The sequence below is a fragment of the Cellulomonas sp. P24 genome (assembly GCF_024704385.1).
Lineage (GTDB): Bacteria > Actinomycetota > Actinomycetes > Actinomycetales > Cellulomonadaceae > JAJDFX01.
In genome coordinates, this window is record NZ_JAJDFX010000002.1 from 1,549,946 (window position 1) to 1,604,846 (window position 54,901).

Below are 54,901 nucleotides of genomic sequence, written 5' to 3' on the forward strand. Positions count from 1 at the left end.
CGGTGCACGACGACGTCCGTCGGCAGCACGCCGGCGAGCCGTGCCACCAGCGCATCCTGCGGGCTGCGATCCGACCGTCCGCGCACCGCCTCCCAGAGGCCGTCGTCGACGTCGACATGGGCCACCTGACCGCGGGCATGCACACCGGCGTCGGTTCGCCCCGCCACGGTCAGGCGCGGCGTCGGCAGACCGGGACGCGCCGTCCGCAGCACCAGAGCGAGCGCATCCTCGACGACGCCCTGAACGGTCCGGCGTCCCGGCTGCCGGGCCCAGCCGGCGAAGTCGGTGCCGTCGTAGGAGAGGTCGAGGCGGATCCGGATCACGCAGGCAACGGTACCGATCGGCACCGCCTCGACGGGCACCGGACCGGCTCCCGCCACGACGTCAGACGTCGAACGACAACGCCAGACCCGCACCACGTCGTCAGGCCCCGCACGACGCACCAGGGTGCCGGTCGTGCGCGCCACGGCCCGTCGCGAGCGGACCGCTCAACCGGTCGCGGCGGCGCCGGCGTCACCGAGCCCGATCAGCGGACGTACTCGAAGTGCCACGGCTCCGGGTTGCCGCCGTTCTGCAGCGCCCACTCCGGTGCCGCCCAGCCGAACCGCGGTCCGTTCGCCACCATCCACTCGTAGCCTGGCGTCCCGAAGCCGTAGAGCGGGTTCCCGTCCGCCCCGACGGCGTCGTCGATGTCGATCGCCTTCCCCCAGCCGTGGTTGGAGGTCCCCGGGATCGCCGCGCGCGGGGACCCGTAGCGCGCGAAGGTCGCGACCTGCTGGTCGTAGGAGCGGTAGCACGACTCCGGCCACGGATCGATCGGCAGCGGGATCCCGAACTGTGCGCGGTACGCGTCGGAGAATGCGACGAGGTCCGGGAGCGCGCGGCACAGGACCTGGTGATCGCTGAGGAACGGGATGTCGCACAGCAGCGAGGGGTCGACGCGACCGTTCGAGCCGTCGTACGTCGCAGCCGCCGCGACCGGGGTGGTGGCGGCCGCGGCACGCTGGGCCGATGCGGCTTCGGCGGCCGCGCTCGCCTCAGCCGCGGCACTGGCCTCAGCCGCTGCGCTCACCACGGCAGCGGCGCTTGCCTCGGCCGCTGCGCTGGCCCGGGCTGTCGCCGCCGCGTCGGCGTCGCGAGCAGACTGCCACGCGGCCTGAGCGCGTCGCAGCGCGTCGATCGCCGCACGAAGGTCCTCGGCCGCGGAGGTCAGGCGATCGACGTCGGCGTGCGTCGGCGTGCCCGCGAGCATCGGCCGCGAGGTCGTGAGCGCGACCTGCACGGCCCGACGTTCGCCGTCAGCCGTCGTGACCGTGTCCGTCGCCGCGACCAGCGAGTCCGCCGTGTCCACGAGCCCGGCAAGGACGTCACGTGCGGACCGGGCACCGGCCGCGTCCGCCGCCGCGACGCGCGCGTCGGCCTCCCGTACCTGGGCCGACGCTGCGCGCTGGTCCGCGACGGTGAACCACGCGGTCACGGCGAGACAGAGGACGGCGACGACGGCGACGACCGGGTGGGCCCGCGACGACCGCGCGACCATCCGCACGGCTCTGGTCGTCGGCGAGCGGTGGCGTGGTCGCAGCGTCTGATTCATCCCGTCCTCGGAGGCCGGTCGATGCAGGTCGCACATGCAGCAGGTCGGACCGCACTCTACCCGAGGGGCGCTGAGATGCCGAAGGTACCTCGAGCGAGGCCGAGGGCGGCGGCTAGCCTGGACGGATGGACGGACAAGGCCCGCGGACACTCGCAGTCGACTGCGGGGGCAGCGGGATCAAGGCCTCGGTGCTGGATGCCGCCGGCACGATGCACGCACCTGCGGTACGCGTCCCGACGCCGTACCCCTTGCCTCCGGAGCGCCTGGTCGCGACCCTCGTGGAGATCGCCGCCGACCTCCCGGCAGCCGACCGCATCACGGTAGGGATGCCCGGGATGATCCGTCACGGCGTCGTCGTCGCGACCCCGCACTACGTCATGCGCTCGGGCCCGCACACCCGGTCCGATCCCGAGCTCGTCGAGGCCTGGGCTGGTTTCGACATGCAGGCGGCCGTCGCCGCCGCGCTCGGGATGGCTGCCCTCGTGCTCAACGACGCCGAGGTCCACGGCGCCGGCGTGATCTCCGGGACAGGCACCGAGCTCGTGCTCACTCTCGGGACCGGTCTGGGGAGCGCGCTCTTCGACGGAGGCGCGCTCGCCCCGCACCTCGAGCTGTCCCACGCACCGGTGCGTCGCGGGACCAGCTACGACTCGTACATCGGGCAGCTCGAGCGCGCACGCCTCGGGGACGCACTCTGGTCGCGGCGGGTACGTCGCGTGATCGAGGGGTTGCGGCCGGTCTTCTGGTGGGACCGCGTCTACCTCGGGGGCGGCAACGCGAGGCGGGTGTCTCCGCAGGTGCTCGAACGCCTGGGTGACGACGTCGTCGTCGTCCCCAACCAGGCCGGCATCGTCGGTGGGGTCCGCGCCTGGAGCCTGCGGACGCCGTGAGGGCGCGGGCGCACCGTCGCGCCCGACGCGGGAGGGTCTCCGGCGCGGGACGCCTGTCGGGAGAACGCCGAACGGCCCGTCCTCCGACCTGTGGTCGGGGGACGGGCCGTCAGTGTCGGTCGCTCGGCGCGGAACCGATCAGGCGTCGGCCTGCTCGGTGCCGGTCTCGTCGACAGGCGCTTCGGTCGGCTGCTCGGCGGTCTCCTCGACCGGAGCCTCCTCGACAGCCTCGACGACAGGGGTCTCCTCGACCTTCGTCGCCTTCGGCGCCGCTGCCTTCTTGGCGGCCTTCACGGCCTCCTTGACGACGGCCTGCTTCGGGCTGAGCGGCTCGAGCACGAGCTCGATCACGGCCATGGGGGCGTTGTCGCCCTTGCGCGGCGCAACCTTCGTGATCCGCGTGTAGCCGCCCTGACGCTCGGCGACGGCGGGGGCGATCTCGGAGAACAAGCGGTACACGACGTCCTTGCTCTTGACCGTCGTGAGAACGCGGCGGCGAGCGTGCAGGTCACCGCGCTTCGCGAAGGTGATCATCCGCTCGGCGAGCGGACGCATCCGCTTCGCCTTCGCCTCGGTCGTCGTGATCCGGCCGTGCTCGAACAGGCTCGTGACCAGGTTGGCCAGGATGATCCGCTCGTGAGCCGGTCCGCCACCGAGCCGGGGACCCTTGGTGGGGGTAGGCATGGTCTTTACTCCTCAGTTCCAGTGATGGGTCGCACGACGGGCCCGGAAGGCCCCTCGTGCGTTCCCGGCGTCAGTACTGCTCGTCCTCGGTCAGCTCGGCCTCGTCGCCGTCGTAGTACCCGGCGGCCGCCGTGGGGTCGAAGTCCAGCGGGCTGTCCTTGAGCGACAGGCCCAGCTCGGCCAGCTTCTCCTTGACCTCGGTGATGGACTTCGCACCGAAGTTGCGGATGTCCAGCAGGTCGGCCTCGCTGCGACCCACGAGCTCACCCACGCTGTGGATGCCCTCACGCTTGAGGCAGTTGTAGGACCGGATCGTGAGCTGCAGGTCCTCGATCGGCAGGGCGAGGTCGGCGGCGAGAGCGGCGTCCGTCGGCGACGGGCCGATCTCGATGCCCTCGGCCTCGACGTTGAGCTCGCGCGCCAGACCGAACAGCTCGACGAGCGTCTTGCCCGCCGAAGCGAGCGCGTCCCGCGGGGTGATCGCCGGCTTGGTCTCGACGTCGACGATCAGCTTGTCGAAGTCGGTCCGCTGCTCGACACGCGTCGCCTCGACCTTGTACGTCACCTTGAGCACCGGCGAGTAGATCGAGTCGATCGGCACGCGACCGATCTCGGCGTCGTAGGACTTGTTCTGGTTGGCGGACACGTAGCCGCGCCCACGCTCGACCGTGAGCTCGATCTCGAGCTTGCCCTTGTCGTTGAGCGTCGCGATGTGGAGCTCGGGGTTGTGCACCTCGACGCCGGCCGGCGGGACGATGTCCGCGGCGGTCACCACGCCGCCACCCTGCTTGCGCAGGTACATGACGACCGGCTCGTCGTTCTCCGAGGAGACGACCAGCTTCTTGATGCTGAGGATGATCTCGGTGACATCCTCCTTGACACCCGGGACCGTGGTGAACTCGTGGAGGACACCGTCGATCCGGATCGACGTCACCGCTGCACCAGGGATCGACGACAGCAGCGTGCGCCGCAGCGAGTTCCCGAGGGTGTAGCCGAAGCCGGGCTCCAGCGGCTCGATGGAGAACCGCGACCGGTACTCCGAGATGACCTCTTCGGTCAGGGTGGGGCGCTGTGCGATGAGCACGTGTGATTCCTTTCAGCGGGCGTCCGCCATATGACGCCCTGCAGATCTGACGACCAGCCGGGTCTCGGTCTACCCGGACAGGTGCCGTGACGCGGGTCCCCGGGACATCCCTGGGACCCGCACCACGGTCAAGCTGCTGTCGCACCGACCGACGCACGCGCGCGGTCGGCGGGAGTGGGGTCAGACGCGGCGACGCTTGGGCGGACGGCACCCGTTGTGAGCCTGGGGCGTGACATCCTGGATCGAGCCGACCTCGAGCCCGGTCGCCTGAAGCGACCGGATCGCGGTCTCACGGCCGGAGCCGGGGCCCTTGACGAAGACGTCGACCTTCTTCATGCCGTGCTCCTGTGCCCGGCGCGCTGCAGCCTCAGCGGCGAGCTGCGCGGCGAACGGGGTCGACTTGCGCGACCCCTTGAAGCCGACCTGGCCCGACGAGGCCCAGGCGATGACGGCACCGGTCGGGTCCGTGATCGACACGATGGTGTTGTTGAACGTGCTCTTGATGTGCGCCTGGCCGTGGGAGACGTTCTTCTTCTCCTTGCGGCGCGGCTTGCGCACGGCGGTACGGGTCTTGGGAGGCATCTGCTGTGTTCTCTCTCGGTTCGAGGTCGGCTGGCCGCCGGTCCGCCCGATGCGTTGGGGCTCTCACCCCGGCATCGTCGGACCGATGCGTGCTACTTGCGACCGGCCTTCTTCTTGCCGGCGACGGTGCGCTTCGGGCCCTTGCGGGTACGCGCGTTGGTCTTGGTGCGCTGTCCGCGCACGGGGAGTCCACGGCGGTGCCGCAGGCCCTGGTAGCAGCCGATCTCGACCTTGCGACGGATGTCCGCCGCAACCTCGCGGCGCAGATCACCCTCGAGCTTGAAGTTGCCCTCGAGGAAGTCGCGGAGCACAAGGAGGTCAGCGTCGCTGAGGTCCTTGACCCTGATGTCCGGGCTGATCCCGGTTGCGGCCAGCGCCTGGTGGGCGCGGGTACGGCCAACGCCGTAGATGTAGGTGAGCGCGATCTCCAGCCGCTTCTCGCGGGGGAGGTCGACGCCGACAAGACGTGCCATGTTCCGGGGAACTCCTGTACTGCCGCGGAGGTCTGCCGCACCACCCTCCCGCGTGCTGCGGGCCCCGGCCTCCGACCGAGGGTTCACCGTCGTCGGCCGACAGGCCGGGCTCCGGAGTGGTGGTGCGCTGATCCAGGACGACGAGGCCCTGGAATTCTCTCGAGCGATTACTTGTAGCGGTAGACGATCCGACCGCGGGACAGGTCGTACGGGCTCAGCTCCACGACCACGCGATCCTCGGGGAGGATCCGGATGTAGTGCTGGCGCATCTTTCCCGAGATGTGGGCGAGCACCCTGTGACCGTTGCTCAGCTCGACGCGGAACATCGCGTTGGGGAGAGCCTCGACCACGCTGCCCTCGATCTCGATGACACCGTCCTTCTTCGCCATATCCTCCGCTAACTCTCTGGGACTTCGATCCATCCGCGGCACGACGCGAACAACCCGTCAGGGTCGATCCTCGTGCTCATGGATTGGCGTGCGCGTGGGCGAGTTCGCCGGCGGCACACGCCCAACCAGCGATGCTACGCCATCGCACACGATCGGCGAAACGGACGCATGGTCCGCGATCGTCCGGTCAGCGTCAACGCTGTCCACGCCATCCAGTCCGTCGGCGCCACACGCGCCGTGCGTCGACCTCACTCGAGCGCGGCCACCGTCACGCCGAGCTCTGCGAGCCGTGCCGCTCCCCCGTCGTGCGCCGTCAGCACCCAGATGCCGTCATCGAGGACGGCCACCGTGTGCTCCCAGTGGGATGCGCGCGCCCCGTCGTCGGTGACGACCGTCCAGTCGTCCTCGAGCACCTGCGTGAACCTCGCCCCGCGCGTGATCATCGGCTCCACCGCGACGCACAGCCCGGGCCGGATGCGCGCGCCACGGTCCCGGGTCCGGTAGTTCAGCACCTCGGGCGGCTCGTGCATCGACCGGCCGATCCCGTGCCCGACGTACTCCTGCACGATCCCGTACGGCTGGCCCCCCGTTCACCGCCCTCTCAGCGGCCTCGACCACGTCCTCGACGGCGTCGCCGACCGCACCGAGCCGATCGGCCGTGGCGAGTGCGGCGATCCCGGCCCACATGGCGCGCTCGGTGAGGTCCGACACGGCGACGTCTGCCGGGTCGGACGCACCGAGCACGAACGTCAGTGCCGAGTCGCCGTGCCACCCGTCCACGATCGCCCCGCAGTCCACCGAGACCAGATCGCCCTCGGCGAGCACGCGGGAGCCCGGGATGCCGTGCACGACCTCGTCGTTGACGGACACGCACACCGTCGCCGGGTACCCGTGGTAGCCGAGGAACGACGGCGTGGCCCCGGCCGTGCGGATCGACTCGGCCGCGATGCCGTCGAGCTCGGCGGTCGTCATGCCCGGTTCCGCGGACGCCCGCACCGCCGCCAGGGTGTCGGCGACCACCAGTCCGGCCTGGCGCATGGCACGCACCTGGTCCGCGGTCTTGTAGGTGACCCGTTCCCGTCCGAACACGCAGGTCAGCCGATCTGCTCAGCCAACGCGGTGAGCATCCGTTCGGTGACCTCGTCGATCTCCCCGATCCCATCGACACGGACGAGCAGACCCCGCTCTGCGTAGAGGTTCGCGATCGGCGCCGTCTGCGCGCGGTACACCTCGAGGCGGTGACGGATCACCGGCTCGGTGTCGTCCGCCCGGCCCTCGATCGCGGCGCGGTTGAGCAGGCGCTCGACGACGACATCCGTGTCCGCGGTCAGCTCGATCGCGGCGTCCAGCTGGGTCCCGGCCTGCGCCATCGCGGCGTCGAGGGCAGCCACCTGGGCGGCGTTCCGCGGGTAGCCGTCGAGAAGGAACCCGTCGCGCGCGTCGTCGTGCAGCAGGCGATCACGCACGAGCGCGTCGGTCAGCTCGTCCGGGACCAGAGCCCCCGCGGACGTGAACTCCTGGACCTGGCGACCGAGGTCGGTGCCGTCCTTGATGTTGGCCCGGAAGATGTCGCCGGTCGAGATCGCCGGGATCCCGATGCGCTCGGCGAGCCGCAGCGCCTGCGTGCCCTTGCCCGCGCCAGGAGGCCCCAGCAGGACCAGACGTGCACTCATCGCAAGAACCCTTCGTAGTGACGTTGCTGCAGCTGCGACTCGATCTGCTTGACGGTCTCGAGCCCGACGCCGACGACGATGATGATCGACGTGCCGCCGAACGGGATGTTGGTCGTGATACCGAGGGCGATGAACAGGATCGTCGGCAGGAGCGCGACGATGGCCAGGTACAGCGAACCCGGTGCCGTGATGCGCGAGATCACGAAGTCCAGGTACTCGGCGGTCGGGCGGCCGGCCCGGATGCCCGGGATGAACCCGCCGTACTTCTTCATGTTGTCGGCGACCTCGTCCGGGTTGAACGTGATCGCGGTGTAGAAGTACGCGAAGAAGATGATCAGCACCACGTAGAGCGAGATGTGCAGCGGCGCCGACTGCGAGACCAGGTTGTTGCGCACCCACAGCACCCAGCCCGTGGTGCTCTGGGAGAACTGCGCGACCAGCCCGGGCACGGCGAGGAGCGACGACGCGAAGATGACCGGGATGACGCCGGCCATGTTGATCTTGATCGGGATGTAGGTGCTCGAGCCCCCGTACATCTTGCGTCCGACCATGCGCTTGGCGTACTGGACGGGCACCCGACGCATCGACTGCTCGACGAACACGACCAGTCCGACCACGAGCACCGACATCGCGAGGACCGCGATGAACTTGCTGACGCCGTTGTCACCGCCGGCGATCGACCACAGCGCCGTGGGGAACTTCGCCGCGATGGACGTGAAGATCAGGAGCGACATGCCGTTGCCGATGCCACGCTCCGAGATGAGCTCGCCGAGCCACATGATCAGGCCGGTACCGGCGGTCATGGTGAGCACCATGATGAGGATCGTCGTGACGCTGTTGTCGGGGATCACGCTGACGCTGCACCCCGTGAACAGCTGGCCGGAACGCGCCACGGTGATGACCGTCGTGGACTGCAGGATCGCGAGAGCGATCGTCAGGTACCGCGTGTACTGCGTGAGCTTCGCGGTACCGGACTGGCCCTCCTGGTGCAGGGCCTCGAAGCGGGGGATGACCACCCGCAGCAGCTGGATGATGATGCTGGCCGTGATGTACGGCATGATCCCGAGCGCGAAGACGCTCAGCTGGAGCAGCGCGCCACCGCTGAAGAGGTTGACGAGACCGAGGAGGTCGTTGGTCCCGGACGTCTGGGCGATGCACTCCTGGACGTTCTTGTACGAGACCCCGGGGGTCGGCAGGAACGACCCGATCCGGAAGACAACCATGACACCGATCGTGAACAGCAGCTTGCGCCGCAGATCCGGGGTCCGGAACGCCCGGACGAATGCGCTGAGCACCTGTACTCCTCCCGCCGCGTGGCGGTGTCGTGTGGTCGGGGCCCGGAGGTTCCCGACGATCGGCGAGGCCGACCACCGAGGACACTAACCGATCCGGGCGGCGATGCGCGGACGGGACCGGCCCACGCTCGCGCGTCTGGCCGGTCCCGTCCGTCGATCAGTCCTGCGCGATGGAGCCACCCGCAGCCAGGATCTTCTCCTTGGCCGAGTCCGAGTAGGCGTCCACGGCGACCGTGAGCTTGACGGACAGCTCACCGGTTCCGAGCACCTTCACCGGTGCGCCCTTGCGCACGGCACCCTTGGCGACGAGGTCGGCGATCGTGACCTCACCACCCTGGGGGTAGAGCTCCTCGAGCCGCTCCAGGTTCACGACCTGGAACTCGACCCGGAAGGGGTTGCGGAACCCGCGCAGCTTCGGGAGGCGCATGTGCATGGGCATCTGCCCACCCTCGAAGCGCTCGGGGATCTGGTAGCGAGCCTTCTGGCCCTTGGTACCGCGACCAGCCGTCTTGCCCTTCGAGGCCTCACCGCGACCGACGCGGGTCTTGGCCGTCTTCGCACCGGGAGCCGGGCGGAGGTGGTGCACGCGCAGCGTGCCGCCGTGCCCCTTCTCCTCGGCGGCCTCAGCGGCCTTCTTCGCCGCAGCCGGCTTCTTGGTGGCCTTGGCAGGCTTCGTGAGCAGCGCCTCGGCGGACTCCGCCTTGGCCTTGTCGGCCGCGGGCTTCGCCGTGGCCTTCTTGGCAGCCGGCTTCGTGGCCGTGGCCTCGGTCACCGTCTCGTCGACGTCGTTCTTCTTCTCAGCCATGACTCACTCAACCTCCTCGACCGCGACGAGGTGCGTCACCGTGGCAACCATGCCGCGGATCTCCGGACGGTCCTCCTTGACGACGACGTCGCCGATCCGCTTGAGGCCCAAGGAGCGCAGCGTGTCGCGCTGGTTCTGCTTGCCGCCGATGACGGACTTGGTCTGGGTGACCTTCAGACGCGCCATCACGCACCTGCCTTCGCCGCGATGCCGGCCGCCTGCGCGCGCAGCAGCGGCGCCGGGGCGACGTGCTCGATCGGCAGGCCACGACGGGCCGCGACAGCCTCCGGGAGCTCGAGGCCCCGCAGCGCCGCCACCGTCGCGTGCACGATGTTGATCGCGTTCGACGAACCGAGCGACTTGCTCAGCACGTCGTGGATGCCGGCGCACTCGAGCACGGCGCGCACCGGACCACCGGCGATGACACCGGTACCCGGACGAGCCGGCCGGAGGAAGACGACGCCTGCGGCAGCCTCACCCTGGATGATGTGCGGGATCGTGCCCTGGATGCGGGGAACCTTGAAGAAGTTCTTCTTGGCCTCCTCGACACCCTTGGCGATCGCCGCGGGCACCTCCTTGGCCTTCCCGTAGCCGACGCCGACGGTGCCGTCACCGTCGCCCACCACGACGAGCGCGGTGAAGCTGAACCGGCGACCACCCTTGACGACCTTGGCGACGCGGTTGATCGCGACGACGCGCTCGAGGTACTGGCTCTTCTCGGCGGCATCTCCACGACGGTTGTCGCGGCGGTCGCCGCCACCCCCGCCACGGCGCTCGCCACCGCGATCGGAACCGCCGGCGCCTGCGGCGCCACCACCGGCGCCGGTGTTGCTGCGCACTGGTGCAGCCATCAGAGAATCCTTTGCTTCCGTGCGGACGTGGGTCGGTTCGCGGTCACAGGGCAAGACCGCCTTCACGGGCGCCCTCGGCCACAGCTGCCACCCGGCCGTGGTACTTGTTGCCGCCGCGGTCGAAGACCACCGCGTCGATGCCGGCGGCCTTCGCGCGCTCGGCGATCAGCTCGCCGACCTTGCGTGCCTTCGCGGTCTTGTCGCCCTCGACGGCCCGCAGGCCACTCTCGAGCGTGGAGGCGTAGACCAGTGTGCGGCCGACGGTGTCGTCGACGACCTGAGCCGACATGTGGCGCGACGAGCGCGACACCACCAGACGCGGACGGACCGGAGTCCCCGAGACCTTCTTGCGCAGTCGCAGGTGACGCCGCGTACGGGCGATCGCCTTGCCCTTGCCCTTGATCGTGATAGCCACGGTTACTTACCAGCCTTTCCGACCTTGCGGCGGACCAGCTCGCCGGCGTATCGCACGCCCTTGCCCTTGTAGGGCTCCGGCTTGCGGATCTTGCGGATGTTCGCGGCGACCTCGCCGACCTGCTGCTTGTCGATGCCGCTGACGGAGAACCTGGTCGGGCTCTCGACAGCGAACGTGATGCCGGCCGGCGGTGTGACGCTCACCGGGTGGCTGAACCCGAGCGCGAACTCGAGACCGTCACCCTTCGCGGCGACGCGGTAACCGGTGCCGACGATCTCGAGCTTCTTCTCGTAGCCGGTCGTCACACCCGTGATGATGTTCGCGAGAAGCGTCCGGGTGAGGCCGTGCAGCGAGCGCGACGCACGCTCGTCGTCGGGTCGGGTGACCGCGATGGCCCCCGACTCGTCGCGCGCCACCTGGATGGGCGCCGGGATCGAGTGCGACAGGGTTCCCTTGGGACCCGTCACCGTGACCTGGGCGCCGTCGATCGTGACCTCCACGCCGGTGGGAACCGGGACGGGGACTTTGCCGATACGGGACATGGCTGACTCCTTTCCGTCTCCGAGTTACCAGACGTAGGCGAGGACTTCCCCACCCACGCCCTTCTTGGCGGCCTGCTTGTCGGTGAGCAGCCCCGAGGACGTGGAGAGGATCGCCACGCCCAGGCCGCCGAGCACCTTCGGCAGGTTGGTCGACTTGGCGTACACGCGCAGGCCCGGCTTGGACACGCGGCGCACGCCCGCGAGCGAACGCTCGCGGTTCGGGCCGAACTTCAGGTCGATGGTGAGCGTCTTGCCCACCGTCGCGTCCTCGACCTTCCAGCCGGCGATGTAGCCCTCGGCCTGGAGGATCTCAGCAATGTGCGACTTCAGCTTCGAGAACGGCATGGACACCGTGTCGTGGTACGCCGAGTTCGCGTTGCGCAGACGCGTCAGCATGTCTGCGATCGGATCGGTCATCATTGGGCTTCAGCCCTTCCTCGCCGGGGTATCTTCGCGGGCCCGTGGACCCGGTCGAAGACCTGCGACGTAGTTCTTCAGGAGTGGTGGGGGGCGGTGCTGGAACGACTGGCCACGATCAGTTCTCCTTGAACGGGAACCCGAGGCGCTTGAGCAGCGACCGGCCCTCGTCGTCGGTGACCGCGGTGGTGACGACCGTGATGTCCATGCCGCGGACGCGGTCGATCTTGTCCTGGTCGATCTCGTGGAACATCGACTGCTCCGTGAGGCCGAACGTGTAGTTGCCGTTCCCGTCGAACTGCTTCGGGGACAGACCGCGGAAGTCGCGGATACGCGGCAGCGCCGTGCTCAGCAGGCGGTCCAGGAACTCCCACATGCGGTCGCCGCGGAGCGTCACGTGCGTGCCGATCGGCATGCCCTCGCGCAGCTTGAACTGGGCGATCGACTTCCGTGCCTTGGTCACCTGCGGCTTCTGCCCGGTGATCAGGGTCAGGTCGCGGATCGCGCCGTCGATGAGCTTGGAGTCCTTCGCCGCGTCGCCGACACCCATGTTCACCACGATCTTGGTGAGCCGGGCGACCTCGTTGACGTTCGCGTGCGAGAACTCCTCGCGGAGTGCCGCCACGATCTCGTCCTGGTACTTCGTCTTCAGACGCGGCTTGACCGGCACAGACGCCGGGGCCGTGGTCTCGGTGGTCTCAGCGCTCATCAGACGTCCTTACCGGAGCGCTTGGCGACGCGGACCCGCACAGTGCGGCTGCGTCCGTCGCGCTCGATCTGCTCGGTGCGGTACCCGACTCGGGTGCCCTTCTTCGTCTCCGGGTCCACCAGCATCACGTTGCTGATGTGGATCGGGGCCTCGACCGTCTCGATGCCGCCCGTCTGGGTGCCCCGCGCCGACTGCCCGGCCTTGACGTGCTTGGTCACGCGCTGGACACCCTCGACGACGACGCGCTGCGTCTGCGTGAGGACCTCCAGGACACGACCTTCGCGGCCCTTGTCCCGGCCCGAGATGACGACGACGAGGTCGCCCTTCTTGATCTTCGCCATGGTCAGAGCACCTCCGGTGCCAGCGAGATGATCTTCATGAACTTCTTGTCGCGAAGCTCGCGACCGACAGGACCGAAGATGCGGGTGCCGCGGGGCTCGCCGTCGTTCTTGAGGATGACCGCGGCGTTCTCGTCGAACTTGATGTAGGACCCGTCAGGACGCCGACGCTCCTTGGTGGTACGCACGACGACCGCCTTGACGACGTCGCCCTTCTTGACGTTGCCGCCGGGGATCGCATCCTTCACGGTGGCGACGATCACGTCGCCGATCCCGGCGTAGCGACGGCCCGAACCGCCGAGAACGCGGATGCAGAGAATCTCCTTGGCACCCGTGTTGTCGGCGACACGAAGTCGCGACTCCTGCTGAATCATCTGATGAACTCCTGTCGTCTGCCGGTTCTCGCGGCGCGAGCCTTGCCGAACGGGTAGCTGTCGTCTTGCACCCGGGACGACGGCTCAGCGGAGCTGGACCGTCGCACCCCGGGGACAACTGGGGGGTTGGGCTTACTTGGCGCGCTCGAGGATCTCCACGAGACGCCACCGCTTCGTCGCCGAGAGCGGTCGCGTCTCCATGATGAGGACGAGGTCCCCGACGCCGGCCGAATTGGCCTCGTCGTGCGCCTTGACCTTGCTCGTGCGCCGGATGACCTTGCCGTAGAGCGGGTGCTTGACCCGGTCCTCGACCTCGACCACCACGGTCTTGTCCATCTTGTCGCTGACGACGTAGCCACGCCGCGTCTTGCGGTGCGCCCGGTGCGAGGCGGCCTGCGTCTCGGCGGTCGCCTCGACGACAGCCTCGTTCTTCTCAGTCTTCGTGCTCATCGTGACCTCACTCGCTCGGGCTCGGGGCGGTACGGATGCCGAGCTCGCGCTCACGCAGGATCGTGTAGATCCGCGCGATGTCACGACGCACCGACTTCAGCCGGCCGTGGCTCTCGAGCTGACCGGTGGCCGACTGGAACCGGAGGTTGAACAGCTCCTCCTTGGCCTTCTTCAGCTCGCCCATGAGTCGCTCGTCGTCGAATGCGTCGAGCTCGGTGGGGGCCAGCTCCTTCGAACCGATAGCCATCAGTTGCCACCACCCTCGCGCACCAGGAAACGGGTCTTCATCGGAAGCTTGTGCTGCGCGCGACGCATGGCCTCGCGTGCGAGCGGCTCCGGGACGCCGGCCAGCTCGAACATGACACGGCCCGGCTTGACGTTGGCGATCCACCACTCGGGAGAACCCTTGCCGGAACCCATGCGGGTCTCGGCAGGCTTCTTGGTGAGCGGACGGTCCGGGTAGATGTTGATCCAGACCTTCCCGCCACGCTTGATGTGCCGGGTCATGGCGATACGAGCGGCCTCGATCTGGCGGTTGGTGACGTACGCCGGCTCGAGAGCCTGGATGCCGTACTCGCCGAACGAGATCGTCGTGCCACCGGTCGCGGCGCCGGAACGCCCGGGGTGGTGCTGCTTGCGGTGCTTCAGCCTGCGCGGGATCAGCATTGCTCAGGCCTCCGTTCCGGTCTCAGGGGTGGACGGTGCGGCTGCGGCCTCGGCGGGGGCCGCGGCAGCAGGAGCGTCGGAGCGCTCCGGACGACGTCCGCCGCCGGCGCCACCGCGTGCGGGGCGGTCGGCACGGGGTCCGCGGGGAGCGCGCGGCGCGGCAGTCGCCTGCTCGCGTGCGAACTCCTTCTCGGTCATGTCGCCCTTGTAGATCCAGACCTTGACGCCGATGCGTCCGAACGTGGTCCGGGCCTCGTAGAAGCCGTAGTCGATGTTCGCGCGGAGCGTGTGCAGGGGCACCCGACCCTCGCGGTAGAACTCGCTGCGGCTCATCTCCGCGCCACCGAGACGACCGGAGCACTGCACCCGGATCCCCTTGGCGCCGGCACGGAGCGCGGACTGCATGCCCTTGCGCATCGCGCGACGGAACGACACACGGCTCGCAAGCTGCTCCGCGATCCCCTGGGCGACGAGCTGAGAGTCGATCTCAGCGTTCTTCACCTCGAGGATGTTGAGCTGGACCTGCTTGCCCGTGAGCTTCTCGAGCTCGCCACGGATGCGGTCGGCCTCGGCGCCGCGGCGACCGATGACGATGCCCGGGCGCGCGGTGTGGATGTCGACGCGCACACGGTCACGCGTGCGCTCGATCTCCACCTTCGAGATGCCCGCGCGCTCGAGGCCGGTGCCCATGAGCTTGCGGATCTGCACGTCCTCGCGAATGTAGTCGCGGTAGCGCTGACCCGGCTTCGTCGAGTCCGCGAACCACCGCGACCGATGGTCGGTCGTGATGCCCAGGCGGTACCCGAGCGGGTTGACTTTCTGTCCCACTATCGGGCCCTTCCCTTCGTCCCGGCGGACACGGCCTTGGCCGTGGTCTTCTGCTCGCGCGGAGCGACCACCACGGTGATGTGGCTGGTCCGCTTGAGGATCTGGCTCGCCCGTCCCTGCGCACGCGGACGGAACCGCTTCAGGGTGGGGCCCTCGTCCACATAGGCCTCGGCGATCACGAGCTCACGCTCGTCGAACGCCACGCTCGCGCGCTCCGCCTTCACCCGTGCGTTGGCAACTGCGCTCTCGACGACCTTGCGCACGGTCTCAGCCGCTGCCTGGGGTGCGAACTGGAGCGTTGTCACGGCCTCGCCGGCCTGCTTGCCACGGATGAGGTCCACGACGCGCCGGGCCTTCTGGGGCGTGACGCGGACGAACCGCGCCTGCGCCTTGGCTTCCATTGCTGTCCTGCCTTCTTGTCTCGTCAGATCTGAAGTGCGATCACGTGGTCGTCTGCTGTGCCCGAGGGCTCAGCGACGACGACCCTTGCGGTCGTCCTTCTCGTGGCCGCGGAAGGTCCGCGTGGGGGCGAACTCGCCCAGCTTGTGCCCGACCATCGCCTCGGTGACGAAGACGGGAGTGTGCTTGCGGCCGTCGTGCACCGCGAACGTGTGGCCGAGGAACTCGGGCGTGATGACCGAGCGACGGGACCAGGTCTTGATGACGTTCTTGGTCCCCTTCTCGTTCTGCACGTCCACCTTCTTCATGAGGTGGGCGTCGACGAAGGGGCCCTTCTTCAGGCTGCGTGGCATCTGTCAGGCTCCTTATCAGCGCTTGTTCTTGCCGGTGCGCCGACGACGCACGATCAGCTTGTCGCTCGGCTTGTTGGGACGACGGGTCCGGCCCTCGGCCTGGCCCCACGGGCTGACCGGGTGGCGACCACCGGAGGTCTTGCCCTCACCACCACCGTGCGGGTGGTCGATCGGGTTCATCGCGACACCACGGACGGAGGGGCGCTTGCCCTTCCACCGCATGCGACCGGCCTTGCCCCAGTTGATGTTCGACTGCTCGGCGTTGCCGACCTCACCGACCGTTGCGCGGCAGCGGACGTCGACGTTCCGGATCTCGCCGGAGGGCATGCGCAGCTGCGCGTAGGGCCCCTCCTTCGCGACCAGCTGCACCGAGGCACCGGCTGAGCGTGCGATCTTCGCGCCGCCACCGGGCCGGAGCTCGATCGCGTGGATGACCGTACCGGTCGGGATGTTGCGGAGCGGCAGGCTGTTGCCGGGCTTGATGTCGGCGGCGGGGCCGTTCTCGATCACGTCGCCCTGCTTGAGCTTGTTCGGCGCGATGATGTAGCGCTTCTCGCCGTCGGCGTAGTGCAGCAGCGCGATGCGCGCCGTGCGGTTGGGGTCGTACTCGATGTGCGCGACCTTCGCCGGCACGCCGTCCTTGTCATGGCGACGGAAGTCGATGACACGGTACGCACGCTTGTGCCCACCACCCTGGTGACGGGTGGTCACGCGACCGGTGCTGTTGCGTCCACCGGTCTTGTGCAGCGGGCGAACCAGCGACTTCTCCGGCGTGGAGCGCGTGATCTCGACGAAGTCGGCGACGCTGGCGCCACGGCGGCCCGGAGTCGTCGGCTTGTACTTACGGATTCCCACGATCAGTCCTCAATCTGCTTATCGCGCCGGCTCAGCCGACGGGTCCGCCGAAGATGTCGATCGTTCCCTCGCGGAGGGTGACGATCGCACGCTTGGTGTCCTTGCGCTTGCCCAGCCCGAACTTCGTCCGCCGCGACTTGCCCTTGCGGTTGATCGTGTTCACCGAGGCGACCTTGACGGAGAAGATCTGCTCGATCGCGATCTTGATCTCCGTCTTGTTCGAGCGCGGGTCCACGACGAAGGTGTACTTGCCCTCGTCGAGCAGCCCGTAGCTCTTCTCCGAGACGACCGGCGCGAGCAGGATGTCCCGCGGGTTCTTTGCGACGGCGCTCACTTGCCGGCCTCCTCGATCTCGGACTCCGACGCGACTGCCTTCACAGACCGGCCGTTGACCGGGCCCGCGAGGAAGGCGTCGAGCGCCCCCTGGGTGAAGATGACGTCGTCGGAGATCAGGACGTCGTAGGTGTTGAGCTGGTCAGCGACCAGCAGGTGCACCCGCTCGACGTTCCGGAGCGACTTCCACGTGATCTCGTCCTGCCGCTCGACGACCACCAGGACGTTCTTGCGACCGGAGAGGTTGTCGAGGACGGCGATCGCCGACTTGGTCGACGGCGCGGCGCCCGGCGCGAAGCCGGAGACGACGTGCACACGACCGGCACGCGCGCGGTCCGAGAGAGCACCGCGGAGCGCCGCGGCCTTCATCTTCTTCGGGGTCCGCTGCGAGTAGTCACGCGGGGTCGGGCCGTGCACCACGCCACCACCGGCGAACTGCGGTGCGCGGGTCGAGCCCTGACGGGCGCGACCGGTGCCCTTCTGCTTGTACGGCTTGCGACCGCCACCGCTGACCTCGCCACGCGTCTTGGTCGACGCGGTGCCCTGGCGTGCCGCCGCGAGCTGCGCGACGACGACCTGGTGGATCAGCGGGACGTTCGTCTGGACGTCGAACACCTCGGCGGGGAGGTCGGTCGTGCCGGCCTTCTTCCCCGAGGCGTCGATGACGTCGACTGTCAGAGTGTCAGCCACGTCACGCCTCCTTCACTGCGGAACGCACGAGGACGACGCCGCCCTTGGGGCCCGGGACCGCGCCCTTGACGAGCAGCAGACCCTTCTCGACGTCGACCGCGTGAACGGTCAGGTTCTGGACGGTCTTGCGCGCGTTGCCCATGCGGCCCGCCATCCGCACACCCTTGAACACGCGCGACGGCGTCGATGCGCCACCGATCGAGCCGGGCTTGCGGTGGTTCCGGTGCGCACCGTGGGAAGCGCCGACGCCGTGGAAGCCGTGACGCTTCATCACACCCGCGGTGCCCTTGCCCTTGGTCGTGCCGGTGACGTCGACCGTGGCGCCGGCCTCGAAGGCCGCCGCCGTGATCTCCTGGCCGAGCGAGTACTCGGCGGAGTCGCTCGTGCGGATCTCGGCAACGTGACGGCGCGGGGTGACCCCGGCCTTCTCGAAGTGGCCCTTGAGCGGCTGAGTCACCTTGCGCGGGTCGATCGCGCCGTAGGCCAGCTGGACGGCGGCGTAGCCGTCCGTCTCGACAGCGCGGACCTGCGTCACGACGTTGGTGCCGACACGCACGACGGTGACCGGCACGAGACGACCGTTGTCGTCCCACACCTGGGTCATGCCGAGCTTGGTGCCGAGCAGCGCCGTGATCTGTCGCGCGTTCTGCTGGGTGGTCATGGTCTGTTCCTTCCCAGCGTCAGAGCTTGATCTCGATGTTCACGTCTGCCGGCAGGTCGAGCCGCATGAGCGAGTCGACGGCCTTGGGCGTGGGATCGATGATGTCGATGAGCCGCTTGTGGGTACGCATCTCGAAGTGCTCGCGGCTGTCCTTGTACTTGTGAGGCGACCGGATGACGCAGAAGACGTTCTTCTCCGTCGGCAGCGGCACCGGGCCCACGACCGTCGCACCAGCGCGTGTCACCGTGTCGACGATCTTGCGCGCCGAACTGTCGATGACCTCGTGGTCGTAGGACTTGAGCCGGATGCGGATCTTCTGTCCCGCCATGGCGTCGTCTACTTCTCTCTCTCGAACCGCTAGCTGTCCGACCCCCGCACTCGGGCGTGTCGCATCTTGCGACATACCCTCGCGCTGCACACCATGGTGGTGCGTGGTCGTTGGTTGCTGTGGGGGCGGCCCCGGCTGATCGCCAGACTCGCGCCCTCATCATGTGGCTGCCCGGAGCCGCATCCACGCCCGCGGCCCTACTGCTCTCGCAGCGGGCATCGATCGCGGGCGCATGTGCACCGGGCAACCTGAACAGTGTGCCAGATCGGCCGACCGAAGGCCAATCCGAGGTCGCCGTGCTACCGGCCCGCCCGATTCCTCCGGGCGGGCCGACAGCCGGACGTGCGGCAGGGCCCGGGCATCAGCCCGGGCCCTGCCTGGAGATCACTTGATGATCTTGGTGACCTTGCCCGAACCGACGGTCCGGCCGCCCTCGCGGATCGCGAAGCCGAGGCCCTCCTCCATGGCGATCGGCTGGATCAGCTCGACCGTCATCTCGGTGTTGTCACCCGGCATGACCATCTCGGTGCCCTCGGGCAGCGTGATGACGCCGGTGACGTCGGTGGTGCGGAAGTAGAACTGCGGGCGGTAGTTCGAGTAGAACGGGTTGTGACGCCCGCCCTCGTCCTTGGCCAGGATGTAGACCTGGGCCTCGAAGTCGGTGTGCGGCGTGATCGTGCCCGGCTTCGCGACGACCTGGCCGCGCTCGACCTCTTCGCGCTTGATGCCGCGGAGCAGGAGGCCACAGTTCTCGCCGGCCCACGCCTCGTCCATCTGCTTGTGGAACATCTCGATGCCGGTGACCGTGGTCTTCTGCACCGGGCGGATGCCGAGGATCTCGACCTCCGAGTTGATCGAGAGCTTCCCGCGGTCGACCTTGCCGGTCACGACGGTGCCACGACCCGTGATCGTGAAGACGTCCTCGATCGGCATGAGGAACGGCTTGTCCATGTCACGGACCGGCTCCGGGACGCTCTCGTCGACAGCGTCGAGGAGCTCCTGGACCGAGGCAACCCACTTCGGGTCACCCTCGAGGGCCTTGAGGCCGGAGACGCGCACGACCGGCGCGTTGTCCCCGTCGAAGCCCTGCGCCGAGAGCAGCTCCCGGACCTCCATCTCGACGAGCTCGAGGATCTCCTCGTCGTCGACCATGTCGGCCTTGTTGAGCGCCACGAGCAGGTACGGGACGCCGACCTGGCGGGCGAGCAGGACGTGCTCACGCGTCTGGGCCATCGGGCCGTCGGTCGCCGCGACCACGAGGATCGCACCGTCCATCTGCGCCGCACCGGTGATCATGTTCTTGATGTAGTCGGCGTGACCAGGAGCGTCGACGTGCGCGTAGTGGCGCTTCTCCGTCTGGTACTCGACGTGCGCGATGTTGATCGTGATACCGCGCTGCTTCTCCTCCGGCGCCTTGTCGATCTCGTCGAACGGCGTGAAGGGGTTCAGGTCGGGGAACTTGTCGTGCAGCACCTTCGAGATGGCCGCCGTCAGCGTCGTCTTGCCGTGGTCGACGTGACCGATGGTCCCGATGTTGACGTGCGGCTTGGTGCGCTCGAACTTCGCCTTGCCCACTGTGGGTCCTCCTCAGGACTCTGGTAGAGATTGCCGGACGATCGCAGGAGCCATGGTGGCTCCCTGAGCGGCGTTCGGTCCTACGGGTCGGTTGTGTTGTGTGGAACTACAGGTTGCGACCTGTGGGACTACTCGCCCCGGGTCTTCTTGATGATCTCGTCCGCAACGTTCCGAGGAACCTCGGCGTAGCTGTCGAACTGCATCGAGTACACCGCACGACCCTGGGTCTTCGACCGCAGGTCACCGACGTACCCGAACATCTCTGAGAGCGGCACCAAGGCGCTGATGACCTTGACGCCGGTGGCGTCCTCCATGGCCTGGATCATGCCGCGACGCGAGTTGATGTCGCCGATGACCTCACCCATGTACTCCTCCGGAGTACGCACCTCGATCGCCATGACCGGCTCGAGGAGGGCGGGGTCGGCCTTGCGGACGGCCTCCTTGAGGATCATCGAGCCGGCGATCTTGAACGCCATCTCCGAGGAGTCGACGTCGTGCGACGCGCCGTCGAGCAGGATCGCCCGCACGCCGACGAGCGGGTAGCCCGCCAGCACACCGAGCTGCATCGCGCTCTGCACACCCGCGTCGACCGACGGGATGTACTCGCGCGGGATGCGCCCACCGCTGACCTTGTTGACGAACTCGTAGATCTCGCCCTCGGAGGGGTCGAGCGGCTCGAAGCTCATCTGGACCTTGGCGTACTGGCCCGATCCACCGGTCTGCTTCTTGTGCGTGTAGTCGATCTTGTCGACCGCGCGGCGGATCGTCTCGCGGTAGGCCACCTGCGGCTTGCCGACGTTCGCGTCGACCTTGAACTCGCGCCGCATGCGCTCGACGAGGATGTCCAGGTGGAGCTCGCCCATGCCGGCGATCTCCGTCTGGCCGGTGTCCTCGTTGAGGCTGACCCGGAACGTCGGATCCTCCTCCGCGAGCTTCTGGATGGCCAGCGACAGCTTCTCCTGGTCGCCCTTGGTCTTCGGCTCGATCGCGACCGTGATGACGGGCTCGGGGAACGTCATCGACTCGAGGACCACCGGGTTCTGGATGTCGCAGAGCGTGTCGCCCGTGGTCACGTCCTTGAGCCCGATGAAGGCGTAGATGTGACCGGCGGTCGCGTCGTCGACCGGGTTCTCCTTGTTCGAGTGCATCTGGAACAGCTTGCCGATGCGCTCCTTCTTGCCCTTGGTCGAGTTCAGCACCTGCGCGCCGGACGCGACGTAGCCCGAGTACACCCGGACGTACGTGAGCTTGCCGAAGAACGGGTGAGCCGCAACCTTGAACGCAAGAGCCGAGAACGGCTCGCTCGAGTCCGGGTGGCGCTCGATCGTGTGCGTCTCGTCCTTCGGGTCCAGACCGATGATCGCCGGCACGTCGAGGGGCGACGGCAGGTAGTCGATCACGGCGTCGAGCATGGGCTGCACGCCCTTGTTCTTGAACGCCGAGCCGCAGAGGATCGGGTACGCGTCACCGGTGAGGACGAGCGCGCGGATGCCCTTCTTGATCTCCGCGATCGTCAGCTCCTCGCCGCCGAGGTACTTCTCGAGCAGCGCCTCGTCGGTCTCCGCGACGGCCTCGATGATCGCGGCGCGGTACTCCGCGGCCTGCTCCACCATGTCCGCCGGGATGTCCTCGATCTCGTAGTGCTCACCCAGCTGGGTCTCACCACGCCACACGAGGGCCTTCTGCTCGACCAGGTCCACGACGCCGATGAAGTCGTTCTCGGCGCCGATGGGGAGCTGGATCGGGAGCGGCTTCGCCTTCAGGCGGTCGACGATCGTCTTGACCGTGAAGTAGAAGTCGGCGCCCAGCTTGTCCATCTTGTTGACGAAGCAGATGCGCGGCACGTTGTATTTGTCGGCCTGACGCCACACGGTCTCCGACTGGGGCTCGACGCCTTCCTTGCCGTCGAAGACCGCGACGGCACCGTCGAGCACCCGAAGAGAGCGCTCGACCTCGACCGTGAAGTCCACGTGGCCCGGGGTGTCGATGATGTTGATCTGGTTGTTCTTCCAGTAGCAGGTCGTCGCGGCCGACGTGATCGTGATGCCGCGCTCCTGCTCCTGCTCCATCCAGTCCATCGTCGACGCACCGTCGTGCGTCTCACCGATCTTGTAGTTGACCCCGGTGTAGAACAGGATCCGCTCGGTGGTCGTCGTCTTGCCGGCATCGATGTGCGCCATGATGCCGATGTTGCGGACCTTGTTCAGGTCCGTCAGCACGTCAAGTGCCACGTGTCTTGCCCCTTGTCGGTTGGCTGTGGGTGTCGGTCGGGGAGCCAGTCCTGACTCCCCGACCGGCTGCCGGGATTACCAGCGGTAGTGCGCGAAGGCCTTGTTGGACTCGGCCATCTTGTGCATGTCCTCGCGACGCTTGACCGCGGCGCCCAGGCCGTTGCTCGCGTCGAGGATCTCGTTCATGAGGCGCTCGGTCATGGTCTTCTCGCGACGTGCCCGCGCGTAGTCCGTGAGCCACCGCAGGGCCAGCGTCGTCGACCGCACGGGACGGACCTCGACGGGGACCTGGTAGGTGGCGCCACCGACACGGCGCGACCGCACCTCGAGCGCGGGACGCACGTTCTCCAGCGCCCGCTTGAGGACGACGACCGGGTCACCGGAGGTCTTCTCGCGGACGCCCTCGAGGGCGCCGTAGACGATGGCCTCGGCGACGGACTTCTTGCCGTCGAGGAGGACCTTGTTGATCAGCTGCGTGACGACCGGGGACCCGTAGACGGGGTCGACGATCAGCGGCCGCTTCGGGGCCGGACCCTTGCGAGGCATCAGCGCTTCTCCTTCTTGGCTCCGTAGCGGCTGCGTGCCTGCTTGCGGTTCTTCACGCCCTGGGTGTCGAGGGCGCCACGCACGATCTTGTAGCGCACACCGGGGAGGTCCTTCACACGACCACCGCGCACGAGCACGATCGAGTGCTCCTGCAGGTTGTGACCGACACCGGGGATGTAGGCCGTCACCTCGATCTGGCTCGAGAGCTTGACGCGCGCGACCTTCCGGAGAGCCGAGTTCGGCTTCTTCGGGGTGGTCGTGTAGACGCGGGTGCACACACCGCGTCGCTGCGGGCTGCCCTTGAGGGCGGGCGTCTTCGACTTGTTGGTCTTCGCCTGCCGGCCCTTGCGGACCAGCTGCTGGATCGTAGGCACTACGTCTCCGTGTCTGTTCGAAGTTCTCTGGTCGACCGGGCCTTCTCTGCCCGCTCTTGATGGACAGGCCTTGCGGCCGGCCCGATGGCCTTGAGTCCCGCACCGACCCCCGCACCCGGGCGTGTCGCCCGCGTCACCCCGCACGGCAGCCGTCCAGGGATCTTCGACGGCATGTCCGTACGTGATGGGCGAGAGGTCCACCCGGCACCTGACGCTGCTGGTTGAACGAGGCAGCGTCTCGATGCACGCACGAGGGCCCGACGACGCGGGCACGGTGGCCAACGTTACCTTCCCGCCCCTGCAGCGTCAAAGCGGCAGAGGTGGGCCCGCTGGCCGTGACCGGCCGGTCGGCCGGGGCACGACGCGATGTCGCACCCCGGCCGACCGGACGGTGTCAGCGGAAGTCCGGGCCGAAGTCGATGTCCTCGAGCGGGATGGCGTCTCCCGACCCCATCCCGAGCCCCGGGAAGTCGATCTCGTCGTACCCGAAGCTCGGGTACAGCTCGGCCTTCGCCTCCTCGGTGGGCTCGACCACGGCGTCGCGGTACCGGGGAAGACCGGTACCCGCCGGGATGAGCTTGCCGAGGATGACGTTCTCCTTGAGCCCGAGAAGCGGGTCGCTCCGACCCGACATCGCGGCCTCGGTGAGCACCCGGGTCGTCTCCTGGAACGACGCGGCCGACAGCCACGAGTCCGTCGCCAGCGACGCCTTGGTGATGCCCATCAGCTCCGGACGACCCGATGCCGGCTGCAGCCCCTCGGCCACCGCACGACGGTTCGCGTCCTCGAAGCGTCCCCGCTCGGCGAGCTCGCCCGGGAGCAGGTCCGTCTCGCCCGAGTCGAGCACCGTGATCCGGCGCAGCATCTGCCGGACGATGACCTCGATGTGCTTGTCGTGGATGTCCACGCCCTGGGAGCGGTAGACCTCCTGGACCTCGTCCACCAGGTGCTTCTGCGTGGCCCGGGGGCCGAGGATGCGCAGCACCTTCTTCGGGTCGACCGCACCGAGCACGAGCTGGGTGCCGACCTCGACGTGCTCGCCGTCCGACACGAGCAGACGCGACCGCTTGGTGATCGGGTAGGCGATCTCCTCCGAGCCGTCGTCGGGCGTGAGGACGATCCGACGCGTGCGCTCCGACTCGTCGATCGCGATCCGGCCGGAGTACTCCGCGATCGGACCCTCACCCTTCGGGGTACGGGCCTCGAAGAGCTCCTGGATACGCGGGAGACCCTGCGTGATGTCGTCGGCCGATGCCACACCACCGGTGTGGAACGTCCGCATCGTCAGCTGCGTCCCGGGCTCACCGATCGACTGCGCGGAGATGATGCCGACCGCCTCGCCGATGTCCACGAGCTTGCCCGTGGCGAGCGAACGGCCGTAGCACTTGGCGCACGTCCCGACGCGCGACTCGCACGTGAGCACGGACCGCACCTTGAGCTCGGTCACGCCCGCCGCGAGCAACGCCTCGATGAGCACGTCACCGACGTCGTCGCCCGGCTGACCCAGCACGACGCCGTCGACCTCGACCGTCCCAGCAAGGGTCCGGGCGTAGATGCTCGTCTCGACCTTGTCGTGACGGCGCACGACACCGTCGGCACCGACCACACCCACCGGCAGGGTCAGTCCACGCTCGGTCCCGCAGTCCTCCTCGCGGACGATGACGTCCTGGGACACGTCCACCAGACGACGCGTGAGGTACCCCGAGTCGGCGGTCCGCAGAGCGGTGTCCGCCAGACCCTTGCGGGCGCCGTGCGTCGCGATGAAGTACTCCAGGACCGACAGGCCCTCGCGGTAGTTGGACTTGATCGGGCGCGGGATGATCTCGCCCTTCGGGTTCGCGACGAGACCACGCATACCGGCGATCTGACGCACCTGCATCCAGTTGCCTCGCGCACCCGAGCCGACCATCTTGTAGACGGTGTTCTGCTTCGGGAAGTTCGCGCGCATGGCGTCCGCGACCTTGTCGGTCGCCTGGGTCCAGATCTCGATGAGCTCCTGACGACGCTCGTCGTCGGTGATCAGGCCCTTCTCGTACTGGCCCTGCACCTTCGCCGCACGTGCCTCGTGCTCCTCGAGGATCGCTGCCTTCGCCGAGGGTGTGGCGACGTCGGAGATCGAGATCGTGACGCCCGAGCGGGTCGCCCACCGGAAGCCGGCCTCCTTGAGCGCGTCCAGGCTCGCGGCGACCTCGACCTTCGGGTACTTCTCCGCGAGCTCGTTCACGATCGAGGACAGCCGCTTCTTGTCGACGACCCCGTTGACGAACGGGTAGTCGACCGGGAGCAGCTCGTTGAAGAGCGCGCGACCCAGGGTCGTGGCGAAGGTGATCGAGTCACCGTCGGTCCACCCCTCCGGGGCGTCGAAGCCCTCACGCGGCGGGACGAGGTCGTCGAGCCGGATGAACACCTCGGCGTTCAGGTCGAGCGAGCCGGCGTCGAAGGCCATGATCGCCTCGGAGACCGAGCTGAAGTGCCGACCGGCGCCCAGAGCATCCGGCTTGTCCGACGTCAGGTGGTACAGGCCGATGATCATGTCCTGCGAGGGCATGGTCACCGGACGGCCGTCCGACGGCTTGAGGATGTTGTTGCTCGACAGCATGAGGATGCGGGCCTCGGCCTGCGCCTCGGCCGACAGCGGCAGGTGGACGGCCATCTGGTCGCCGTCGAAGTCGGCGTTGAACGCCGCGCAGACGAGCGGGTGCAGGTGGATCGCCTTGCCCTCGACCAGCTGGGGCTCGAACGCCTGGATGCCGAGACGGTGCAGCGTCGGTGCCCGGTTGAGCAGCACCGGGTGCTCCGTGATGACCTCTTCGAGGACGTCCCAGACCACCGGACGGGCCCGCTCGACCATGCGCTTGGCCGACTTGATGTTCTGCGCGTGGTTGAGGTCCACGAGCCGCTTCATGACGAACGGCTTGAAGAGCTCGAGCGCCATCTGCTTCGGCAGGCCGCACTGGTGCAGCTTGAGCTGCGGGCCGACGACGATGACCGACCGGCCCGAGTAGTCGACGCGCTTGCCGAGGAGGTTCTGACGGAACCGCCCCTGCTTGCCCTTGAGCATGTCCGAGATCGACTTGAGCGGGCGGTTGCCCGGTCCGGTGACCGGACGTCCACGGCGGCCGTTGTCGAACAGCGCGTCGACGGCCTCCTGGAGCATCCGCTTCTCGTTGTTGACGATGATCTCCGGGGCCCCGAGGTCGAGCAGCCGCTTGAGGCGGTTGTTCCGGTTGATCACGCGGCGGTACAGGTCGTTGAGGTCGGACGTCGCGAAGCGACCACCGTCGAGCTGGACCATCGGCCGCAGGTCCGGCGGGATGACCGGGACCGCGTCCAGCACCATGCCGGTCGGCGAGTTGGTCGTCGTCAGGAACGCGTTGACGACCTTGAGCCGCTTGAGGGCACGCGTCTTGCGCTGGCCCTTGCCGTTCTTGATCGTGTCGCGCAGCGACTCAGCCTCGGCGACGAGGTCGAAGGCCTCGAGGCGCTTCTGGATCGCCGCAGCGCCCATCGAGCCCTCGAAGTAGTTCCCGTAGCGGTCCTGGAGCTGACGGTAGAGGAGCTCGTCGCCCTCGAGGTCCGAGACCTTGAGGTTCTTGAACTTGTCCCACACCAGGTCGAGCCGGTCGAGCTCGGCGTCGGCACGCTTGCGGATCTGCGTCATCTCGCGCTCGGCGGAGTCACGCACCTTGCGGCGCGCGTCGGCCTTGGCGCCCTCGGACTCGAGCTGCGCCAGGTCGGCCTCGAGCTTCTGCGCACGCTGCTCGATCTCGTTGTCGCGACGGTCCGAGATCTCCTTCTTCTCCAGGTCGATCTCGTTCTGGAGGTTCGGGAGGTCTTCCTGACGCCCCTCGGTGTCGACCGAGGTGATCATGTACGCGGCGAAGTAGATGACCTTCTCGAGGTCCTTCGGCGCGAGGTCGAGCAGGTAGCCGAGACGCGACGGCACACCCTTGAAGAACCAGATGTGCGTGACGGGAGCGGCGAGCTCGATGTGCCCCATCCGCTCGCGACGCACCTTGGACCGGGTGACCTCGACACCGCAGCGCTCGCAGATGATCCCCTTGAAGCGCACGCGCTTGTACTTGCCGCAGTAGCACTCCCAGTCCCGCGTGGGACCGAAGATCTTCTCGCAGAAGAGGCCGTCCTTCTCCGGCTTCAGCGTGCGGTAGTTGATGGTCTCGGGCTTCTTGACCTCGCCATGTGACCAGGTACGAATGTCTTCAGCAGTGGCCAGGCCGATACGCAGCTCATCGAAGACGTTGACGTCGAGCAAGGGGTCCTACTTCCTTCGCTTGCCGGATCGATCGCGACCCAGCGGTGATGGAGGTGCAACTGTGGTGTCGGTGCTCGGCGCCGTCCGGGGACGGCGCCGAGCCCGAGGTCAGATCTCTTCGACGCTGCTGGCGTTCGGCCGGCGGGACAGGTCGATGCCGAGCTCCTCCGCTGCGCGGTAGACCTCGTCGTCGCTCTCCTTCATGTCGATGATCGTGCCGTCGGACGACAGCACCTCGACGTTCAGGCACAGCGACTGCATCTCCTTGAGAAGCACCTTGAACGACTCCGGGATGCCCGAGTCGGGGATGTTCTCGCCCTTGACGATCGCCTCGTAGACCTTGACGCGGCCGGGCACGTCGTCGGACTTGATGGTGAGGAGCTCCTGGAGCGTGTACGCGGCGCCGTACGCCTCGAGGGCCCAGACCTCCATCTCGCCGAACCGCTGACCACCGAACTGCGCCTTACCACCGAGCGGCTGCTGGGTGATCATCGAGTACGGACCGGTCGAGCGGGCGTGGATCTTGTCGTCGACCAGGTGGTGCAGCTTGAGGATGTACATGTAGCCGACCGCGACAGGGTCGGGGAACGGCTCGCCGGAGCGGCCGTCGAACAGTCGCGCCTTGCCGGTGCCGTCGACCATGCGCTCGCCGTCCCGGTTCGGCAGGGTCGCCGAGAGCAGCCCGGTGAGGGCGTCCTCGTGCACACCGTCGAAGACCGGTGTCGCGACCGGGTTGCCGGCCGGCGACTTCGCGGCCACGTCGGGGATGTCGTCGCGCCAGGACACGTCGCCCTCGGCGAGCGAGATGTCCCAGCCCTGCTTCGCGATCCATCCGAGGTGGGTCTCGAGCACCTGGCCGACGTTCATGCGCCCCGGGACGCCGAGCGGGTTCAGGACGACGTCGACCGCGGTGCCGTCGGGGAGGAACGGCATGTCCTCGATCGGCAGGATCTTCGAGATGACGCCCTTGTTGCCGTGACGACCGGCGAGCTTGTCACCGTCGGTGATCTTGCGTCGCTGGGCGATGTACACCCGGACCAGCTCGTTCACGCCGGCGGGCAGCTCGTCGCCGTCCTCGCGGTTGAACGTGCGGACCTCGATGACCGTGCCCGACTCGCCGTGCGGGACCTTGAGGGACGTGTCACGCACCTCGCGGGCCTTCTCGCCGAAGATCGCCCGGAGCAGGCGCTCCTCCGGCGTGAGCTCGGTCTCGCCCTTGGGGGTCACCTTGCCCACGAGGACGTCACCGGCCGACACCTCGGCGCCGATGCGGATGATGCCGCGCTCGTCGAGGTCGGCGAGGACCTCCTCGGAGACGTTCGGGATGTCCCGGGTGATCTCCTCGGGGCCGAGCTTGGTGTCGCGCGCGTCGACCTCGTGCTCCTCGATGTGGATCGAGGAGAGGACGTCGTCCTGCACGAGGCGCTGCGACAGGATGATCGCGTCCTCGTAGTTGTGGCCCTCCCACGACATGAACGCGACGAGCAGGTTGCGCCCGAGGGCGAGCTCGCCCTCGTCGGTCGCCGGGCCGTCGGCGAGCACCGAGCCGACCTCGACGCGTGCGCCGTGATCGACGAGCACCCGCTGGTTGTACGACGTGCCCTGGTTCGACCGGCGGAACTTGGCCGCGCGGTAGCTCGTCGTCGTGCCGTCGTCGTTCGCGACGACGATCAGGTCGGCGGAGACCTCGGTCACCACGCCGGGCTTCGACGCGACGATCACGTCACCTGCGTCGACGGCCGCACGCCGCTCCATGCCGGTGCCGACGAGCGGCGCCTCGGAGCGGACCAGCGGCACGGCCTGGCGCTGCATGTTCGCACCCATGAGGGCACGGTTCGCGTCGTCGTGCTCGAGGAACGGGATCAGGGCCGTGGCCACCGACACCATCTGGCGCGGCGAGACGTCCATGTAGTCGACGGCGGTGCCGGTGACGTAGTCGATCTCGCCGCCCTTGGTGCGGACGAGCACGCGGTCCTCGGCGAACGTCATGTTCGCGTTCAGCGGCGCGTTCGCCTGCGCGATGACGTAGCGGTCCTCGTCGTCGGCCGTCAGGAAGTGCACGTCGTCCGTGACCTTGCCCTGGTCGACCTTGCGGTACGGGGTCTCGACGAACCCGAACGGGTTGATCCGCCCGTACGTCGCGAGCGAGCCGATCAGGCCGATGTTCGGGCCTTCCGGGGTCTCGATCGGGCACATGCGGCCGTAGTGCGACGGGTGGACGTCACGGACCTCCATGCCGGCACGGTCACGGGACAGACCACCCGGGCCGAGCGCGGACAGGCGACGCTTGTGCGTCAGCCCCGCGAGCGGGTTGTTCTGGTCCATGAACTGCGACAGCTGCGACGTGCCGAAGAACTCCTTGATCGACGCCACCACCGGGCGGATGTTGATCAGGGTCTGCGGCGTGATCGCCTCGACGTCCTGGGTCGTCATCCGCTCACGGACGACGCGCTCCATGCGTGAGAGACCGGTGCGCACCTGGTTCTGGATGAGCTCCCCGACCGCACGGATGCGGCGGTTGCCGAAGTGGTCGATGTCGTCGGTCTCGACGCGGACCTCGATCGGCTCACCGGCCCGCATGCCACCGATCGTCCCGACCTCGGCGTGCAGCGCCGCGAGGTACTTGATCGTCGCGACGATGTCCTCCTTGGAGAGGACCGACGCGCTCAGCGGGGAGTCGATGCCGAGCTTCTTGTTCACCTTGTAGCGTCCGACCTTCGCGAGGTCGTACCGCTTGGAGTTGAAGTAGAAGTTGTCGATCAGCGCACGACCGGCCTCGACCGTCGGCGGCTCGCCCGGACGGATCTTGCGGTAGAGGTCGAGCAGCGCCTCGTCCTGCGTGTTGACGTGGTCCTTCTCGAGGGTGTCGATGACGGCGGGGAACTGCGCGAACTCCTCGCGGATCTCCGACTCCGTCATGCCGAGCGCCTTGAGCAGCACCGTGGCGTTCTGCTTGCGCTTGCGGTCGACGCGCACCCCGACGTGGTCGCGCTTGTCGATCTCGAACTCGAGCCAGGCACCGCGGGACGGGATGATCTTCGAGGTGAAGATGTCCTTGTCCGAGGTCTTGTCGGCGGTGCGCTCGAAGTACACACCCGGAGAGCGCACGAGCTGCGAGACGACGACGCGCTCGGTGCCGTTGATGATGAAGGTTCCCCGGTCGGTCATGAGGGGGAAGTCACCCATGAAGACCGTCTGGCTCTTGATCTCACCGGTCGTGTAGTTCACGAACTCCGCCGTGACGAAGAGCGGTGCGGCGAAGGTGAAGTCCTTCTCCTTGCACTCGTCCGCGGTGTACTTCGGAGGCTCGAAGCGGTGCTCGCGGAACGACAGGGACATCGTCTGGGCGAAGTCCTCGATCGGGGAGATCTCCTCGAAGATCTCCTCGAGCCCGGCGGTCTCGGGGACGTCCTGACGTCCGTTCTCGAGAGCGGCGGCCACCCGGGCCTGCCACTTCTCGTTGCCGAGGAGCCAGTCGAAGTTCTCGGTCTGGAGACCGAGCAGGTCAGGAACCTCCAACGGCTCGTGGATCTTGGCGAACGAGATGCGACGGGACGCGGTGCGATTCGCGATAGCGTCGGCGGACGGTGCAGAAGGGGTGCGCGAGGCAGCCAAGAGGGGTCCTTCCCTGCGGATCGAGTGCACTCTGCGCGGCCAGGACGAGGCGCGACCCCCCGGCCTCAAGCCCGCTGACGTCGCGCACGACGACGTCGATCCGGGCTCGGGTTATTCGGGGTCGCAGGCAAAGGCCAGCGCAAAGCGCTAGCATAACCGGCCGTGACATGCGTGTCCACCTGACACCGCAACCTTGCACTGTACGCCGCACCGACGCCAGAGGCCGGCACCCCTCGCGGGGGTGCCGGCCTCTGATCGTTCGTGCTACGCGCGGGGGATGAGACCGCCGCGCGCGGGGGTCACTTGAGGGTGACGGTCGCGCCTGCACCCTCGAGGGCGGCCTTGGCCTTCTCGGCGGCCTCCTTGTTGACAGCCTCGAGAACCGGCTTCGGGGCGCCGTCGACGAGGTCCTTGGCCTCCTTCAGGCCGAGGCTCGTGAGGGCACGCACCTCCTTGATGACCTGGATCTTCTTCTCGCCGGCTGCCTCGAGGATGACGTCGAACTCGTCCTTCTCCTCCTCGACGACGACCTCGGCGCCACCGGCGGCCGGGGCCGCAACGGCGGCGACGGGAGCAGCAGCGGTGACCTCGAAGGTCTCCTCGAACTGCTTCACGAAGTCGGAGAGCTCGATGAGGGTGAGCTCCTTGAAAGCATTGATCAGCTCGTCGGTGCTGAGCTTCGCCATGATGGCGTTCCTTCCGTGTCGTTCCTACCGGCCTGCTGACGGCAGAAGTGGGGGGTGCGGCTTGGCCAGAAGGCTCAGGCTGCGTCGTCGATCGACTGCTTCTTCTCGCGAAGCGCGTCGATGGTGCGCACGGCCTGGGCCGCGGGCGCGGTGAAGAGGTACGCCGCCTGGTAGAGCGACGCCTTGAGCACGCCGGCCGTCTTGGCCAGCAGGACCTCACGGGACTCGAGGTCCGCGAGCTTGTTGATCTCCGCGGCGTCCAGGGCGCGTCCGTCGAGGACACCGCCCTTGATCACGAGTGCGGGATGCGCCTTGGCGAAGTCACGCAGACCCTTGGCTGCCTCGACCGGGTCACCGGTCACGAAGGCAATCGCCGACGGGCCGGCGAGGTGCGCGTCGAAACCTTCGACGCCCGCCTCCTTGGCCGCGATGGCGGTCAGCGTGTTCTTCACCACGGCGTAGGTTGCGTTGCCGCTGAGCGCGCGCCGCAGCTGCTTGAGCTGGGCGACGGTGAGCCCGCGGTACTCGGTCAGCACAGCCGCGTTCGACTCGCGGAACTGGTCCGTGAGCTCTGCGACTGCGGCTGCCTTGTCCGGCCTCGCCATGGCAATCCTTCCGGTGGTGGTGCCGCAGCTCGCCTACCTGGGCCGGACATGAGAAGAGCCCCGCGCAGGCGCGGGGCTCGGACCGGTCGGAACACGTCCGACGAAGCTGAGTCACTCACCTGCGCTGGCCTCCGCTGATGCGGGACTTCGGTGGGCCTCCGGGACGCAGCACCTCGGAAGGTGAGGAATCTCGGGAGCCGACGACCTGCGGTCTTGGGCAACGATCAGACTACGGCACCCGGGGAGCAGCGCCAAATCGCACGACGAGGCCCGGCGACATGATGTCGCCGGGCCTCGTCGGACAGCTCGACCGGGTAGCGCTCGGGGTCAGGCGACCTCGGCGTCGTCCTCGGTCAGGTTCCGGGTCTTGGTCTGGTCCACCAGGATGCCGGGGCCGATCGTGGTGGCGATCGTCGCCTTCGTGATGTAGCGGCCCTTCGAGGACGCCGGCTTGAGCCGGAGGACCTCGTCGAGCACCGACGCGTAGTTCTGGACGAGCTGCACGTCCGTGAAGGAGACCTTCCCGATGATGAAGTGCAGGTTCGCGTGCTTGTCGACACGGAACTCGATCTTGCCGCCCTTGATCTCGGTGACCGCCTTGGCGACGTCCATCGTCACGGTGCCCGTCTTCGGGTTCGGCATGAGCCCGCGCGGACCCAGCACCTTCCCGAGGCGACCGACCTTGCCCATGAGGTCGGGCGTCGCGACCGCGGAGTCGAAGTCGGTGAACCCGGCCGCGACCCGGTCGATCAGCTCGTCGCCGCCGACGATGTCGGCGCCTGCGGCACGCGCCGCCTCGGCACGGTCGCCCGTGGCGAAGACCAGGACCCGAGCGGTCTTGCCGGTGCCGTGGGGCAGGTTGACGGTGCCACGGACCATCTGGTCCGCCTTGCGGGGGTCGACACCGAGGCGGAACGCGACCTCCACGGTCGCGTCGAACTTGGCGGTCGACGTCTCCTTCGCGAGGCGCACGGCCTCGAGCGGCGAGTAGAGGTGGTCCTTCTCGATCTTCTCGGCGGCCTGGCGGTACGCCTTGCTGTGCTGTGCCATCTGCTCTCTCCTTGTGATCAGCAGTTGTGGTCGAACGGGCCGCACATGGCCCTGCCACAGAACTTCCGGGTGGTGCGTGCGGGTGGTGCTGGTGACGCTCGGTGCGGACGTCAGTCCTGAACCGTGATGCCCATCGAACGGGCGGTGCCGGCGATGATCTTCTCGGCGGCGGGCAGGTCGTTCGCGTTCAGGTCGACCAGCTTGGTCGAGGCGATCTCACGCACCTGGTCCGCGGTGATCTTGGCGACCTTGACCGTGTGCGGCGTCGGCGAGCCCTTGGCGACACCGGCAGCCTTCTTGATCAGCTCGGCAGCCGGCGGCGTCTTGGTGATGAACGTGAACGAGCGGTCCTCGTAGACCGTGATCTCGACCGGGATGACGTCCCCGCGCTGGGCCTCGGTGGCCGCGTTGTACGCCTTGCAGAACTCCATGATGTTGACGCCGTGCTGGCCCAGTGCGGGACCGATCGGCGGCGCCGGTGTGGCGAGCCCAGCCTTGATCTGGAGCTTGATCAGGCCGGTGACCTTCTTCTTGGGAGGCATGTCGGGTCCTTCGTCGTGACTTCGTGGTGGACGGCGCCGCGCGACGCCGTCGGGTTGGTCAACCTAGATCTTGGCGACCTGGTTGAACGACAGCTCGACCGGGGTCTCCCGGCCGAAGATCGAGACGAGAACCTTCAGCTTCTGGCTCTCGGGGTTGATCTCGGAGATCGTCGCCGGCAGCGTGTCGAACGGCCCGTCCGTCACCGTGACCGACTCGCCGACCGTGAAGTCGACCGTGATCGCCGACGCGGCACGCGCGCCGCCCGTCGCCACCGGGGCCTTCGGGGCGAGCGTCGAGCCCAGCATCGAGAAGACCTCGTCCTGGGTCAGCGGGACGGGCTGGTGGGTGTGCCCGACGAAGCCCGTCACCCCCGGCGTGTGCCGGACCGCGCCCCACGACTCGTCCGTCAGGTCCATCCGGACCAGCACGTACCCGGGGATACGCACCCGGCGGACCGTCTTGCGCTGCGCGTTCTTGATCTCCACGACCTCTTCCATGGGGACCTCCACCTGGTAGATGAAGTCCTCCATGTTGAGGCTCTGCGTGCGGTTCTCGAGGTTCGCCTTCACGCGGTTCTCGTAGCCGGCGTAGGAGTGGATCACGTACCACTCGCCGGGGAGCGCGCGCAGGTGCGCCTTGAAGGCCGCGACCGGGTCCTCGTCGACCTCAGGGTCGACGGAGGGGACGGCGTCCGAGTCGCTCTCGGCGACCTCGGAGGCCTCGGCGACCTCGGAGGCCTCGGGCACCTCGACTGCACTGCTCGACTCGAGGGCGTCGTCGACGTCCACCTCGACCTCGTCGACGGTCGGGTCCTGCGACTCCTGCGACACGTGCGAACCTGCTTTCTACTTCGATCACTTCACTGCGGGGACCACGCGCAGGCGCCGGCCACGGCGCCTCGCCCGACGTCAGCCCCCGAACACCCAGAACACGATCTTGCCGATACCCAGGTCGACGAGCGTCACGAACGCCATGACGGCGAGCACGAAGACCAGCACCACCGACGTGTAGGTCATCAGCTCGGACCGGGTGGGCCGGACGACCTTCTTGAGCTCGGCGACCACCTGACGGACGAACAGGGCGACGTGCGCGAAGAGCCCCTTGCGCTCGTTCTTCCCGGCGGGTCGGGACTTCTTCGAGCTGGTCGGAGCGCCGTCGGCGCCCGACGCCGCAGCACGTGCGGATTCGCTCACAGGTCGTTCCCTACGTCTCGTCGTGTGGTGTGTCTGCGGACCACGGGCTGACCGCAGGAAGTCCTTCCGGGAAGAACCGATCCGCAAGCGCAGGGCAGGCGGGACTCGAACCCACAACCGCCGGTTTTGGAGACCGGTGCGCTACCAATTGCGCCACTGCCCTTCGGTGCCGGTGACCGCCGACGGCCGCACCAGACAGACCAGGATACCTGCTCGACATCCTGACCGCGGGCACGACTCATCATGGCGGGCGTCAACCACCGACGGGTCACTGTACGCGGTCCCGCGTGGCAGGTCGAACCGCGGCTCGTCTCGCATGCTCGACAGCCCGCTCCTCGCCACGCCGGATCTGCCAAGATGGACGACGTGACCCACGACAGCGGCACCTCTCCCACGCCCCCCACCGTGCAGCCGACCACGTCCGCCAAGCCCCGCGTCTCGGCGCGCCTCGCAGCGATCGCCGAGTCCGCGACGCTCGCGGTGGACGCCAAGGCGAAGGCCCTCAAGGCGGCCGGCCGGCCGGTCATCGGCTTCGGCGCGGGCGAGCCCGACTTCCCCACCCCGCAGTACATCGTCGACGCCGCCGTGCTCGCGGCGAACGACCCGGTCAACCACCGCTACTCCCCCGCCGCCGGCCTGCCCGTGCTGCGCGAGGCGATCGCGGCCAAGACGCTGCGCGACTCGGGCTACGAGGTCGCACCGAGCCAGGTGCTCGTCACCAACGGCGGGAAGCAGGCCGTCTACCAGGCCTTCGCCGCGATCGTCGACCCGGGCGACGAGGTGCTGCTCCCCGCGCCGTACTGGACGACCTACCCCGAGGCCGTCCGCCTCGCCGGCGGCGTCCCGGTGGAGGTCTTCGCCGGCGCCGACCAGGGCTACCTGGTGACCGTCGAGCAGCTCGAGGCCGCGCGCACGGACCGCACCAAGGTGCTGCTGTTCTGCTCGCCGTCCAACCCGACGGGCGCGGTGTACCCGCCCGAGGAGACCGCCGCCATCGGGCGCTGGGCGCTCGAGCACGGCATCTGGGTCATCACCGACGAGATCTACGAGCACCTGACCTACGACGATGCGGTCTTCACGCCGATCGTGCGCGCGGTGCCGGAGCTCGCCGACACCACGATCGTCCTGAACGGCGTCGCCAAGACCTACGCCATGACCGGCTGGCGCGTGGGCTGGATGATCGGCCCCGCGGACGTCATCAAGGCGGCCACGAACCTGCAGTCGCACCTGACCTCGAACGTCGCGAACGTCTCGCAGCGCGCCGCCGTCGCGGCCGTGTCGGGCGACCTCGCCGCGGTCGAGGCCATGCGGGCGGCGTTCGACCGTCGGCGGAAGACCATGGTCGAGATGCTCTCGGCGATCGACGGCGTCGTGTGCCCCACGCCGCAGGGGGCGTTCTACGTCTACCCGAGCGTCGAGGGCGTGCTCGGGAAGACGATCCGTGGCGTCACGCCGACGACGTCGGCCGAGCTCGCCGCGCTGATCCTCGAGCAGGCCGAGGTCGCGGTCGTCCCCGGCGAGGCGTTCGGCCCGAGCGGGTACATCCGACTCTCCTACGCCCTGAGCGACGCCGACCTCGTCGAAGGCGTCAGTCGCATCCAGGCCCTGCTCGCCGAGGCACGTTAGGCGCCGGCGACCGATCACGCACATCGGGGTCCGGCCGACAGAACGCTGTCGACCGGACCCCGACGTACGCCAGGCTGTCCCCATGAGCTCAACGAGACTCGCGCCGAGCCGCCCGCAGGACGACGACGCCGTCGTCGTCGCAGGACTGGTCAAGTGCTACGGCGACAAGAAGGCCGTCGACGGACTCGACCTCACCGTCCACCGCGGCGAGGTGTTCGCCGTGCTCGGACCGAACGGCGCGGGCAAGACGACCACGATCGAGATCCTCGAGGGCTACCGCGAGCGCGACGCGGGCACGGTGCACGTCCTGGGGGTCGACCCCCAGGGAGCCGACCGCGCCTGGCGCAGCCGGATCGGGATCGTCCTGCAGAGCGCGACCGACCAGGCGGAGCTCACGGTCGGCGAGCTCGTGCGCCACGTCAGCGGCTACTACCCCCACCCGCGCGACCCCGACGAGGTCATCGACGCGGTCGGCCTCCGCGAGAAGGTCCGCACCCGGACCCGTCAGCTCTCCGGCGGGCAGCGCCGACGCCTCGACGTCGCCCTCGGGATCGTCGGCGACCCCGAGCTGCTGTTCCTGGACGAGCCGACCACCGGGTTCGACCCGGAGGCGCGCCACGCGTTCTGGGACCTCATCGGCGGGCTGCGCGACGGCGGGACGACGATCCTCCTGACGACCCACTACCTCGACGAGGCGGAGAACCTCGCCGACCGGTGCGCCGTGGTGCGCGACGGCCGGGTCGTGGCGCTCGATGCCCCTGCCGCCCTCGGTGACCGCGCGGCGCGGCAGGCCGTCGTGCGGTGGGTCGAGGACGGGACCGCACGTCAGGTGCCGACCGACACACCGACCGCCGTCGTGGCCGAGCTCGCCGCCCGGTTCCCCGCAGGCGAGGTGCCCGGGTTGCAGGTGCTGCGGCCCTCGCTCGAGGACGTCTACCTGAGCCTCATCGGCGAGACGCCGGCGGTGCTCGCCACGGGCCCGGGTGACGACGCGGGGACAGGCGACGACACGGGGACAGGCGACGACACGGGGACGGACGACAACGCGGGGGCAGGGGCCTGCGTCCCCACCCCGGCGACGGAGGCCCACCGATGAGCACGACCCGTCCCGGTCGCACGGCCGACGTCGCGGCGCCGCTCCCCACGGTGCTCACCCTCGGGCTCGCCCGCACCCGGATCGAGGTGCGGCAGTTCTTCCGCGAGCGCGACGCAGTGGTGTGGATCTTCGCCTACCCGATCATCATGCTCGCGATCTTCGCGACCGTGTTCGGCCAGGGCGACGCACGGGTCGGCGCGACGGGCACGTTCGCCGGGATCCCGTTCGGCCAGTACTTCCTGCCCGGGATGGTCGCGACCGGCGTGATGCTCTCGAGCTTCCAGAACCTGGCGATCACCATCGCGGTCGAGCGCGACGACGGCACGCTCAAGAGGCTCCGCGGGACCCCGCTGCCGGCGTCCGCGTACTTCCTCGGGAAGATCGGCTCGGTCCTGACGACCTCCCTCGTGCAGACGGCGCTCCTGCTGCTCGTCGCGTGGACCGCGTTCGGCATCCCGATGCCCACGACCGCCCAGAGGTGGGCCACGTTCGCGTGGGTCTTCGCGCTGGGCACGGCTGCCGGCGCGGTGTGCGGGGTCGCGTTCTCCTCGGTGCCGCGCACGGGACGGAGCGCATCCGCCGTCGTGACGCCGGTCGTGCTCGTCCTGCAGTTCATCTCCGGGGTGTTCTTCGGGTTCACGCAGCTGCCGGGCTGGATGCAGGACGTCTCCGCGGCCTTCCCGCTCAAGTGGATGGCCCAGGGCATGCGCTCGGTGTTCCTGCCCGACCAGTTCCAGGCGCAGGAGGTCTCGGGGTCCTGGGAGCACGGTGCCACCGCGCTCGTCATCACCGCCTACCTCGTCCTCGGGCTGGTCGTCGGCGCGCGCACGTTCCGCTGGCGTCGTCGCGACGACGGCTGACGCCCGACGGTGAGGGGCAGGCGCCTTCCAGGGCCGGACCGATGACGCGACTCGTTCTCATGGCGGTCTCATCACATACCGGGATACTGGAGACATGGCTCGGGTCCGCACCTCCGTCTCGCTCGGCACGGTCGCCGTCGTGGTGCTCGGCGGGCTGAGCCTCGGCCTCGGCAGCGTGATGATGCCGAGCTCGGCCTCGCTCGGCGGTCCCGTCGTGCTGTCGGAGCGGCCCGCCGCCCAGCTCCCGCTGACCGCCGACGCCGAGCCGACCACCGAGCCCACCTCTCCCCCCGACGAGGCCACGACCACCGAGGCCGTCGGGGTACGCCCGCCGTCGCCGGTCCGCGCCGACGGCAGCCGTCCGACGTCACCGCCCGCCACCGGCGACACGGGCACCAGATCCCGGACGTCCGGGGTCGACACGTCCACGTCGGGCTCCGACGCGCCGACCACCAAGGGGCTCGCGACCACGGGCACGAGCACCGGCGACGGGCCGGCGCACGCGCCGGCGGCTCCGTCACGCAGCGACGACCTCCGCGACACCGTCACGACCTCGGACGTGGTGACCACGGACGGCGCCTCCGAGGACACCCACTCCCACACCCGGCCATGAGGGCGACGGCCCCGCACCCGCTCGCGCGGTGGCGTGCGCGTCGTCGGAGCCTGTCGGTCCGGACCCGGGTGCTCGCCGCGGTCCTCGCCCTCGCGGCGCTGGCGATGCTGATCGCCGGGGCGACCTCGCTGCTGCTGCAGTACCAGCGCACGGACCTGCGGATCGACGACTCGCTCGCGCGCGCGGCGCAGGACCTGCGGGACTTCGCGACGACCGACCTCGACCCCACGACCGGCGAGCCGTTCACGTCGATCGACGACCTGCTCTACCTGGCGGTGCAGCGCCGGGCACCTGCCGCCCATGAGGGGGTGATCGCCCTCGTCAACGGCGCCGAGCAGTGGCTCGCCGCTCCGACCGTGAGCCTGCGGCTCGAGGCCGACCCGGAGCTGATGCGCGTGCTCCGTTCGCTCGACCCGACGGCCACGCCCCGGCTGCGCACCGTGCGGACCGCGATCACGGAGTACCGGTTCGTCGCGATCCCGGTGACCGTGCAGGGCGACTCGGCTCAGGGCTTCTTCGTCGTGGCGGCCGACAGGTCCGCCGAGCTCGGCGCCCTCGCGATCTCGTCCCGCTCCTACGCGGTCGTCGCCCTCGGTTCGCTGCTGATCATCGCCGCCGTGAGCTGGTTCGTCGTCGGCGCGCTGCTCCGGCCGATCCGCCTGCTGCGGGACACCGCCCGGCGCATCACCGAGACCGACCAGTCAGAACGCATCCCGGTGACCGGTCACGACGACCTCGCGGACCTCGCCCGCACCGTGAACGCGATGCTCGACCGGCTGCAGGGTGCGTTCGGCTCGCAGCGACGGCTGCTCGACGACGTCGGGCACGAGCTGCGGACCCCGCTGACGATCGTCCGGGGGCACCTGGAGCTGGTGGACCCCACGAACCCGGCCGAGGTGGAGCAGACCCGTGCGCTCGCTCTCGACGAGCTCGACCGGATGCGGCGCCTCGTGGACGACCTCGTCACGCTCGCGACGGTCGACCGCCCGGACTTCGTGCGACCGGCGCCGACCGACCTGGGGCGCCTGACCGACGACGTCCTCGACAAGGCTCGCCCGCTGGGCGACCGGCACTGGCAGGTCGAGGCCCGGGCGGACGCGACGGTCGTCGTCGACGCGCAACGCCTCACCCAGGCGTGGCTCCAGCTGATCGCGAACGCCGTCACGATCACCGGACCAGGATCCCGGATCCGCATCGGGAGCGCCGTCCGCGGGGACCGTGCCCTCGTGTGGGTGCACGACGACGGCCCCGGCATCGCCCCCGAGGACATGCCACGGCTCCTCCAACGATTCGAACGCGGAGGCAGCGCACGGCGCACCGACGGCGCGGGACTCGGGCTGCCGATCGTCGCGGCGATCGCCGAGGCCCACCACGGCGAGGTCAGGCTGGACCCGTCGCCCGTGCCGTCCGCCGACCCGCCGCACGGCACGCCGGACGACCGCTGGGGCACCCTCACCGGTGCGCGGATCGTGATCGACGTCCCCGCACACGTGGTTCCCCTGGCGGGCGACGACCGCGACGACGATGCTTCATCTGACAGCGGTCGCCCTCTGGGACGAGCCGCACGAACGGAAGGGCTGGTGGGTCGGTGACGCAGATCCTCATCGCCGAGGACGAGGACCGGATCGCGGCCTTCGTCGCCAAGGGCCTGCAGGCACACGGGATGACGACCTCGGTGGTCGCGAGCGGGCGCGAGGCGTTCGACCAGGTGATGTCCGGCAACGTCGACCTGCTGCTCCTCGACCTCGGCCTGAGCGACGGCGACGGCGGCGACGTCCTGCGGCGGATGCGCGCAGAGGGCAGCACCGTGCCCGTCATCATCCTCACGGCACGCAGCTCGGTCACCGACACCGTGGCAGGACTCGAGAACGGTGCGGACGACTACATGTCGAAGCCGTTCCGGTTCGAGGAGCTGCTCGCGCGGATCCGGCTCCGGCTCCGCGGCGCGGCGGCGCCGGCGGCGAGCGAGTCGTCGACCATCACGCAGGGTCGCCTCTCGCTCGACCTGCTGACCCGGCGGATCTCCGTCGACGGCGCCGAGGTCGAGCTGTCGGCACGGGAGTTCGCTCTCGCCGAGGCGTTCATGCGGCACCCGGGTCACGTCCTGAGCCGCGAGCAGCTGCTGTCCCAGGTGTGGGGCTACGACTTCGACCCCGGGTCCAACGTCGTGGACGTCTACGTCCGGTACCTGCGGCGCAAGATCGGCCCGGAGTTCATCGCGACCGTCCGTGGCATGGGCTACCGGCTCATCGGCACCCCCGAGGCCTCCGAGTCGGACTGAGCACCGCCGGGCACTGAGCACCGCTGGACTGAGCACCGAACCTTCGGTGCGGACCGAGAACGACCGACCCGCTCGTGCGGGTCGTCAGGCCGCGCCGGGGACGCACCACGGTGCGCCGACCAGGTGGGGGTCTGGTCGGCGCACCGTGGTGTCAGCAGGCGCTCTCGGTCACTTCCCCGAGGCTGTGCGCTCCTGCGTCGACGTGCTGACCTGGGCCTGGTCGCTCGTCTGCGTCTGGGTCTGGGTCTGCGTCTGGGTCGCGATCTTCGCCTCGGTCCGGGTCTGGACGGTGGCGCGGGTCGTCACCTGGTTCTGGGCCTGCGCGGGGACGGGCTTCGCCGCGAGGACGGACACGGCCGTCGATGACCGCATCAGGCGGAGCTGGTCGCCGTCACCGACGGAGTCGCAGTCCTGGAGACGGTCCCGGACGCGGTCCAGGGTCGCGTCCTTGTCCCTGTCCTGGAGCTGGTCCTGGGTCACGGTCGCGTCGTAGGCCGGGTCCTGGATCCGGTCACGGTCCTGCGTCTTGTCCATGTCCCGGAGCTGGTCCCCGGTGCAGGTGGGGGGTCGGGACGGCGGTCGGGTCTGCGGTCGGCACCGTCGTCGGGTCGTCCGTGGGGACGTCGACCCGCAGGCGGTCCTGGTCGGCCGTGTGCAGGCGGTCGGCGGTGGGAGAGCTGGTGGACGATGCGGTCACCCCGGAGAACGCAGGTGAGACCGGCGCGGCGACCGACGCGAATGCTGCGGTCGCACCCAGCCCGACGACGCCGACGGCGCCGGCGAGGATCCAAGAGATCTTGGTGCTCACGGTGGTGCTCCTCTCATCGGGCTGCAGGTGGCAGTCCTGGTACTGATCCGACACGGCCTTCGTGCTGTGTCACCACCAGGGTGTCGCGCGCCGGTGAGAGGGGCAGGAGAGCGCGGTGAGACTCCTCTCACCCCCTTCCACCAGGCACAATGAGCCGATGCGCGACCTTGCTCGGCTCCCGAAGGCTCATCTGCACCTGCACTTCACCGGATCGATGCGGGTCTCGACGCTCGTGGACCTCGCCGCCGAGCGAGGTGTCCGGCTGCCCTCCGCGCTGGTCGACGGGGACCCCCTCCGGGTTCCCGGAAACGAGCGCGGCTGGTTCCGGTTCCAGCGGCTGTACGACGCCGCGCGCAGCTGCGTGCGCTCGGAGGAGGCGATGCGTCGGATCATCACCGAGGCCGCGCAGGACGACGCCGCCGAGGGTTCCGGTCGCCTGGAGATCCAGGTGGACCCGACCTCGTACGCCCCGTTCGTCGGAGGTCTCACCCCGGCGCTGGAGATCGTGCTCGATGCCGCGGTCACCGCCGGGGAGTCCACCGGGATCGAGGTCGGCGTCATCGTGGCGTCGTCCCGGATGCGTCACCCGCTCGAGGCGCGGACCCTCGCACGGCTCGCGGCAGCGCACGCGGGCGACGGCCCGGGGCAGGTCGTCGGGTTCGGCCTGAGCAACGACGAGCGGCGCGGGGAGACGGCCGACTTCGCTGCGGCGTTCGCGATCGCGCGACGTGCCGGTCTGGCGTCGGTCCCGCATGGCGGCGAGCTGCTCGGCCCCCGGCACGTGGCGGACGTCGTCACCCAGCTCGCCCCGGACCGTCTGGGGCACGGCGTCCGGTCTGCCGAGGACCCACGGGTCCTCGACGCGCTCGTGGCTGCCGGCATCGCTCTGGAGGTGTGCCCGGCGTCGAACGTGTCGCTCGGCGTGTATGCGACGCCGGCGGACGTCCCGCTGCGTGCGCTGGTGGAGGCCGGTGCCGTCGTCGCCCTCGGGGCCGACGACCCGCTGCTCTTCGGGTCGCGACTGACCCGGCAGTACGAGGACGCGCGCACGGTGCACGGGTTCGGCGACGACGAGCTCGCCGACCTGGCCCGCGGGTCGATCCGCGCCTCGAGAGCCTCGGAGACGACGAAGGCGCGCCTGCTCACCGGTGTGGACGACTGGCTCGCCTCCTCGTGATCCCGCCGTGCTTGACACCGGCGCAGGAGAGGATCATTGTGTCAATTGCTTGATGCATTGATACTGAGGCGGTACACCCGCCGCACCCGAACGAGAGGTACCGGCGTGTTCGCTCTGACCCTCGTGGAGCTCGCGCTCCTGCTGCTCGTCCCCCTCGCGGCCGTGGCCGGGCTGCTCCTGCTCCTCACTGCACGTCGACGGACCACGAACGACCCTGCCGCAGGCGCCCGCACCGCGGTCGCCGAGACCGCTGTCGCCGCCCGTCGGCATGCCGGGGTCGTCTCGGCGCTCGCCTGGGGCATCGCCCTGACAGCCCCTCCGCTCGTCCTGGCACCGACGGCGCTGCAGGTCATGCGTGCGACGCGGGCCAGCTCGCTGACCGTCGGCGTGCTCACCGGTCTCGCTCCCGCGAGCGCCGGTCTGCTGTTCCTCGGCGTGCACCTGATCGGCGAGCTCTCCTGGCCGCGCCCGACCGGCACCCTCCGGCGCGCGGCGCTCATCCGCCGCACCCTCGGCGACATCGTCCCTCGCCGACTCGGCGCGGTCACCCTGACCTGGGCGGCCCTGCTCACGATCACCCTCGCCAGCTGCGGGATCGTCGCGACCGACGGCCGGTCCGTGACGCGCACCTGGCCGGGCGGGTCGTCGACCGCGAGCCCGTTCCCGGGCTGGTTCTACGGGCTGCCGCTGCTCCTGGCGACGCTCGTCATCCTCGTCGGCACGCGAGCGGTCCTGCGGCTCGTCGCCGGCCGCCCCGCGGTCATGGACACGCAGCCGGCATGGGACCTCAGCCTGCGCCGACTCTCGGCGCACCGCGTGCTCCGCGGGGTCCAGCTCGTCATCGGGGCCACCACGAGCGGTGTGCTCGCCGTGACGTCGAGCGCCGTGATCTCGATCGGTCGGTCCGGCGGCACGGACCCGGCCACCGCCTCGGGCCCGCTCGCGGCGGTCGGGGTCGCGCTCGGCGTGCTGGCGGCCCTGGTCGGCGTCGCCTCGATCGCGACCGCCCTGGTCCCCGGCCAGCCGGCGAGCGCACCCCTGGTCGCCGACCCCCTCGATGACTCCAGCTGGTCCGGTGACTCCGGCAGCTCAGAACCGTCAGGACGCACGCCGCGCAGCCCGACCGGACAGCTGCCATGACCCTCCAGATCGAGATCGACCTCGCCGCGAGCGTCCCGCCGTACGAGCAGATCCGCAGCCAGATCGTCGCCCACGTGACTGCGGAGCGACTCCGGGTGGGCGACCGGCTCCCGACGATCCGCGCTCTCGCCGCGGACCTCGGGGTCGCCGCCGGGACAGTCGCCCGCGCCTACCGCGAGCTCGAGCAGGCCGGGGTGGTCGCCACCCGCCGCCGGTCCGGCACCGTCGTCGCGGCCGGTGCCGTCGCGGCCGACGTCCTCGTCCGCCATGCCGCGTCGACGTTCGTCGCCACCGTACGCGCCGCCGGGCTGACCGACGAGGCGGTCCTCGACCTCGTCCGTGGTGCTCTTCTCGAGCCGACGACCTCCGTCGACCGCGAGCCTCAGGACGGGAGGGACGCCGTCCAGCCCGACGCCAGGTAGGCCGTGAAGCCCACCACGGCGGGCACGTCGACGACGTACCCGGCCTTGGGGTCCATCGCGACCTGTTCGTACCCGAGCAAGGACCCGTTCGCCGGGTCGATCAGCAGGATGCAGCGCACCGGTGCCACGAGCTCGAGGGACGTCGTGATCGCGATCGCCGGCCTGCCGGCGCGATCCGTCACCGCACCGAGCGTGACGACGCCCTTCTCGGAGGCGAGCATCTGCCACATCTCGCTGTCGACCACCCCCGGGACCACCTGCTGGTCGTGCACCCGGGGGATGTCCTGGAGCAGGCAGTCCGCGTCGGAGGAACCAGGCACGCACCCCATGCCGTCGAGAAGGGCGGTGCGAACACCGCTCGGTCCGACCGCGGCGGCGAGCTGCGCGGCGGTCGGCTGCGCCTGGGTGCCAGGCGGCAACGTCGTCGACACGACCACGCCCGTCGAGTTGCCCGCCGGGAGCCACCCCTCGAGCCGGAGGGGCGGCGACGTCCGATCGTGCCGGACCCCTGACCCGTCCGGGGCCGTCCAGGTCTCCGACGAGACCGGCCGGATCCCGGTCGACCGGGTCTTCCCGTTCACCGACGCCGTGAAGAACCAGTTCGCCGTGCGGACGTAGGCGACGTCCCCGGGGTGAGGGGCGTCCGGGCGCGCCCGGGCGGCCTCCGCCAGTCGCAGCAACGTCGCCTCGGCGGGCTGGCCGTCGGCCTTCCCGAACGGTGTGCTCCCGACGAGGCCGTAGCTGAGGATCGGCGGCGTCTCGGCGGTCGCCGTGTCCGGTGGTCTCCACGGAGACACGACGAGGACGACCGCGGCGGCCACCCCGACGAGTGCGACGAGTGCGGCACCGGCCCTCCGTCGAGGCCGGGCCGGACGCAGGCTCGTCCCACGGAGCACCGGACCGAGCGGGAGGGTTCCATCACGGCGCGTCGCGAGCAGCCGATCCCGGAGCGCGACAGCCTGCGTGCGGTGCTCGACCCCCTCGAGGGCCTGGACCGGAACCGGGTTGGTGCCGGCGAGCAGACGCCGTGCGAGCTCGACCTCGTCCACGGTGTCACCACCCCCCGTCAGTCGTCGCGTCGTCGTCGTCGTGTCCGTCCGCGCCGCGCAGCACCGAGGTGTGCCCGCCGATCTCCAGCAACCGTTCCAGCCGGGTCCGCGCACGGTGCAGGCGCATGGCGGCGGCGCCGACCGAGCACCCGAGCACGGTCGCGAGCGCATCCAGGTCGAGACCGTCCCAGGCCGCGAGCTGCAGGATCTCCTGGTCGCGAGGGCTGAGCCGGCGCATCGCCGCTCCGGCGACCAGCCGCTCGGCCACGACGTCAGCAGGATCGAGCTCGACGACAGGGACACCGGCGGCGAGCCCGGCACGGAGGCGCACGTCGAGTCGTGCGGACCGGAGTCGTGTGCGTTGCGAGTTCGCGAGGACGTTGCGGGCGACCACCAGGATCCACGCCTTCCGGTGCTCGTCGTCGTCGGGCACCATGTCCAACCGGTGCCATGCGACGAGGAACACCTGAGCCGCGACGTCCTCGGCGACGTGCCACTGCGTGCGTCGTGCCGCGTATCCGAGCACGACCGGGTACAGCTCGGAGAACATCGCCTCGAACTGACGCTCGTGCACGCCCGGCCCCTTCGTCGCACCCGTGAGGAGTCTAGGCGCGCACGATGACGTCGACGTGAACGGGACGCGTGGCAGCGCGATCCGCCTCACCATCCGCTCAGCAGGCTGTCTGGAAGAGCGCGAGATACACCGACTCGGAGTAGCGCGGCCACCCCGAGACGTAGCTCGAGGCCCCGTACGGTGCGATGCAGATGGTCAGGCCCGCGCTCCCGGCAGGGGCGGAGCTCAGCACCGCGATCTGCGACCGGTTGTTCCGGTAGGACATGTAGGCGGTGTTCTGCAGGTTGAAGGTGCTTCCCGAGCCCGTGTACTGCCACATGCTCCCGGTGTAGTTCGCGAGGCTCCACAGGCAGAAGTACCCCGCGCCGCAGTCGCTCGACGAGAGGACGCCGGCCGCGGCCCGGGTGTACAGCACTGCTCCCCCGTCGAGAGAGAGCGTCACCGGGGTCGACGGTGCCAGTGGTCCGGGGACGTCGGTGGCGGCTTGCGCCGGCAACGCGAGTCCGACGAGCGTGACCAGTGCCACCAACGCGACGGCGAGCTGACGCGAGACGTCACGACGCCGGTGCCCGCGTCTCCCGGTCGAGGGCGACCTCAACCGTCCGGTCCACGTCGCTGCACGACGCGCCCTCCACCCTCGAGCTGCCGAGTCGTCCATGCCGTCGAAAGCTCTGTGTGCCCCCATACCCCGTACTGTCGGCGACGCCGCGCCGATCACCCCTCACGCATGTGATCTGCCTCACATCGCGACAACCACTCAGAGTGCGCAACCGACCAGGACCGGCTCCGGCACGAGCTCGACGCCGAACGCTGCGCGCACGCCATCGCGCACCGTGCGGGCGAGGGCGAGGACGTCCGCCGCGGTCGCAGTCCCCCGGTTCGTGATCGCGAGCGTGTGCGAGGTCGAGAGCGCAGCCGGTCCCGGCAGCCCGAACCCGCGGGTGAACCCGGCGTGCTCGATCAGCCACGCCGCACTCGTCTTCACCAGCTCAGGTCCGGACGGGTAGCGCGGCGCCGCCGCAGGAAGGCTCGCAGCCTGCTCACGATCAAGCACGGGGTTCGTGAAGAACGACCCCGCGCTCCAGGTGTCGTGGTCGGCAGGGTCGAGCACCATCCCCTTGGTGCGGCGCAGCGCGAGCACCGCGGTGCGCACGTCGGCGAGCGGAGCACGGCCACCCACCGCCACCCCGAGGTGGTCCGCAAGCTGCGCGTACGCGATCGGCGCCGAGAGCGAACCCGATCGGAGCTGGAACGTCACATCGAGGACGACGTGACGCGGGGTCGGTCCCCACCGTCGCTCCCCGTCCGGACCAGTCGCATACATCGACGCCTTGAGTACCGAGGTCCGGTACCCGAACCCGAGCTCGGCGAGCGGCATCGTGCGGTGCGCACGACGCTCCCGGTCCCAGACCCGGACGAGAGCGATCGTCTGGGAGACCTCCTGGCCGTACGCCCCGACGTTCTGCACCGGCGTCGCGCCCGTCGACCCCGGGACACCGGACAGCGCCTCGAGACCGACGAGCTCCTGGTCGACCGCATAGGCGACGACGTCGTCCCACCGGGTGCCCGCCGAGACGGTGAGCGTCGTCCCGGCGCAGGCCGACGCGTCCGGGACCCTGATCGTCGTCCGGACGTCTCGAACCACCACGCCGGGAAAACCGGAGTCGGCGACCACCAGGTTCGAGCCTCCCCCGACGACGAGGAGCGGCTCACCGGCACGGTCGGCCTCGTCGACCGCCGCGACGAGCTCCTGCTCGGAGGTGGTCTCGACGTACCGTCCGACTGGGCCACCCACCCGCAACGAGGTCAGCTCCGCGAGCGCGACGGACGCTCCGTCGTCGGTTGCGGCGTGCCGGACGGACGCGGGCGACGCGGGCGGGAGCGGCTCAGGGATCTCGCAGGTCACGCGACCAGGCTAACGAGCCTGCGCCGCCGCGGCGCCATCCGGGACCTCGGGAACGGCGGGGACCCGCAGCGGCGCCGCAGCCCGCATGACGGCGAGACCGGCCACGACCGGGATCACGATCAGCAGGAGCGCGTGCCGGTAGCCGACGTGATCGGCCACCAGACCGAGCAGCGGCGGCCCCGCAAGGAACGCGGAGTACCCGATCGTCGAGACGACGCTCACGCGCGCCGCAGCCCGGACCGGGTCGTCGCTCGCCGCGCTCATCCCGACCGGGAAGCCCAGCGCGGCACCGATCCCCCAGAACGCGACGCCCACCAGGGCGATCGGCAGGCTCGGGACCAGGCCGAAGACGAGCAGCCCGACCACGGCGAAGCCGGCCGCGAGCCGGAGCACCGGGATCCGGCCGTAGCGGTCGAGCAGCGCGGTCCCGAGCAGCCGCATCGCGGTCATGGCCGTCACGAACAGACCGAAGGCCAGTGCGCCTCCCGCATGCGTCGTGCCGAAGCCGTCGACGACGGACAGCGACACCCAGTCGTTCGCCGACCCCTCGGTGAGCGCCGCACCGAAGACGATCAGACCGATCATCAGGGTGCGCGGCTCGAGCCACCCGGCGAACGCTCCTGCTCGTGCCGGGGCCGCCTGCTGGGCCTCCGGGGCCTCCCGGCCGCCGGAACCCGCACCTGCGGCCGGTACCGCCGTCGGCACCCGGTGCCGGGGCGCGATCGGGAGGAACGACCGCGCGGCCCAGGCCACCGCGAGCGTCGAGGCGACGATGACCACGGCGAGGTGGGCCAGCACGGACGCGTGGACGGCCGCCGCGACGGCACCGATGCCGGCACCGAGCATCGTCCCGACCGAGAAGCCGGCGTGGAACCGCGGCATGATCGACCGCCCGAGCCGCTGCTCGACCGCGACACCGGCCAGGTTCATCGCGGCGTCCCACACCCCCGCACCCATGCCGAACAGGACCAGTCCGACGACGACCACCGCGACGACGCCAGCTGCGGCGCCGAGCGCCGCCGTGAGGAGGCCGACGGCGCACAGGACGGCGAACGTCACGACCGTGCGGCGTTCGCCGATGCGGTCGACCACCACCCCCGAGAGCGGGAGCGAGACGAGCGAGCCGATCGCACCGACGAAGAGCAGGAGACCGACCTGCCCGGGGTCGAGGCCCAGCGCATCCCGGACGGCCGGGAGGCGTGACGCCCAGCTCGCGAAGTCGACTCCGCTGAGCATGAAGACGACGAACACCGCGACGCCGGCGCGCCGGACCGCGCGATCGTCCGGCCCGCCGCTGCGACCCTCGACCCACCTGCTGCTCAGCACGCTGCCACCTTCTCAGAGAGGACCGGACTGGGGCACGTCGATTCGAACGATGCCGGGCGCGCCGGCTGGACAGGGAGGGCGGTGCTCGCCCCCACCGTCGCGACGGGCGCACGTCGGTCCGGCTCTCGGGGGCGCGCGACGACGCGCGCCACGCTCACGCTCACCACCATCGCCACGGTGATGAGCAGCAACGCGTGCCTGGCGCCCACGTACCCGGCGACGAGCCCGAGCAGGGGCGGTGCCGCCAGCGCGGCCACCGAGGCGAACGCCGAGACGACCGAGACCCGGCCCGCCGCGCGCACGGGGTCGTCGGACGCCGCGGCGATCCCGATCGGGACGGCGAGCGCGGCACCCAGCCCCCAGGCCACCACGCCGACGACGGCCACCTCCAGCCGTGGCGCGAGCCCGAAGACGAGGAGCCCGACGAACGACACCGCACCGGACGCCCGGAGCACGGTCACCCGCCCCCACCGGTCGATCAGCCGGGTCCCCAGGAGCCGCACCCCGGTCATCGACGCGACGAAGACGCCGAACACCGCCGCACCGACTGCCTCGGGGCGCTCGAACCCGTCGACGACCGCGAGGGACAGCCAGTCGCTCGCCGAGCCCTCGGTGAGCGCAGCCGACATGATGACCACGCCGATCAGCAGCGTCCGGCGCTCACGCCAGGCTCCGAGGGCCGACGGCACCCGCGGCACCGGGCCGTGGCCGGCGACGCGGCCGCCCGCGCCTCCGGTCGCGCCTCCGTTGGCCAGACCGCCTGTGCCCTCTGTCGCGAGAAGCGGTGCGACCGGCACCGCTCGCGGTTCCAGGACGGCCCCGCGGATCGACAGCAACCGCCACACCGTCCCGATCGCGGCCGTCGCCGTGAACTGCACGACCAGTGGCACCCCGAGGCGGGCTGCACCCGCACCCAGGAGCGATCCGGCGACGGCGCCGATCGAGAAGGCCGCGTGGAACTGCGGCAGCACGGTGCGCCGCATGCGGCGCTCGACCGCGGCGGTCTCGACGTTGAGCGGGACGTTCCCGAGCGCGAACGACACCCCGTTGAGGAAGATGCCTGCCGCGAGCAGCTGCACGAGCCCGAGTGCCGCGCCGAGCCCGATCAGCGTGAACGCCAGGGCGAACCCGGCGGTGGAGAGCAGCAGGCCGACCCGGCCGCCGTACCGCGTCACGAGCACTCCGGAGAGCGAGATCGTCACGAGCGCTCCGAGCGACCCCGTCAGGAGAACGAGGCCCAGCTCGGCGGTGCTGAGCCCGAGCGCGTCGCGCACCGCGGGGATGCGTGCGAGCCAGCTCGACAGCATGAGCCCGTTGAGCCCGAAGAGGCCCAGGAGGAGCCATCGGGCCCGGCCGACCGCGGACGGATCGAGAGAACGGGGGGACGCGTCCGGGACCGGGACGCGGAGGATGTGCACGATGGCTCCAGCAGGGCTGACGTCGAGATCGGGTACCTCAGGGCAGGTCGGGACCGTCACCTCCGCGCGGCGTCCCACCGGTTCGTCGAATCGATTCGACACTTGATCGAGCACCAGGAGTCGAATCGATTTGATGAGCGGTTCCATGGTGACGGTACGCTGGCCCGCGAGTCAACTGCGCAGCGTCGACCGGCCCCGAGCACGAGGGGAGCCGCGGAGGCGCCCGACCGTCAGGACCTGGAGGTGACCGGCGTGGCATCGAACCGCCCGACCCTTGCCGACGTCGCAGCGGCCGCCGGCGTCTCCGTGTCGACCGCCTCGCTCGCGTTCTCCGGCGCCGGCCCGATCGCCGCGGCGACGAAGGACCGGGTGCTGGCCGCCGCTGAGGCCCTCGACTACAGCGGCCCCAACCCGCTCGGTCGCCAGCTGCGCAGCGGCCGCTCCGGCATCGTCGGCGTCCTGATCGGCGACCAGCTCCGACGGTCGTTCCGCGACCCGGTGTCGATCCAGATGCTCGACGGCCTCGCGAGCACCCTCGGCCCCCTCGGCTTCGGCGTGCTCCTGATCCCCGGCGCCGCCGACCAGCCCCCCGAGCACCTGGATCCCCTCGTGGAGTCGGCGGTCATGGACGTCGCCGTGCTCATCTGCGGCGCCACCGCGGACGACGCGAACCTCGCGACCCTGCGTCGGCGCGGGATCCCGGTCATCTCGGTCGAGGGCGAGCCGCTCGAGGGCGTCGTCGAGGTCGGCATCGAGGACCGCCTCGGGGCCGCCGAGCTCGGCCGCCACGCGCTCGGCCTCGGGCACGAGCGCATCGCGATCGTGTCTCTCCCCTTCGACTGGCAGCGGTGCAGCGGCGTCGCGACGCCGGAGCGGCTCGCCCAGATCCGGTGGGAGATCCCGCGTCGCCGGCTCGCCGGGCTGACCGACGCAGGGATCGACCCCGTCGCGGTCTACGAGACACCGGCCTCCCTCGTCGAGCACGGGAAGGCGGCGGGCCATGCCCTGCTCTCCGGCCCCGACCGGCCGACCGCGATCATCGCGCACTCCGACCTGCTCGCCTCCGGCGTCGTCCTGGCGGCCCGGGAGCTCGGGCTCCGCGTCCCCGAGGACGTCTCGGTCGCCGGCTTCGACGGGCTCGACCTGCCGTGGCTCGCCCCCGACGTCCTCACGAGCATCAGCCAACCGCTGGCCGAGAAGGGCGCCGTGATCGGTCGGGCCGTGCAGGCCCTGATGTCGGGCGACACCCCCGACCCCGAGATGCTCGGCATGAGCCTGCGCATCGGCACCACGACCGGACCGCCACCGATCCGCTGAGACGCCCTGCGGCCCCGGGCCCACGCGCGACCCCAGGCGCATGCACAGCCCCGCGGCACACGCACGCGCCGCCGGGCCCCGGACGACCGGCCGTCGATCAGGAGAGCCGGACGACCGCCTGGGTCTTCGCCAGCACGCGCGCGCCGTCGAACGTCACGGTCAGGTCGACCCGGACGGTCCCGGCCACCGCGTCCACCGCACCGACCACCCCGGTCACCTCGACGACGGCGACCCCCGGGTCGGGGACCGCGACCGGGCGCGAGAACCGCGTCTGGTAGTCGACGACCGCACCCGGGTCGCCGGCCCAGTCCTCGACCAGGCCGATCGCCGCACCCATCGTGAACATCCCGTGCGCGATCACCCCGGGCAGCCCGACCTCCCGCGCGACGCGGTCGTTCCAGTGGATCGGGTTGAGGTCACCGCTCGCCCCTGCGTACCGCACGAGGCGCGCACGGTCGACCTCGACGCGCCGCACACCCACCGGGTCGCCCACGGACGTGCTCGCGAGCCGGGGCCCGATGCCGCTCATGCGCCGACCTCCACGTCCGCGCCCCGCACCGCGAGCGTCGAGACGACGGTCGAGACGGGGCTGCCGTCCTCGGTGGCGATCTCCGCGCGCGTCGTGATCATCGACAACCCCGCGCGCTCGGTGATCGAGTCGACGTGCAGCACGGTGACGAGCCGGTCGCCCGCGTGGATCGGCCGATGGTGGGTGAACCGCTCGTCCGCGTGGACCACCCGGCTGAAGTCGATGCCGGAGTCCGGGTCGGCGACGTACTGCTGCTCGGCCCGCTGGGCGACGACGACGGCGAACGTCGCCGGCGCGACGACATCGGGATGCCCTGCTGCACGCGCGGCCTCGACGTCGTGATGCGTCGGATGGCTCGCGCCGACCGCGTCGGCGAACTCCCGGAGCTTCTCGCGACCGACCTCGTACACCGGGCTCGGCGGGTACTCACGGCCCGTGTAGACGTGGTTCACCGGCACCGGCGTCGTCTCCCTCGAGGATCCGGCCCTGGACCGGACGCCCTCCGTCAGGGGTCGTCGACCACGTCGTGCCGACGACCACGCGTGCTGCCTGCAGTAGCGGGGGCGGGACTCGAACCCGCGACACCACGATTATGAGCCGTGTGCTCTAACCACCTGAGCTACCCCGCCATGCCGAGGACCCGGCCGACGCAGACGCGTCGACCCAGATCCTCCACAGAGCCCCGAAAGGGAATCGAACCCTTGACCTTCTCCTTACCATGGAGACGCTCTGCCGACTGAGCTATCGGGGCAGCGCGTGCAAGATTACACGTCGCGGGCCGGGCCGCGAAATCGTTCCGACGCCGTCTCGCGCACGCCCTCGAGCCACGGCCGCGACCCCGTACGCACGGCCCGGCGGGTACGAGAACGGGGCGCCCTCGTCGAGGACGCCCCGTGCTGGTGGCAGGTGAGGGATTCGAACCCCCGTAGGCGTTGCCAGCTGATTTACAGTCAGCCCCCTTTGGCCACTCGGGTAACCTGCCGCTACTCGTGAGGGCACAGCCCTGCGGAGCCACGCCAGAATACAGACCAGAGCACCCAGGACGAAATCACCCCGACGAGCAGGAGCGGACCATGATCATCGTGACCACCAACGACATCCCCGGGTACGAGGTGACGGCGGTGATGGGTGAGGTCATGGGCGTCACGGTGCGCAGCCGCAACATCGGTGCCCAGTTCACCGCAGGCCTGCGATCCCTCGCCGGAGGCGAGCTGCCCGAGATGACGCGTAACCTGCTGGAGTCTCGTGGGGAGGTCATGAACAGGCTCATCGCCGAGGCCGAGGCGCGTGGCGCCAACGCGCTCCTCGCCACCCGGTTCGACGCCAGCTCGATGGGCGACACCTGGACGGAGATCTGCGCGTACGGCACCGCCGTCCAGGTCCAGCCGAT

At 69.7% G+C, this 54,901-nt stretch carries 63 protein-coding genes, 4 tRNA genes and 1 pseudogene (2 of these 68 cut by a window edge); 12 read left to right on the plus strand and 56 right to left on the minus strand.

Going from position 1 to position 54,901, the window contains the following annotated elements; genetic code table 11:
- Positions 1 to 323: the 5' portion of a tRNA pseudouridine(38-40) synthase TruA gene (gene truA, locus LJB74_RS07200; RefSeq protein WP_259307892.1), read on the minus strand. The gene continues 583 nt to the left of window position 1, outside the view; 323 of the gene's 906 nt are visible here — the first part of the coding sequence; the start codon lies at positions 321 to 323; its stop codon lies off the left edge, out of view.
- Between the two features lie 203 nt (positions 324 to 526).
- Positions 527 to 1,594: a D-alanyl-D-alanine carboxypeptidase family protein gene (locus LJB74_RS07205; RefSeq protein WP_259307893.1), complete on the minus strand. Its 1,068-nt coding sequence runs from the start codon at positions 1,592 to 1,594 to the stop codon at positions 527 to 529.
- 125 nt (positions 1,595 to 1,719) lie between these two features.
- Between LJB74_RS07205 and LJB74_RS07210 the strand changes: the two genes are divergently transcribed.
- Positions 1,720 to 2,484 carry an ROK family protein gene (locus tag LJB74_RS07210; RefSeq protein ID WP_259307894.1) on the plus strand — a complete coding sequence of 255 codons (765 nt, stop codon included), beginning with the start codon at positions 1,720 to 1,722 and terminating at the stop codon, positions 2,482 to 2,484.
- 138 nt (positions 2,485 to 2,622) lie between these two features.
- On the opposite strand, the gene rplQ is transcribed toward LJB74_RS07210, so the two are convergent.
- The 41 genes and pseudogenes from rplQ to LJB74_RS07415 form a co-directional block, all read right to left on the minus strand.
- Complete coding sequence (gene rplQ / locus LJB74_RS07215; protein ID WP_259307895.1) at positions 2,623 to 3,168, minus strand: 50S ribosomal protein L17; 546 nt, start codon at positions 3,166 to 3,168, stop codon at positions 2,623 to 2,625.
- A gap of 70 nt (positions 3,169 to 3,238) precedes the next feature.
- On the minus strand, positions 3,239 to 4,252 hold the full coding sequence (locus tag LJB74_RS07220) for a DNA-directed RNA polymerase subunit alpha (protein WP_259307896.1): 1,014 nt from the start codon (positions 4,250 to 4,252) through the stop codon (positions 3,239 to 3,241).
- Between the two features lie 180 nt (positions 4,253 to 4,432).
- Positions 4,433 to 4,834, minus strand: a complete 402-nt coding sequence (rpsK, locus tag LJB74_RS07225; protein WP_066582357.1) for a 30S ribosomal protein S11 — start codon at positions 4,832 to 4,834, stop codon at positions 4,433 to 4,435.
- Positions 4,835 to 4,926: 92 nt separating this feature from the next.
- Positions 4,927 to 5,307, minus strand: coding sequence for a 30S ribosomal protein S13 (rpsM, locus tag LJB74_RS07230; RefSeq protein WP_259307897.1), 381 nt, complete (start codon positions 5,305 to 5,307; stop codon positions 4,927 to 4,929).
- A gap of 167 nt (positions 5,308 to 5,474) precedes the next feature.
- Positions 5,475 to 5,696, minus strand: coding sequence for a translation initiation factor IF-1 (gene infA / locus LJB74_RS07235; protein ID WP_259307898.1), 222 nt, complete (start codon positions 5,694 to 5,696; stop codon positions 5,475 to 5,477).
- A gap of 248 nt (positions 5,697 to 5,944) precedes the next feature.
- Positions 5,945 to 6,785, minus strand: a pseudogene (gene map, locus LJB74_RS07240) (type I methionyl aminopeptidase).
- Positions 6,786 to 6,790: 5 nt separating this feature from the next.
- Positions 6,791 to 7,369 (minus strand): adenylate kinase, encoded by a 579-nt coding sequence (locus tag LJB74_RS07245; RefSeq protein ID WP_259307899.1) that lies wholly within the window; start codon positions 7,367 to 7,369, stop codon positions 6,791 to 6,793.
- Complete coding sequence (secY, locus tag LJB74_RS07250) at positions 7,366 to 8,664, minus strand: preprotein translocase subunit SecY (protein WP_259307900.1); 1,299 nt, start codon at positions 8,662 to 8,664, stop codon at positions 7,366 to 7,368. Before secY ends, LJB74_RS07245 begins: the two co-directional genes overlap by 4 nt.
- A gap of 157 nt (positions 8,665 to 8,821) precedes the next feature.
- Complete coding sequence (gene rplO / locus LJB74_RS07255; RefSeq protein WP_259307901.1) at positions 8,822 to 9,469, minus strand: 50S ribosomal protein L15; 648 nt, start codon at positions 9,467 to 9,469, stop codon at positions 8,822 to 8,824.
- A 3-nt stretch (positions 9,470 to 9,472) separates the two neighbouring features.
- Positions 9,473 to 9,655 carry a 50S ribosomal protein L30 gene (rpmD, locus tag LJB74_RS07260; protein ID WP_259307902.1) on the minus strand — a complete coding sequence of 61 codons (183 nt, stop codon included), beginning with the start codon at positions 9,653 to 9,655 and terminating at the stop codon, positions 9,473 to 9,475.
- Positions 9,655 to 10,320 (minus strand): 30S ribosomal protein S5, encoded by a 666-nt coding sequence (rpsE, locus tag LJB74_RS07265; protein ID WP_259307903.1) that lies wholly within the window; start codon positions 10,318 to 10,320, stop codon positions 9,655 to 9,657. Before rpsE ends, rpmD begins: the two co-directional genes overlap by 1 nt.
- 43 nt (positions 10,321 to 10,363) lie before the next feature.
- A complete protein-coding gene (gene rplR, locus LJB74_RS07270) occupies positions 10,364 to 10,735 on the minus strand; it encodes a 50S ribosomal protein L18 (protein ID WP_259307904.1) in 372 nt (123 codons plus the stop codon).
- A 2-nt stretch (positions 10,736 to 10,737) separates the two neighbouring features.
- Complete coding sequence (rplF, locus tag LJB74_RS07275) at positions 10,738 to 11,277, minus strand: 50S ribosomal protein L6 (RefSeq protein ID WP_259307905.1); 540 nt, start codon at positions 11,275 to 11,277, stop codon at positions 10,738 to 10,740.
- Between the two features lie 24 nt (positions 11,278 to 11,301).
- Positions 11,302 to 11,694, minus strand: a complete 393-nt coding sequence (gene rpsH, locus LJB74_RS07280; protein ID WP_259307906.1) for a 30S ribosomal protein S8 — start codon at positions 11,692 to 11,694, stop codon at positions 11,302 to 11,304.
- Positions 11,695 to 11,812: 118 nt separating this feature from the next.
- Positions 11,813 to 12,403 carry a 50S ribosomal protein L5 gene (gene rplE / locus LJB74_RS07285; RefSeq protein ID WP_259307907.1) on the minus strand — a complete coding sequence of 197 codons (591 nt, stop codon included), beginning with the start codon at positions 12,401 to 12,403 and terminating at the stop codon, positions 11,813 to 11,815.
- On the minus strand, positions 12,403 to 12,744 hold the full coding sequence (gene rplX, locus LJB74_RS07290; protein ID WP_259307908.1) for a 50S ribosomal protein L24: 342 nt from the start codon (positions 12,742 to 12,744) through the stop codon (positions 12,403 to 12,405). The genes rplE and rplX overlap by 1 nt, the downstream gene beginning before the upstream one ends.
- A gap of 2 nt (positions 12,745 to 12,746) precedes the next feature.
- The gene (rplN, locus tag LJB74_RS07295; RefSeq protein WP_259307909.1) at positions 12,747 to 13,115 is read right to left on the minus strand and encodes a 50S ribosomal protein L14; all 369 of its coding nucleotides are present in this window, start codon (positions 13,113 to 13,115) and stop codon (positions 12,747 to 12,749) included.
- Positions 13,116 to 13,247: 132 nt separating this feature from the next.
- Positions 13,248 to 13,565: a 30S ribosomal protein S17 gene (rpsQ, locus tag LJB74_RS07300; RefSeq protein ID WP_259307910.1), complete on the minus strand. Its 318-nt coding sequence runs from the start codon at positions 13,563 to 13,565 to the stop codon at positions 13,248 to 13,250.
- A 7-nt stretch (positions 13,566 to 13,572) separates the two neighbouring features.
- On the minus strand, positions 13,573 to 13,812 hold the full coding sequence (gene rpmC, locus LJB74_RS07305; protein ID WP_310650829.1) for a 50S ribosomal protein L29: 240 nt from the start codon (positions 13,810 to 13,812) through the stop codon (positions 13,573 to 13,575).
- Complete coding sequence (gene rplP / locus LJB74_RS07310) at positions 13,812 to 14,231, minus strand: 50S ribosomal protein L16 (RefSeq protein WP_259307911.1); 420 nt, start codon at positions 14,229 to 14,231, stop codon at positions 13,812 to 13,814. Before rplP ends, rpmC begins: the two co-directional genes overlap by 1 nt.
- Positions 14,232 to 14,234: 3 nt before the next feature.
- On the minus strand, positions 14,235 to 15,059 hold the full coding sequence (gene rpsC / locus LJB74_RS07315; protein ID WP_259307912.1) for a 30S ribosomal protein S3: 825 nt from the start codon (positions 15,057 to 15,059) through the stop codon (positions 14,235 to 14,237).
- Complete coding sequence (gene rplV / locus LJB74_RS07320) at positions 15,059 to 15,460, minus strand: 50S ribosomal protein L22 (protein WP_259307913.1); 402 nt, start codon at positions 15,458 to 15,460, stop codon at positions 15,059 to 15,061. Before rplV ends, rpsC begins: the two co-directional genes overlap by 1 nt.
- Before the next feature lie 69 nt (positions 15,461 to 15,529).
- Positions 15,530 to 15,811, minus strand: a complete 282-nt coding sequence (rpsS, locus tag LJB74_RS07325; protein WP_259307914.1) for a 30S ribosomal protein S19 — start codon at positions 15,809 to 15,811, stop codon at positions 15,530 to 15,532.
- 15 nt (positions 15,812 to 15,826) lie between these two features.
- Positions 15,827 to 16,666 carry a 50S ribosomal protein L2 gene (rplB, locus tag LJB74_RS07330; protein ID WP_259307915.1) on the minus strand — a complete coding sequence of 280 codons (840 nt, stop codon included), beginning with the start codon at positions 16,664 to 16,666 and terminating at the stop codon, positions 15,827 to 15,829.
- Between the two features lie 31 nt (positions 16,667 to 16,697).
- Complete coding sequence (gene rplW, locus LJB74_RS07335) at positions 16,698 to 17,000, minus strand: 50S ribosomal protein L23 (RefSeq protein WP_259307916.1); 303 nt, start codon at positions 16,998 to 17,000, stop codon at positions 16,698 to 16,700.
- Complete coding sequence (gene rplD / locus LJB74_RS07340; RefSeq protein WP_259307917.1) at positions 16,997 to 17,689, minus strand: 50S ribosomal protein L4; 693 nt, start codon at positions 17,687 to 17,689, stop codon at positions 16,997 to 16,999. Before rplD ends, rplW begins: the two co-directional genes overlap by 4 nt.
- Position 17,690: 1 nt before the next feature.
- Positions 17,691 to 18,350: a 50S ribosomal protein L3 gene (rplC, locus tag LJB74_RS07345; RefSeq protein ID WP_259307918.1), complete on the minus strand. Its 660-nt coding sequence runs from the start codon at positions 18,348 to 18,350 to the stop codon at positions 17,691 to 17,693.
- A gap of 19 nt (positions 18,351 to 18,369) precedes the next feature.
- Complete coding sequence (rpsJ, locus tag LJB74_RS07350) at positions 18,370 to 18,678, minus strand: 30S ribosomal protein S10 (protein WP_012867945.1); 309 nt, start codon at positions 18,676 to 18,678, stop codon at positions 18,370 to 18,372.
- 384 nt (positions 18,679 to 19,062) lie between these two features.
- The gene (tuf, locus tag LJB74_RS07355) at positions 19,063 to 20,253 is read right to left on the minus strand and encodes an elongation factor Tu (RefSeq protein ID WP_259307919.1); all 1,191 of its coding nucleotides are present in this window, start codon (positions 20,251 to 20,253) and stop codon (positions 19,063 to 19,065) included.
- 128 nt (positions 20,254 to 20,381) lie between these two features.
- Positions 20,382 to 22,484 carry an elongation factor G gene (fusA, locus tag LJB74_RS07360; protein ID WP_259307920.1) on the minus strand — a complete coding sequence of 701 codons (2,103 nt, stop codon included), beginning with the start codon at positions 22,482 to 22,484 and terminating at the stop codon, positions 20,382 to 20,384.
- A 75-nt stretch (positions 22,485 to 22,559) separates the two neighbouring features.
- Positions 22,560 to 23,030 carry a 30S ribosomal protein S7 gene (rpsG, locus tag LJB74_RS07365; protein ID WP_259307921.1) on the minus strand — a complete coding sequence of 157 codons (471 nt, stop codon included), beginning with the start codon at positions 23,028 to 23,030 and terminating at the stop codon, positions 22,560 to 22,562.
- Positions 23,030 to 23,404, minus strand: coding sequence for a 30S ribosomal protein S12 (gene rpsL, locus LJB74_RS07370; protein ID WP_259307922.1), 375 nt, complete (start codon positions 23,402 to 23,404; stop codon positions 23,030 to 23,032). Before rpsL ends, rpsG begins: the two co-directional genes overlap by 1 nt.
- 394 nt (positions 23,405 to 23,798) lie before the next feature.
- Positions 23,799 to 27,677: a DNA-directed RNA polymerase subunit beta' gene (locus LJB74_RS07375; RefSeq protein ID WP_259307923.1), complete on the minus strand. Its 3,879-nt coding sequence runs from the start codon at positions 27,675 to 27,677 to the stop codon at positions 23,799 to 23,801.
- Positions 27,678 to 27,785: 108 nt separating this feature from the next.
- Entirely contained in the window at positions 27,786 to 31,292 is a 3,507-nt protein-coding gene (gene rpoB, locus LJB74_RS07380) for a DNA-directed RNA polymerase subunit beta (protein WP_259307924.1), read from the minus strand.
- A gap of 299 nt (positions 31,293 to 31,591) precedes the next feature.
- A complete protein-coding gene (gene rplL / locus LJB74_RS07385) occupies positions 31,592 to 31,978 on the minus strand; it encodes a 50S ribosomal protein L7/L12 (protein ID WP_259307925.1) in 387 nt (128 codons plus the stop codon).
- Positions 31,979 to 32,052: 74 nt separating this feature from the next.
- Entirely contained in the window at positions 32,053 to 32,583 is a 531-nt protein-coding gene (rplJ, locus tag LJB74_RS07390) for a 50S ribosomal protein L10 (protein ID WP_259307926.1), read from the minus strand.
- 327 nt (positions 32,584 to 32,910) lie between these two features.
- Entirely contained in the window at positions 32,911 to 33,633 is a 723-nt protein-coding gene (gene rplA, locus LJB74_RS07395) for a 50S ribosomal protein L1 (protein WP_259307927.1), read from the minus strand.
- A 110-nt stretch (positions 33,634 to 33,743) separates the two neighbouring features.
- Positions 33,744 to 34,175 carry a 50S ribosomal protein L11 gene (rplK, locus tag LJB74_RS07400; protein WP_259307928.1) on the minus strand — a complete coding sequence of 144 codons (432 nt, stop codon included), beginning with the start codon at positions 34,173 to 34,175 and terminating at the stop codon, positions 33,744 to 33,746.
- 63 nt (positions 34,176 to 34,238) lie between these two features.
- Positions 34,239 to 35,006, minus strand: a complete 768-nt coding sequence (gene nusG / locus LJB74_RS07405) for a transcription termination/antitermination protein NusG (protein WP_259307929.1) — start codon at positions 35,004 to 35,006, stop codon at positions 34,239 to 34,241.
- A 78-nt stretch (positions 35,007 to 35,084) separates the two neighbouring features.
- Entirely contained in the window at positions 35,085 to 35,369 is a 285-nt protein-coding gene (secE, locus tag LJB74_RS07410; protein WP_259307930.1) for a preprotein translocase subunit SecE, read from the minus strand.
- A 90-nt stretch (positions 35,370 to 35,459) separates the two neighbouring features.
- Positions 35,460 to 35,532: transfer RNA gene (locus LJB74_RS07415), tRNA-Trp, on the minus strand.
- Between the two features lie 194 nt (positions 35,533 to 35,726).
- On the opposite strand from LJB74_RS07415, the gene LJB74_RS07420 reads away from it, so the two are divergent.
- The 6 genes from LJB74_RS07420 to LJB74_RS07445 all read left to right on the plus strand — a co-directional run bounded on the left by LJB74_RS07420 (position 35,727) and on the right by LJB74_RS07445 (position 41,845).
- Positions 35,727 to 36,995: a pyridoxal phosphate-dependent aminotransferase gene (locus tag LJB74_RS07420; protein ID WP_396125135.1), complete on the plus strand. Its 1,269-nt coding sequence runs from the start codon at positions 35,727 to 35,729 to the stop codon at positions 36,993 to 36,995.
- 82 nt (positions 36,996 to 37,077) lie between these two features.
- Entirely contained in the window at positions 37,078 to 38,091 is a 1,014-nt protein-coding gene (locus LJB74_RS07425) for an ABC transporter ATP-binding protein (RefSeq protein ID WP_259307931.1), read from the plus strand.
- A complete protein-coding gene (locus LJB74_RS07430; protein ID WP_259307932.1) occupies positions 38,088 to 38,951 on the plus strand; it encodes an ABC transporter permease in 864 nt (287 codons plus the stop codon). The genes LJB74_RS07425 and LJB74_RS07430 overlap by 4 nt, the downstream gene beginning before the upstream one ends.
- 94 nt (positions 38,952 to 39,045) lie before the next feature.
- The gene (locus LJB74_RS07435) at positions 39,046 to 39,564 is read left to right on the plus strand and encodes a hypothetical protein (protein ID WP_259307933.1); all 519 of its coding nucleotides are present in this window, start codon (positions 39,046 to 39,048) and stop codon (positions 39,562 to 39,564) included.
- Positions 39,561 to 41,156 carry a cell wall metabolism sensor histidine kinase WalK gene (locus LJB74_RS07440; protein ID WP_259307934.1) on the plus strand — a complete coding sequence of 532 codons (1,596 nt, stop codon included), beginning with the start codon at positions 39,561 to 39,563 and terminating at the stop codon, positions 41,154 to 41,156. Before LJB74_RS07435 ends, LJB74_RS07440 begins: the two co-directional genes overlap by 4 nt.
- A complete protein-coding gene (locus tag LJB74_RS07445; RefSeq protein WP_259307935.1) occupies positions 41,153 to 41,845 on the plus strand; it encodes a response regulator transcription factor in 693 nt (230 codons plus the stop codon). Before LJB74_RS07440 ends, LJB74_RS07445 begins: the two co-directional genes overlap by 4 nt.
- Positions 41,846 to 42,013: 168 nt before the next feature.
- On the opposite strand, the gene LJB74_RS07450 is transcribed toward LJB74_RS07445, so the two are convergent.
- Entirely contained in the window at positions 42,014 to 42,379 is a 366-nt protein-coding gene (locus LJB74_RS07450; protein ID WP_259307936.1) for a hypothetical protein, read from the minus strand.
- Positions 42,357 to 42,653: a hypothetical protein gene (locus tag LJB74_RS07455; protein WP_259307937.1), complete on the minus strand. Its 297-nt coding sequence runs from the start codon at positions 42,651 to 42,653 to the stop codon at positions 42,357 to 42,359. Before LJB74_RS07455 ends, LJB74_RS07450 begins: the two co-directional genes overlap by 23 nt.
- 157 nt (positions 42,654 to 42,810) lie before the next feature.
- On the opposite strand from LJB74_RS07455, the gene LJB74_RS07460 reads away from it, so the two are divergent.
- The 3 genes from LJB74_RS07460 to LJB74_RS07470 all read left to right on the plus strand — a co-directional run bounded on the left by LJB74_RS07460 (position 42,811) and on the right by LJB74_RS07470 (position 45,392).
- Positions 42,811 to 43,830: an adenosine deaminase gene (locus LJB74_RS07460; RefSeq protein ID WP_259307938.1), complete on the plus strand. Its 1,020-nt coding sequence runs from the start codon at positions 42,811 to 42,813 to the stop codon at positions 43,828 to 43,830.
- 105 nt (positions 43,831 to 43,935) lie between these two features.
- A complete protein-coding gene (locus LJB74_RS07465; protein ID WP_259307939.1) occupies positions 43,936 to 44,970 on the plus strand; it encodes a hypothetical protein in 1,035 nt (344 codons plus the stop codon).
- Positions 44,967 to 45,392: a GntR family transcriptional regulator gene (locus LJB74_RS07470; protein ID WP_259307940.1), complete on the plus strand. Its 426-nt coding sequence runs from the start codon at positions 44,967 to 44,969 to the stop codon at positions 45,390 to 45,392. The genes LJB74_RS07465 and LJB74_RS07470 overlap by 4 nt, the downstream gene beginning before the upstream one ends.
- Here LJB74_RS07470 and LJB74_RS07475 read toward each other — a convergent pair.
- From LJB74_RS07475 to LJB74_RS07500, 6 genes are all read right to left on the minus strand, one after another.
- Positions 45,353 to 46,441 (minus strand): CU044_5270 family protein, encoded by a 1,089-nt coding sequence (locus LJB74_RS07475; RefSeq protein WP_259307941.1) that lies wholly within the window; start codon positions 46,439 to 46,441, stop codon positions 45,353 to 45,355. The two genes, LJB74_RS07470 and LJB74_RS07475, sit on opposite strands and share 40 nt — an antisense overlap.
- Positions 46,442 to 46,445: 4 nt before the next feature.
- Complete coding sequence (locus LJB74_RS07480) at positions 46,446 to 47,015, minus strand: RNA polymerase sigma factor (RefSeq protein WP_259307942.1); 570 nt, start codon at positions 47,013 to 47,015, stop codon at positions 46,446 to 46,448.
- Between the two features lie 97 nt (positions 47,016 to 47,112).
- A complete protein-coding gene (locus tag LJB74_RS07485; protein ID WP_259307943.1) occupies positions 47,113 to 47,613 on the minus strand; it encodes a peptidase inhibitor family I36 protein in 501 nt (166 codons plus the stop codon).
- Positions 47,614 to 47,772: 159 nt separating this feature from the next.
- Positions 47,773 to 48,921, minus strand: a complete 1,149-nt coding sequence (locus tag LJB74_RS07490) for a UDP-N-acetylmuramate dehydrogenase (protein WP_259307944.1) — start codon at positions 48,919 to 48,921, stop codon at positions 47,773 to 47,775.
- Positions 48,922 to 48,930: 9 nt separating this feature from the next.
- Positions 48,931 to 50,247 (minus strand): MFS transporter, encoded by a 1,317-nt coding sequence (locus tag LJB74_RS07495; protein ID WP_259307945.1) that lies wholly within the window; start codon positions 50,245 to 50,247, stop codon positions 48,931 to 48,933.
- Positions 50,241 to 51,665, minus strand: a complete 1,425-nt coding sequence (locus LJB74_RS07500) for an MFS transporter (protein WP_259307946.1) — start codon at positions 51,663 to 51,665, stop codon at positions 50,241 to 50,243. Before LJB74_RS07500 ends, LJB74_RS07495 begins: the two co-directional genes overlap by 7 nt.
- A gap of 252 nt (positions 51,666 to 51,917) precedes the next feature.
- Between LJB74_RS07500 and LJB74_RS07505 the strand changes: the two genes are divergently transcribed.
- Positions 51,918 to 52,982, plus strand: a complete 1,065-nt coding sequence (locus tag LJB74_RS07505; RefSeq protein WP_259307947.1) for a LacI family DNA-binding transcriptional regulator — start codon at positions 51,918 to 51,920, stop codon at positions 52,980 to 52,982.
- Between the two features lie 97 nt (positions 52,983 to 53,079).
- Here the strand turns inward: LJB74_RS07505 and LJB74_RS07510 are convergent, their stop codons facing one another.
- The 5 genes from LJB74_RS07510 to LJB74_RS07530 all read right to left on the minus strand — a co-directional run bounded on the left by LJB74_RS07510 (position 53,080) and on the right by LJB74_RS07530 (position 54,493).
- Positions 53,080 to 53,511 carry a MaoC/PaaZ C-terminal domain-containing protein gene (locus LJB74_RS07510; protein ID WP_259307948.1) on the minus strand — a complete coding sequence of 144 codons (432 nt, stop codon included), beginning with the start codon at positions 53,509 to 53,511 and terminating at the stop codon, positions 53,080 to 53,082.
- Complete coding sequence (locus LJB74_RS07515; protein ID WP_259307949.1) at positions 53,508 to 53,969, minus strand: MaoC family dehydratase N-terminal domain-containing protein; 462 nt, start codon at positions 53,967 to 53,969, stop codon at positions 53,508 to 53,510. Before LJB74_RS07515 ends, LJB74_RS07510 begins: the two co-directional genes overlap by 4 nt.
- A 97-nt stretch (positions 53,970 to 54,066) precedes the next feature.
- Positions 54,067 to 54,140, minus strand: a tRNA-Met gene (locus LJB74_RS07520).
- A 49-nt stretch (positions 54,141 to 54,189) separates the two neighbouring features.
- A tRNA-Thr gene (locus tag LJB74_RS07525) sits at positions 54,190 to 54,262 on the minus strand.
- A gap of 146 nt (positions 54,263 to 54,408) precedes the next feature.
- Positions 54,409 to 54,493, minus strand: a tRNA-Tyr gene (locus LJB74_RS07530).
- Between the two features lie 91 nt (positions 54,494 to 54,584).
- On the opposite strand from LJB74_RS07530, the gene LJB74_RS07535 reads away from it, so the two are divergent.
- Positions 54,585 to 54,901, plus strand: the 5' portion of a protein-coding gene (locus LJB74_RS07535; RefSeq protein ID WP_259307950.1) for a YbjQ family protein. The gene runs 67 nt beyond the window's last position; 317 of the gene's 384 nt are visible here — the first part of the coding sequence; the start codon lies at positions 54,585 to 54,587; the stop codon falls past the right edge of the window.

Bases quoted from the DNA above. Each gene is read 5' to 3' on its own strand.
- LJB74_RS07205 (WP_259307893.1), bottom strand. From the start codon at position 1,594: ATGAATCAGACGCTGCGACCACGCCACCGCTCGCCGACGACCAGAGCC.
- LJB74_RS07210 (WP_259307894.1), top strand. From the start codon at position 1,720: ATGGACGGACAAGGCCCGCGGACACTCGCAGTCGACTGCGGGGGCAGC.
- rplQ (WP_259307895.1), bottom strand. From the start codon at position 3,168: ATGCCTACCCCCACCAAGGGTCCCCGGCTCGGTGGCGGACCGGCTCAC.
- rpsK (WP_066582357.1), bottom strand. From the start codon at position 4,834: ATGCCTCCCAAGACCCGTACCGCCGTGCGCAAGCCGCGCCGCAAGGAG.
- rpsM (WP_259307897.1), bottom strand. From the start codon at position 5,307: ATGGCACGTCTTGTCGGCGTCGACCTCCCCCGCGAGAAGCGGCTGGAG.
- infA (WP_259307898.1), bottom strand. From the start codon at position 5,696: ATGGCGAAGAAGGACGGTGTCATCGAGATCGAGGGCAGCGTGGTCGAG.
- LJB74_RS07245 (WP_259307899.1), bottom strand. From the start codon at position 7,369: ATGAGTGCACGTCTGGTCCTGCTGGGGCCTCCTGGCGCGGGCAAGGGC.
- rplO (WP_259307901.1), bottom strand. From the start codon at position 9,469: ATGGCTGAGAAGAAGAACGACGTCGACGAGACGGTGACCGAGGCCACG.
- rpmD (WP_259307902.1), bottom strand. From the start codon at position 9,655: ATGGCGCGTCTGAAGGTCACCCAGACCAAGTCCGTCATCGGCGGCAAG.
- rpsE (WP_259307903.1), bottom strand. From the start codon at position 10,320: ATGGCTGCACCAGTGCGCAGCAACACCGGCGCCGGTGGTGGCGCCGCA.
- rplF (WP_259307905.1), bottom strand. From the start codon at position 11,277: ATGTCCCGTATCGGCAAAGTCCCCGTCCCGGTTCCCACCGGCGTGGAG.
- rpsH (WP_259307906.1), bottom strand. From the start codon at position 11,694: ATGACCGATCCGATCGCAGACATGCTGACGCGTCTGCGCAACGCGAAC.
- rplE (WP_259307907.1), bottom strand. From the start codon at position 12,403: ATGAGCGCTGAGACCACCGAGACCACGGCCCCGGCGTCTGTGCCGGTC.
- rplX (WP_259307908.1), bottom strand. From the start codon at position 12,744: ATGGCGAAGATCAAGAAGGGCGACCTCGTCGTCGTCATCTCGGGCCGG.
- rplN (WP_259307909.1), bottom strand. From the start codon at position 13,115: ATGATTCAGCAGGAGTCGCGACTTCGTGTCGCCGACAACACGGGTGCC.
- rpsQ (WP_259307910.1), bottom strand. From the start codon at position 13,565: ATGAGCACGAAGACTGAGAAGAACGAGGCTGTCGTCGAGGCGACCGCC.
- rpmC (WP_310650829.1), bottom strand. From the start codon at position 13,812: ATGGCTATCGGTTCGAAGGAGCTGGCCCCCACCGAGCTCGACGCATTC.
- rplP (WP_259307911.1), bottom strand. From the start codon at position 14,231: ATGCTGATCCCGCGCAGGCTGAAGCACCGCAAGCAGCACCACCCCGGG.
- rplV (WP_259307913.1), bottom strand. From the start codon at position 15,460: ATGGAAGCCAAGGCGCAGGCGCGGTTCGTCCGCGTCACGCCCCAGAAG.
- rpsS (WP_259307914.1), bottom strand. From the start codon at position 15,811: ATGCCACGCAGCCTGAAGAAGGGCCCCTTCGTCGACGCCCACCTCATG.
- rplC (WP_259307918.1), bottom strand. From the start codon at position 18,350: ATGACCACCCAGCAGAACGCGCGACAGATCACGGCGCTGCTCGGCACC.
- rpsJ (WP_012867945.1), bottom strand. From the start codon at position 18,678: ATGGCGGGACAGAAGATCCGCATCCGGCTCAAGTCCTACGACCACGAG.
- rpsG (WP_259307921.1), bottom strand. From the start codon at position 23,030: ATGCCTCGCAAGGGTCCGGCCCCGAAGCGGCCGCTGATCGTCGACCCC.
- rplL (WP_259307925.1), bottom strand. From the start codon at position 31,978: ATGGCGAAGCTCAGCACCGACGAGCTGATCAATGCTTTCAAGGAGCTC.
- rplJ (WP_259307926.1), bottom strand. From the start codon at position 32,583: ATGGCGAGGCCGGACAAGGCAGCCGCAGTCGCAGAGCTCACGGACCAG.
- rplA (WP_259307927.1), bottom strand. From the start codon at position 33,633: ATGGCACAGCACAGCAAGGCGTACCGCCAGGCCGCCGAGAAGATCGAG.
- rplK (WP_259307928.1), bottom strand. From the start codon at position 34,175: ATGCCTCCCAAGAAGAAGGTCACCGGCCTGATCAAGCTCCAGATCAAG.
- LJB74_RS07420 (WP_396125135.1), top strand. From the start codon at position 35,727: ATGGACGACGTGACCCACGACAGCGGCACCTCTCCCACGCCCCCCACC.
- LJB74_RS07425 (WP_259307931.1), top strand. From the start codon at position 37,078: ATGAGCTCAACGAGACTCGCGCCGAGCCGCCCGCAGGACGACGACGCC.
- LJB74_RS07430 (WP_259307932.1), top strand. From the start codon at position 38,088: ATGAGCACGACCCGTCCCGGTCGCACGGCCGACGTCGCGGCGCCGCTC.
- LJB74_RS07435 (WP_259307933.1), top strand. From the start codon at position 39,046: ATGGCTCGGGTCCGCACCTCCGTCTCGCTCGGCACGGTCGCCGTCGTG.
- LJB74_RS07440 (WP_259307934.1), top strand. From the start codon at position 39,561: ATGAGGGCGACGGCCCCGCACCCGCTCGCGCGGTGGCGTGCGCGTCGT.
- LJB74_RS07450 (WP_259307936.1), bottom strand. From the start codon at position 42,379: ATGGACAAGACGCAGGACCGTGACCGGATCCAGGACCCGGCCTACGAC.
- LJB74_RS07460 (WP_259307938.1), top strand. From the start codon at position 42,811: ATGCGCGACCTTGCTCGGCTCCCGAAGGCTCATCTGCACCTGCACTTC.
- LJB74_RS07470 (WP_259307940.1), top strand. From the start codon at position 44,967: ATGACCCTCCAGATCGAGATCGACCTCGCCGCGAGCGTCCCGCCGTAC.
- LJB74_RS07510 (WP_259307948.1), bottom strand. From the start codon at position 53,511: ATGAGCGGCATCGGGCCCCGGCTCGCGAGCACGTCCGTGGGCGACCCG.